43 protein-coding genes (1 of these 43 cut by a window edge) are annotated in these 48,525 nt (G+C 66.2%); 8 read left to right on the top strand and 35 right to left on the bottom strand.

The window, feature by feature from the left end; genetic code table 11:
- Positions 1-62 precede the first annotated feature (62 nt).
- The 5 genes from J7I85_RS17540 to glnA all read right to left on the bottom strand — a co-directional run bounded on the left by J7I85_RS17540 (position 63) and on the right by glnA (position 6,132).
- On the bottom strand, positions 63-464 hold the full coding sequence (locus J7I85_RS17540) for a hypothetical protein (RefSeq protein WP_214854155.1): 402 nt from the start codon (positions 462-464) through the stop codon (positions 63-65).
- Positions 465-801: 337 nt separating this feature from the next.
- On the bottom strand, positions 802-1,317 hold the full coding sequence (locus J7I85_RS17535; RefSeq protein WP_214854153.1) for a GNAT family N-acetyltransferase: 516 nt from the start codon (positions 1,315-1,317) through the stop codon (positions 802-804).
- A gap of 6 nt (positions 1,318-1,323) precedes the next feature.
- The gene (locus J7I85_RS17530) at positions 1,324-1,749 is read right to left on the bottom strand and encodes a VOC family protein (RefSeq protein WP_214854151.1); all 426 of its coding nucleotides are present in this window, start codon (positions 1,747-1,749) and stop codon (positions 1,324-1,326) included.
- A gap of 21 nt (positions 1,750-1,770) precedes the next feature.
- Positions 1,771-4,782 carry a bifunctional [glutamine synthetase] adenylyltransferase/[glutamine synthetase]-adenylyl-L-tyrosine phosphorylase gene (locus tag J7I85_RS17525; protein ID WP_214854148.1) on the bottom strand — a complete coding sequence of 1,004 codons (3,012 nt, stop codon included), beginning with the start codon at positions 4,780-4,782 and terminating at the stop codon, positions 1,771-1,773.
- Positions 4,783-4,791: 9 nt separating this feature from the next.
- On the bottom strand, positions 4,792-6,132 hold the full coding sequence (gene glnA, locus J7I85_RS17520) for a type I glutamate--ammonia ligase (protein ID WP_214854145.1): 1,341 nt from the start codon (positions 6,130-6,132) through the stop codon (positions 4,792-4,794).
- Positions 6,133-6,374: 242 nt separating this feature from the next.
- Here glnA and panB point away from each other — a divergent pair, with 242 nt between their 5' ends.
- Positions 6,375-7,280 carry a 3-methyl-2-oxobutanoate hydroxymethyltransferase gene (gene panB / locus J7I85_RS17515; protein WP_214854142.1) on the top strand — a complete coding sequence of 302 codons (906 nt, stop codon included), beginning with the start codon at positions 6,375-6,377 and terminating at the stop codon, positions 7,278-7,280.
- 20 nt (positions 7,281-7,300) lie between these two features.
- On the opposite strand, the gene J7I85_RS17510 is transcribed toward panB, so the two are convergent.
- Positions 7,301-7,465, bottom strand: coding sequence for an SPOR domain-containing protein (locus tag J7I85_RS17510; protein WP_003801719.1), 165 nt, complete (start codon positions 7,463-7,465; stop codon positions 7,301-7,303).
- Between the two features lie 125 nt (positions 7,466-7,590).
- On the opposite strand from J7I85_RS17510, the gene map reads away from it, so the two are divergent.
- Positions 7,591-8,469, top strand: coding sequence for a type I methionyl aminopeptidase (map, locus tag J7I85_RS17505; RefSeq protein ID WP_214854139.1), 879 nt, complete (start codon positions 7,591-7,593; stop codon positions 8,467-8,469).
- Between the two features lie 80 nt (positions 8,470-8,549).
- On the top strand, positions 8,550-9,353 hold the full coding sequence (gene ppgK / locus J7I85_RS17500) for a polyphosphate--glucose phosphotransferase (RefSeq protein ID WP_102973989.1): 804 nt from the start codon (positions 8,550-8,552) through the stop codon (positions 9,351-9,353).
- Between the two features lie 182 nt (positions 9,354-9,535).
- Here ppgK and nrdR read toward each other — a convergent pair whose 3' ends face one another.
- The 3 genes from nrdR to J7I85_RS17485 all read right to left on the bottom strand — a co-directional run bounded on the left by nrdR (position 9,536) and on the right by J7I85_RS17485 (position 12,222).
- Positions 9,536-10,078: a transcriptional regulator NrdR gene (gene nrdR / locus J7I85_RS17495; RefSeq protein ID WP_214854135.1), complete on the bottom strand. Its 543-nt coding sequence runs from the start codon at positions 10,076-10,078 to the stop codon at positions 9,536-9,538.
- A gap of 140 nt (positions 10,079-10,218) precedes the next feature.
- Positions 10,219-11,595, bottom strand: a complete 1,377-nt coding sequence (gene hisD, locus J7I85_RS17490) for a histidinol dehydrogenase (protein ID WP_214854132.1) — start codon at positions 11,593-11,595, stop codon at positions 10,219-10,221.
- 54 nt (positions 11,596-11,649) lie between these two features.
- Positions 11,650-12,222, bottom strand: coding sequence for a hypothetical protein (locus J7I85_RS17485; RefSeq protein WP_214854129.1), 573 nt, complete (start codon positions 12,220-12,222; stop codon positions 11,650-11,652).
- 180 nt (positions 12,223-12,402) lie between these two features.
- Here J7I85_RS17485 and J7I85_RS17480 point away from each other — a divergent pair, with 180 nt between their 5' ends.
- Positions 12,403-12,861 (top strand): flavin reductase family protein, encoded by a 459-nt coding sequence (locus tag J7I85_RS17480; RefSeq protein ID WP_214854164.1) that lies wholly within the window; start codon positions 12,403-12,405, stop codon positions 12,859-12,861.
- A gap of 40 nt (positions 12,862-12,901) precedes the next feature.
- On the opposite strand, the gene dnaE is transcribed toward J7I85_RS17480, so the two are convergent.
- The 23 genes from dnaE to dinB form a co-directional block, all read right to left on the bottom strand.
- Positions 12,902-16,459 carry a DNA polymerase III subunit alpha gene (gene dnaE / locus J7I85_RS17475; RefSeq protein WP_214854126.1) on the bottom strand — a complete coding sequence of 1,186 codons (3,558 nt, stop codon included), beginning with the start codon at positions 16,457-16,459 and terminating at the stop codon, positions 12,902-12,904.
- 52 nt (positions 16,460-16,511) lie between these two features.
- Positions 16,512-17,438, bottom strand: coding sequence for an RluA family pseudouridine synthase (locus J7I85_RS17470; RefSeq protein WP_214854124.1), 927 nt, complete (start codon positions 17,436-17,438; stop codon positions 16,512-16,514).
- On the bottom strand, positions 17,431-18,003 hold the full coding sequence (lspA, locus tag J7I85_RS17465) for a signal peptidase II (RefSeq protein WP_214854121.1): 573 nt from the start codon (positions 18,001-18,003) through the stop codon (positions 17,431-17,433). Before lspA ends, J7I85_RS17470 begins: the two co-directional genes overlap by 8 nt.
- 81 nt (positions 18,004-18,084) lie before the next feature.
- Positions 18,085-18,780, bottom strand: coding sequence for a DivIVA domain-containing protein (locus J7I85_RS17460; protein ID WP_102973981.1), 696 nt, complete (start codon positions 18,778-18,780; stop codon positions 18,085-18,087).
- Between the two features lie 171 nt (positions 18,781-18,951).
- Complete coding sequence (locus J7I85_RS17455; protein ID WP_102973980.1) at positions 18,952-19,239, bottom strand: YggT family protein; 288 nt, start codon at positions 19,237-19,239, stop codon at positions 18,952-18,954.
- Between the two features lie 148 nt (positions 19,240-19,387).
- On the bottom strand, positions 19,388-19,918 hold the full coding sequence (locus tag J7I85_RS17450; protein WP_214854118.1) for a cell division protein SepF: 531 nt from the start codon (positions 19,916-19,918) through the stop codon (positions 19,388-19,390).
- 89 nt (positions 19,919-20,007) lie between these two features.
- The gene (locus tag J7I85_RS17445; RefSeq protein WP_214854115.1) at positions 20,008-20,745 is read right to left on the bottom strand and encodes a YggS family pyridoxal phosphate-dependent enzyme; all 738 of its coding nucleotides are present in this window, start codon (positions 20,743-20,745) and stop codon (positions 20,008-20,010) included.
- Positions 20,738-21,502, bottom strand: coding sequence for a polyphenol oxidase family protein (locus tag J7I85_RS17440; RefSeq protein ID WP_214854112.1), 765 nt, complete (start codon positions 21,500-21,502; stop codon positions 20,738-20,740). Before J7I85_RS17440 ends, J7I85_RS17445 begins: the two co-directional genes overlap by 8 nt.
- 69 nt (positions 21,503-21,571) lie before the next feature.
- A complete protein-coding gene (gene ftsZ, locus J7I85_RS17435; RefSeq protein ID WP_190603411.1) occupies positions 21,572-22,804 on the bottom strand; it encodes a cell division protein FtsZ in 1,233 nt (410 codons plus the stop codon).
- A gap of 189 nt (positions 22,805-22,993) precedes the next feature.
- The gene (locus J7I85_RS17430; protein WP_214854109.1) at positions 22,994-24,106 is read right to left on the bottom strand and encodes a cell division protein FtsQ/DivIB; all 1,113 of its coding nucleotides are present in this window, start codon (positions 24,104-24,106) and stop codon (positions 22,994-22,996) included.
- Complete coding sequence (gene murC / locus J7I85_RS17425) at positions 24,099-25,475, bottom strand: UDP-N-acetylmuramate--L-alanine ligase (protein ID WP_214854106.1); 1,377 nt, start codon at positions 25,473-25,475, stop codon at positions 24,099-24,101. The genes J7I85_RS17430 and murC overlap by 8 nt, the downstream gene beginning before the upstream one ends.
- On the bottom strand, positions 25,472-26,572 hold the full coding sequence (murG, locus tag J7I85_RS17420) for an undecaprenyldiphospho-muramoylpentapeptide beta-N-acetylglucosaminyltransferase (protein WP_214854103.1): 1,101 nt from the start codon (positions 26,570-26,572) through the stop codon (positions 25,472-25,474). Before murG ends, murC begins: the two co-directional genes overlap by 4 nt.
- An 11-nt stretch (positions 26,573-26,583) precedes the next feature.
- Complete coding sequence (ftsW, locus tag J7I85_RS17415) at positions 26,584-27,954, bottom strand: putative lipid II flippase FtsW (RefSeq protein WP_214854100.1); 1,371 nt, start codon at positions 27,952-27,954, stop codon at positions 26,584-26,586.
- A 2-nt stretch (positions 27,955-27,956) separates the two neighbouring features.
- Complete coding sequence (murD, locus tag J7I85_RS17410) at positions 27,957-29,561, bottom strand: UDP-N-acetylmuramoyl-L-alanine--D-glutamate ligase (protein WP_214854098.1); 1,605 nt, start codon at positions 29,559-29,561, stop codon at positions 27,957-27,959.
- 41 nt (positions 29,562-29,602) lie between these two features.
- Positions 29,603-30,712, bottom strand: a complete 1,110-nt coding sequence (mraY, locus tag J7I85_RS17405) for a phospho-N-acetylmuramoyl-pentapeptide-transferase (RefSeq protein WP_214854096.1) — start codon at positions 30,710-30,712, stop codon at positions 29,603-29,605.
- A complete protein-coding gene (gene murF, locus J7I85_RS17400; RefSeq protein ID WP_214854094.1) occupies positions 30,709-32,181 on the bottom strand; it encodes a UDP-N-acetylmuramoyl-tripeptide--D-alanyl-D-alanine ligase in 1,473 nt (490 codons plus the stop codon). Before murF ends, mraY begins: the two co-directional genes overlap by 4 nt.
- 6 nt (positions 32,182-32,187) lie before the next feature.
- Positions 32,188-33,834, bottom strand: a complete 1,647-nt coding sequence (locus J7I85_RS17395; RefSeq protein WP_214854092.1) for a UDP-N-acetylmuramoyl-L-alanyl-D-glutamate--2,6-diaminopimelate ligase — start codon at positions 33,832-33,834, stop codon at positions 32,188-32,190.
- 115 nt (positions 33,835-33,949) lie between these two features.
- Positions 33,950-35,758 (bottom strand): penicillin-binding protein 2, encoded by a 1,809-nt coding sequence (locus J7I85_RS17390; RefSeq protein ID WP_214854091.1) that lies wholly within the window; start codon positions 35,756-35,758, stop codon positions 33,950-33,952.
- A 44-nt stretch (positions 35,759-35,802) separates the two neighbouring features.
- On the bottom strand, positions 35,803-36,468 hold the full coding sequence (locus J7I85_RS17385; RefSeq protein WP_214854089.1) for a hypothetical protein: 666 nt from the start codon (positions 36,466-36,468) through the stop codon (positions 35,803-35,805).
- A complete protein-coding gene (rsmH, locus tag J7I85_RS17380) occupies positions 36,465-37,463 on the bottom strand; it encodes a 16S rRNA (cytosine(1402)-N(4))-methyltransferase RsmH (RefSeq protein ID WP_214854087.1) in 999 nt (332 codons plus the stop codon). Before rsmH ends, J7I85_RS17385 begins: the two co-directional genes overlap by 4 nt.
- 160 nt (positions 37,464-37,623) lie before the next feature.
- Complete coding sequence (gene mraZ, locus J7I85_RS17375; protein ID WP_102973964.1) at positions 37,624-38,052, bottom strand: division/cell wall cluster transcriptional repressor MraZ; 429 nt, start codon at positions 38,050-38,052, stop codon at positions 37,624-37,626.
- 382 nt (positions 38,053-38,434) lie between these two features.
- Positions 38,435-38,806, bottom strand: a complete 372-nt coding sequence (locus J7I85_RS17370; RefSeq protein WP_102973963.1) for a DUF3040 domain-containing protein — start codon at positions 38,804-38,806, stop codon at positions 38,435-38,437.
- A 315-nt stretch (positions 38,807-39,121) separates the two neighbouring features.
- Positions 39,122-40,282 carry a DNA polymerase IV gene (dinB, locus tag J7I85_RS17365; RefSeq protein ID WP_251024492.1) on the bottom strand — a complete coding sequence of 387 codons (1,161 nt, stop codon included), beginning with the start codon at positions 40,280-40,282 and terminating at the stop codon, positions 39,122-39,124.
- A 141-nt stretch (positions 40,283-40,423) separates the two neighbouring features.
- On the opposite strand from dinB, the gene J7I85_RS17360 reads away from it, so the two are divergent.
- Together J7I85_RS17360 and J7I85_RS17355 are read left to right on the top strand one after the other, a co-directional pair.
- A complete protein-coding gene (locus J7I85_RS17360) occupies positions 40,424-40,981 on the top strand; it encodes a hypothetical protein (protein WP_308159534.1) in 558 nt (185 codons plus the stop codon).
- The gene (locus J7I85_RS17355; RefSeq protein WP_374102488.1) at positions 40,978-42,072 is read left to right on the top strand and encodes a polyprenyl synthetase family protein; all 1,095 of its coding nucleotides are present in this window, start codon (positions 40,978-40,980) and stop codon (positions 42,070-42,072) included. The genes J7I85_RS17360 and J7I85_RS17355 overlap by 4 nt, the downstream gene beginning before the upstream one ends.
- Positions 42,073-42,142: 70 nt before the next feature.
- On the opposite strand, the gene J7I85_RS17350 is transcribed toward J7I85_RS17355, so the two are convergent.
- Positions 42,143-42,496, bottom strand: coding sequence for an Rv2175c family DNA-binding protein (locus J7I85_RS17350; protein ID WP_214854081.1), 354 nt, complete (start codon positions 42,494-42,496; stop codon positions 42,143-42,145).
- Positions 42,497-42,746: 250 nt separating this feature from the next.
- Between J7I85_RS17350 and J7I85_RS17345 the strand changes: the two genes are divergently transcribed.
- Positions 42,747-44,066: a lytic transglycosylase domain-containing protein gene (locus J7I85_RS17345; RefSeq protein WP_214854078.1), complete on the top strand. Its 1,320-nt coding sequence runs from the start codon at positions 42,747-42,749 to the stop codon at positions 44,064-44,066.
- 197 nt (positions 44,067-44,263) lie between these two features.
- Positions 44,264-46,405, top strand: a complete 2,142-nt coding sequence (locus tag J7I85_RS17340) for a Stk1 family PASTA domain-containing Ser/Thr kinase (RefSeq protein WP_251024500.1) — start codon at positions 44,264-44,266, stop codon at positions 46,403-46,405.
- A gap of 91 nt (positions 46,406-46,496) precedes the next feature.
- Here J7I85_RS17340 and J7I85_RS17335 read toward each other — a convergent pair whose 3' ends face one another.
- The gene (locus J7I85_RS17335) at positions 46,497-47,888 is read right to left on the bottom strand and encodes a class II 3-deoxy-7-phosphoheptulonate synthase (protein ID WP_214854072.1); all 1,392 of its coding nucleotides are present in this window, start codon (positions 47,886-47,888) and stop codon (positions 46,497-46,499) included.
- A gap of 108 nt (positions 47,889-47,996) precedes the next feature.
- A protein-coding gene (locus J7I85_RS17330; protein ID WP_214854069.1) for a 1-acyl-sn-glycerol-3-phosphate acyltransferase crosses the window boundary here: on the bottom strand, positions 47,997-48,525 show its 3' portion. It continues 200 nt past the right edge of the window; the window shows 529 of its 729 coding nt (coding positions 201-729); the start codon falls outside the window, past its right edge; its stop codon occupies positions 47,997-47,999.

Here is a 48,525-nt window from a genome sequence, read left to right as displayed (position 1 = left end):
CCGGTGGCCGCCCGTGGCCGTTTCCGGTCACTGCCCGTTTCCGGGTCACGTGACCGTTTCCGTTAAGTACCCGTGCAGGGTTCCTCCGCATACCGTCCCCACAGCGAGTCTGCACCCGTGCCGCCAAAGGCCTCCCGGTCATCCCGCAGCGCGCGGCACAGAATGAGCGAGTCCGCGAAGCTCCGCCGGATATAGGCCTCCCAGTCCGCCCGTTCGGAGGTGAAAGCCTGCGTTCCCATCTGGTATTTCAGGTGGGCGAAGTGATCCAGGATCCGGTGGGCCGTCGCTTCGGCCCGGGCCGCCAGCTGCTCCGCCGCCAGCTTCGCCGCAGGATCCGCGACCGCCGACGCGTCCGGCAGTTCCTGGCGGCGCCAGAAATACGGTTGCAGGTCCACATTGTCCACGAAGATCCTGTCGATCTCCTGCTGCTGGGCATAGAGCGAGGAAGCTGTGCTGCTTTCCAAAGTGCTCCTGATCCCGGCGTACTGGTACGCCCCCGCGATGAGCGTGGCGGCGACCCCCGCCCCGATGAGCAGCAGCTCGGCCCGACTGAGCCTCCTGGCACGGCTGCCCTTCGCCCGCGCCCGCGCATGGTCCCCATCCTGGCGCAGATGCAGTGCCGAAAGCTGGCTCCAGGCGTGCTGAGACCGGGAGCCAGCCTGTTCCGGCGAGTGCCTCCGAGACGAAGACCCTTTCAAGCCTTCCCCCCAACAAGGTTTGAAGTGCACTGCCAAGACACAGCGTAGGCACGCACCCGTGCCGGCGCAACGGTCCGGCGGTGTTTCCGACCGGGATCAGCGCTCAGAAGGCGGCGTACATGGTCCGCTGCGGACCGGCCTCGCCGCCCAGATAGACGCCTTTGTCTGCAAAACCCGCCTTCAGGTATGCTCCCTGCCCGGCGGGGTTGCGCTCGTTGACTGAAAGCACGACGCCGGCCTGGCCGCCTCCCAGCCTGGCTGTCAGTTTGGCGGCCGCCGCCACTGCCGCAGAGGCTGCCGCCTGTCCCAGGCCTTGGCCCTGCCGCCGCCAGTCGATCAGGAACCCGCGAAGCAGCCAGGCAGAGTCGTCGTCGGGCCAGCCGGCCAGCCCGGCTGCCCCCGACTGCAGCGTCAGCACCCCTGCGGCCCTGCCGCCCGCCTCGATGACATAGGGCCTGCGGGACCCGTCCTCGAGCCCTGCCAGCATCATGCGCAGGGGGTCGCCCACAAACTCCTGCTGGCCCGGGGCGAGCTCCAGTTCCGCCACCGCACCCAGTTGGATGGCCCGGGCATCGGCATCCAGATCCCGCAACGGAATGAGCCATACGTCCGGCCTCATGATCCGTCAGGAAGCAGGTGCCGCCCCGTCGGCCGGCGGACCCGCCGGATCCATCCATATGACCTCCCACAGGTGCCCGTCCGGATCCTGGAAGCTGTGGCTGTACATGAAACCGTAATCCTGCACCGGCTGCGATTCGGATCCGCCGGCGGCCAGGGCCGTGCCCACCATCTGGTCCACTTCTTCCCGGCTGTCCACCGAGAAGGCCATGATGGCCTCGGTGGCCGAGGTTGCGTCCACGATCTCCTTGGCGGTGAACGTCTTGAAAAACTTCTCCACGAGGAGCATGACGAAGGCGTCGTCGTTGATCACCATGCAGGTGGCGTTCTCGTCCGTGTAGTCCTGATTGAACTTAAAGCCCAGCGCAGTGAAGAACTGCACGGATCTGTCGAGGTCCCTGACGGGCAGGTTCATGAAGATTTGGGTAGCCATGCGCCCAAACCTAGCACCGGTTCAGTGGCCGTAGAAGACTTTCTCGAACACCGCACGGGCCCGCCTGCTCACCCGCAGGTAGTCCTCCTCGAACGCCGCGGCCATCCCTTCCTCGTAGCTGCACCACCTGGCCACGGCCTCGAGGTCGCGCCGGGACGAGGGCAGCAGGTCCGAGGCGCGGCCGGTCCAGATCACGTTCGCCGAACGGATCCGGCTGGCCAGCCGCCAGGCCTCGGCCAGCAGGCGTGCGTCCTCCTCCTCCAGCAGCCCCAGCGAGGCCGCCGCCTGCAGAGCTTTCAGGGTGGACGTGGTGCGCAGTTCGGGGTGGTTTCCGGCGTGCTGGAGCTGCAGCAGCTGCACGAGCCATTCCACGTCGCTCAGGCCGCCGCGTCCCAGCTTGAGGTGCCTGGCAGGGTCGGCGCCGCGGGGCAACCGTTCTGATTCCACCCGCGCCTTGATGCGGCGTATTTCCCGGACGTCCGCGTCGGAGACGGCGGCCGGGTAGCGGATGGGATCGACCAGCTTCACAAAGTCCGCCGCGAGCCCGTCGTCACCGGCGATCGGCCGGGCACGGAGCAGTGCCTGCGCCTCCCAGATGAGCGACCAGCGGCGGTAGTACTCGCCGTAGGACTCCAGGGAGCGCACCATGGCCCCGTTCTTGCCCTCGGGACGAAGATCGGCGTCGACGGCGAGGACCCGCTCGGCCATGATCGCCGGTTTGAGGGGCTGCGTCAGAAGGCTGGAAAGATGGCCCACGATCTTCGCGGCCTGCTGCTGGGCTTCATCGTCCGAGGCTCCGGGCAGCGCCCGGTGGACGTACAGCACGTCGGCGTCGGACCCGTAGCCGATTTCCAGCCCGCCCTGCCGGCCCATGGCCACCACCAGGACCGATGTCTTCAGCGGACCGGCGGCAGACACAATGTTTTCCGCCACCCGCAGGGCGCCCAGGATGGCGGCCCGGTCCGTCTCTGCCAGCGCCTCCCCTACCTGGTCCTGGCCGAGCAGGCCGGCGCTGTCCGCGATGGCGATCCTCAGGATTTCACGCCGGCGGATGAGCCGGATGAGGCGCATGGCGCTTTCCGGGTCCGCGTGCCGGGACATCTTGGAGGTGATCTCCTGCCACTGCGCCTCAAAGCCGAGGGGCGCCAGTTCCTTGTCCGACCCCAGCCAGGACACAGATTCCGGCGACACTTCGAGGAGGTCGGCGATGAGGCGGGAGTTGGACAGCATGTGGCACAGCCGCTCGGCCGCCGCGGCCGAATCGCGGAGCATGCCGAGGTACCAGTGCGTGGTGCCGAGGGACTCGCTAATCCTTCGGAAGGCGAGCAGCCCGGCGTCGGGGTCCACGCCCTCGGCCAGCCAGCCCAGGAGGATGGGCAGCAGTTGCCGCTGCAGTGAGGCCCGCCGGCTGACCCCGGCCGTCAGTGCCTGGATGTGGCGGAGTGCACCCTGCGGGTCCCGGTAGCCGAGCGCGGCGAGCCTGCCCTGCGCCGCTTCCGGCGTCAGGCGGGCATCCTCGCTGCTCAGCTTGGCGGCCGTGTTCAGGAGCGGGCGGTAGAAGATCCGGTCGTGGAGTTCGCGCACGGAGCGTTTTGTCCGCTGCCACGCGGCCAGCAGGGCGTCAGGGTGCGGCCGGTCCGTGGAGAAGGGCCCCAACACCGCCTTGGCCAGCGTGCGGAGGGGCTCCTCCTTGACCGGCATGAGGTGCGTGCGGCGCAGTTGGAACAGCTGGATGCGGTGTTCGAGCAGGCGCAGGTACCGGTAGGCGTGGTCGAAGGCGGCTGCGTCTGCCCGGCCGATGTAGCCCCCGGTCGACAGCGCGGCGATGGCCGACGTCGTGTCGCGGCGCCGGAGGGATTCGTCCGACTTGCCGTGTACGAGCTGGAGGAGCTGGACGGTGAATTCGACGTCGCGCAGCCCGCCCCGCCCGAGCTTGATCTGCCGCTGTTCCTCGGCAGGCGGGATGTGTTCAGTCACCCGGCGGCGCATGGCCTGCACCGACTCAACGAATCCGTCGCGGTTCGCCGAGGTCCACACGAGTGGCGATACGGCCTCCTCGTAGCGGGCGCCCAGCTCTGCGTCGCCCGCGATGGTCCGCGCTTTGAGGAGCGCCTGGAACTCCCAGCTCTCCGCCCAGCGGGCGTAGTAGCTCTGGTGCGAAGCCAGGGTCCGGACCAGCGGGCCGGACTTTCCCTCCGGACGGAGGTTGGCGTCAACTTCCCACAGCCCGGGTTCGCGGGCCGGGGAGGAAATGGCGCGCGAGATGCCGGACGCCAGCGCCGTGCCGATGGTGTTGGCCCGGGCGTCGTCCAGCTCGCCTGACTCCACCACGTAGATGACATCGACGTCGGAGATGTAGTTCAGTTCCCGGGCTCCGCACTTGCCCATCCCGATCACTGACAGTGCGACGTCGGCGACCTCCCCGGCGTCAAACTTCGCCGCCGCTTCGGCGCGGGAGACCGCAAGGGCGGCCTCAATGGCCGCCCCGGCCAGGTCCGCGAGTTCGGCGCCGACGGCGGGCATGAAGTCCAGCGGGTCCGCAGCGCAAAGGTCCTTGATGGCGAGGTCCACCACGCCCCGGCGATAGGCGGTGCGGAGCGTCTCGTAGGCTTCGGGGCCCGAGATGCCCGCCACCGGCCGGGCTGCGGTGGGGTCTGCGCGCACTGACCTGAGCAGCTGGGCACGCAGCTCGGCTGGATCGGCCTGGAGCGGTTCAGGGCTCGCGGTCACGCTGAACGCGTCGAGGTGCTCCGGGTGCCGGATCAGGAATTCACCCAGTGCCTCGCTGGCGCCCAGGACCCGGTAGAGCGGTTCGCTCACCTCGGTGTCCGCCGCTGCCAGCTTCCGCAGGTCCGGGTGCTTCTCGATCAGCCGGACCAGGGACTGCAGCGCGGCATCCGGGTTCGCCGCCAGCTGCAGGCCGGCAAACAGGATGTCCTGGTCAATGCCCTCCAGCTCGGGGGCGGCAAGGAACCGTTCGCCCTTCTCGAGGTCGCTGAAGCCGGCGGTAATGAGCCGGCGGGCCAAGCTCACCGCAGCCGCCTAAAGGATGGCGAGGTTGCGCTGCAGCTCATAGGGGGTCACCTGCAGCCGGTAGTCCTGCCACTCGGCCCGCTTGTTGCGCAGGAAGTGCTCAAAGACCTGCTCGCCCAGGATCTGCGGCAGCAGTTCCGAGTCCTCCATGGCGCGGATGGCGTCGTGCAGGCTGGCGGGAAGGGGGTCGTGGCCCATGGCGCGGCGCTCCGCGGAGCTCAGCGACCAGATGTCGTCCTCCGCCGCTGCGGGCAGCTCGTAGCCCTCCTCGATGCCCTTCAGCCCGGCGCCCAGGAGCACGGCGTAGGCAAGGTAGGGGTTGGCGGCCGAGTCGATGCCGCGGTATTCGATCCGGGCCGACTGTCCCTTGCCCGGCTTGTACAGCGGGACCCGAACCAGGGCGGAGCGGTTGTTGTGCCCCCAGCTCAGGTAGCTGGGCGCCTCTCCCCCGCCCCACAGGCGCTTGTAGGAGTTCACGAACTGGTTGGTGACCGCGGTGAATTCAGGGGCGTGCTTGAGGATGCCGGCAATGAACTGGCGCGCAGTCTTGGAAAGCTGGAACTCCGCCCCTGCCTCAAAGAAGGCGTTGGTGTCGCCTTCGAAGAGCGAGAAGTGCGTGTGCATGCCGGAACCCGGGTGCGCCGTGAAGGGCTTGGGCATGAAGGTGGCGTACGTGCCCTGCTGCAGCGCCACCTCCTTGATGACAGTCCGGAAGGTCATGATGTTGTCCGCCGTCTGCAGGGCGTCCGCGTAGCGCAGGTCTATTTCGTTCTGGCCCGGGCCGGCCTCGTGGTGGCTAAACTCCACGGAGATGCCCACCGATTCCAGCATGGTCACGGCGGTGCGGCGGAAGTCCTGGGCCACGCCGCCGGGGACGTGGTCAAAGTAGCCGCCCTCGTCGACCGGAATGGGCGAACCGTCGGGGCCGGGTTCCTGCGACTTGAGCAGGTAGAACTCGATCTCGGGGTGCGTGTAGCACGTGAACCCCATGTCGGCTGCCTTGGCCAGCGTGCGCTTGAGGACGTTGCGCGGATCCGCTGCCGAGGGCTCACCGTCGGGAGTAAGGATGTCGCAGAACATGCGGGACGTCTGCTCGGTCTCGCCGCGCCACGGAAGGATCTGGAAGGTGGACGGGTCCGGCTGGGCCAGCATGTCCGACTCGAAGACGCGGGCCAGGCCCTCGATGGCCGAGCCGTCAAAGCCCAGGCCCTCTTCAAAGGCGCCTTCGACCTCGGCGGGAGCCAGGGCCACCGACTTGAGCGAGCCCACGACGTCGGTGAACCACAGGCGCACAAAGCGTACGTCGCGCTCTTCGATCGTGCGCAGGACAAACTCTTGCTGGCGGTCCATGAAGGCCTCTTCTCCGGTCTACGTTCATGCCCCGATCCGTCCACGACGGAGCAGCGGCAGCTCACGAAACACTTTACTAAGCATTTACGCGTGATGCTGGCGGGGCTGCAGTGCGTAACACAGCGTTAACACTCAACCGGGGACCGGGCAGCCCCGCCCAGGCAACCCGTTATGACGCGAATCACCAAGGGTCCCCCGCCGGCTGGTGGCTAGCACGGCGGGTCCCGGACTACGCTCTAGCCATGGCCTCAAGCACCAGTCCCGATCCAAGCACGTCCGCTGAAGTACCTGCACCTTACGGGAACGGCCCCGCGGCAGCCGCGGCGCCGCCGTCGGAATCCGCACGGAAGCCGCTCTCCAGGATCCGCACGCACCACCTGCAGCAGGCCAAGACCAGCGGCGAACACTTCGCCATGCTTACGGCATATGAGCAGTACACGGCAGAGATCTTCGACCAGGCCGGCATCGAGGTCCTGCTGGTGGGCGACTCCGCGTCCAACAATGTCTTTGGCAACGAAACCAGCCTTCCCGTCACCGTCGATGAACTGCTGCCGCTGTGCCGCGCGGTCGCGCGCTCGGCGAAGCGCGCCCTGGTGGTGGCGGATCTCCCCTTTGGCAGCTACGAGGTCTCGCCGCAGCAGGCTGTGGCCACCGGCGTGCGCTTCCTTAAGGAGGGCCTGGCGCACGCAGTGAAGATCGAGGGCGGCAAGTTCTACGCCGAAACCGTCAGGGCCATGGTCCAGGCCGGCATTCCGGTTATGGCGCACATCGGCTTCACGCCCCAGAGTGAGCATTCCCTGGGCGGCTACCGTGTGCAGGGCCGGGGCGACGACGCCGCGCGGCTTGTCGAGGACGCTGCGGCGCTGACCGACGCCGGTGCTTTCAGCGTGCTCATGGAAATGGTTCCCGCGGAGACGGCAAAGGCTGTGGACGCTGCCATTTCAGTGCCCACCATCGGCATCGGCGCAGGCAATGTCACAACGGGGCAGGTTCTGGTCTGGCAGGACATGGCCGGGCTCCGCGGCGGCAGGATGGCCAAGTTCGTCAAGCAGTACGCGGACCTCCGGACCGCCCTGAGCGACGCGGCCAAGGCCTATGGCGAGGATGTCCGGTCGGGACAGTTCCCCGGACCGGAACATTCGTTCTAGGGGGCCTGGCGCCGGCTGAATCAGTCGTCGTCGCCCTTTTCCCAGGTTTCGTTGCGCGCCTTGACCTTCTCGAGGGCGTGTTCCGCCTCTTCCCGGGTCTTGTAGGGACCGATCAGCTGGGTCCAGTCCGACATCGCGTCTTCCTCCACCATGTGGGTTTTGACGTTGTACCAGTACTCGGGCATCGGTGTTCCTCGCTTTCCGGGTTAACAGCACACTGCCGCCGTGATCCACGTAACGTAACCCGCAACGGAAGCCGCCGGGCGCATTAATTTACATGGCGTTCTGTGCTGCCTTATATGATCAATCTATGCCTTCCTTAGCCTCGACCGCACCCACCGGCACGCTTACCCCGGGAACCATCAGCCCGCAGCGGGCCGTTCCCGCGTCGATCGCGCGGCCGGAGTATGTCGGCAAGCCAGGTCCGGCCAAATTTACCGGGTCAGAGGTCAAATCACCGGAAACCATCGAGAAAATCCGGGTGGCCAGCAGGATCGCCGCCCAGGCCATCGTGGAGGTGGGCAAGCACATCCGGCCCGGCATCACCACCGACGAGCTGGACCGCATCGGCCACGAGTTCCTGCTGGACCACAACGCCTACCCGTCCACGCTCGGGTACCGCGGCTTCCCCAAGTCCCTGTGCTCGTCGCTGAATGAGGTCATTTGCCACGGCATCCCGGACAGCACGGTGGTGCAGGACGGCGACATCATTAACATTGACATCACCGCTTTCATCGGCGGGGTCCACGGCGACACCAACCACACGTTCCTCGTGGGAGAGGTGGACGAGGAGTCGCGGCTGCTGGTTGAGCGCACCAAGGAGTCCCTCAACCGCGCCATAAAGGTTGTTGCCCCGGGACGCGAGATCAACGTGATTGGCCGGGCCATCGAGTCCTACGCCAGGCGCTTCGGTTATGGCGTGGTCCGCGACTTCACCGGACACGGTGTTGGCGAAGCCTTCCACACCGGGCTGATCATTCCGCACTACGATGCCGCGCCCGCCTACAACACCGTGATCGAGCCCGGCATGGTGTTCACCATAGAGCCCATGCTGACCCTCGGCACCATCGAGTGGGACATGTGGGCCGACGACTGGACCGTGGTCACCAAGGACCACAAGCGCACCGCGCAGTTTGAACACACACTCCTCGTCACCGAATCCGGTGCCGAAATCCTCACCCTTCCCTGACGCCAGGCAGCCGCCCGCGTCATCCCGGCAAGTCACCCTTGCCCAGCCCGAGCCCCTACCCTGCCACGAACGGAATCCCATTGGCCAAGAAGGACGAAAAGACCCGCAAGAACGCCCCGCTGATCGGCATCGACATCGGCGGAACCGGAATCAAGGGCGGCATCGTCGACCTGAAGAAGGGCAAACTGATCGGCGATCGCTTCCGCCTGGCGACGCCGCAGCCGGCCACGCCGGAAGCGGTCGTCGAGGTGGTGGCAAAGGTCGTCGAGGAGCTCTCGGCACGCCCCGACGCACCCGAGGCCGACAGTCCCATCGGCGTGACGTTCCCCGGCATCATCCAGCACGGCGTGGTCCACTCTGCCGCCAACGTGGACAAGAGCTGGCTTAACACGGACATTGATGCGCTGCTCACGGCCCGTCTGGGCCGCCCCGTGGAGGTCATCAACGACGCCGACGCGGCCGGCCTGGCCGAAGCCCGGTACGGTGCAGGCGCCGGAATCGGCGGCACCGTCTTGGTCATCACCCTCGGCACCGGCATCGGGTCCGCGTTCATCTTCAACGGCCACCTGGTGCCCAACGCCGAACTCGGCCACCTCGAGGTCGACGGCTTCGACGCTGAAAGCAAGGCGTCCGCGGTGGCCCGTGAACGGGACGGCCTCAGCTGGGAGGAGTACAGCGTGCTGCTGCAGCGCTACTTCTCCCACGTCGAGTTCCTGTTCTCCCCCGAGCTCTTCATCGTCGGCGGCGGCATCTCCAAGCGCGCCGACGAGTACCTGCCGCGCATGAAGCTGCGCACTCCGATCGTTCCCGCCGAGCTGAAGAACGAGGCCGGCATCGTGGGCGCTGCCCTGGAGATCGCCGTCAAGCACGAACTGGCGAAGTAGACCCGGCCGGGCAGCGGTAAACGCGGCCCACGGAAAAGCACTGCTTGGTTTAACACCAATGGCGGCAGACATCAGGTCTGCCGCCATTGGTGTTTGTGAAAAGCAGGTGTTTGTGAATAGCAAGTTGTGCACTGGAGCCGGTGGCGGCTGCGGCTTCCCCTCCGCTGCCGCCACCGGAGACTTTAGAGCGTGCTCTTCGCGGTGTTTTTAGCCTCGGAGCCCTTGCCTTCGGAGCCTTTGCCTTCAGCCCTGCCGGTTGCCGCCTCTTTGGCCTCGACGTCGGACTCGTGCCGGAGCAGCGCAATGGCGGCTTCGAAATCCTCAAGTGATTCAAAGGCCTGGTAAACGCTGGCGAAACGGAGGTAGGCCACCTTGTCCAGCTTCTGCAGCGGCCCGAGGATGATCAGCCCAACCTCGTGGGCATCGATTTCCGCCGCCCCGGAGGCACGGATGTTCTCCTCGACTTCCTGCGCCAGCATCGCGAGGTCGTCCTCGCTGACGGGCCGGCCCTGACAGGCCTTGCGGACACCGTTGATGACCTTGCTGCGGCTGAAGGGCTCGCCCACGCCGGAGCGTTTGATCACGGACAGGCTGGTGGTTTCCACCGTGGTGAAGCGGCGCCCGCACTCGGGGCACTGCCGGCGGCGGCGGATGGCTGAACCGTCGTCGGCCATCCGGCTGTCCACCACGCGTGAATCAGGGTTGCGGCAAAACGGACAGTACACGTTTTTCCTACCCTTCCTTCACTACCCTTCACCGAGAAGCCCTATACCGAAGCTTCTTCCGGCATCAGTCTACGGCCAGATATAGCCTAATAACAAGCCTGTAATTACTACATGTAGTAGGCCGTCACTACATGTAGTGGTCAGCTGCCTGCCCGGAAACGGACCGTGACCGCGTCGCCGTGCGCGGGGAGGTCCTCCGCACCGGACAGGCTGACGATGTGACCACTGACCTGCCCCAGCGCCGCCTGCGAGTAGTTGATCACCTGGATGGCGCGCAGGAACGTGGTCACGTTCAGCCCGGACGAAAAGGCCGCAGTACCGCTCGTGGGAAGCACGTGGTTGGAGCCGGCGCAGTAGTCGCCGAGACTTACGGGGCTGTAGTCGCCGACGAAAATGGCGCCCGCGTTCCGGATCCGCGCCGCCACAGCGGGAGCGTCCGCAGTCATGATCTCCAGGTGTTCGGCCGCGTAGGCGTCGCACGCTGCGATCCCCTGGTCGAGGTCGTCAACAAGCACGACGCCGGACTGCGGGCCGGACAGCGCCTCACGGACACGCTGGCTGTGCTTGGTGGACGCAGCCTGCAGTTCCAGCTCCTCACGGACCTCCGCGGCGAGCTCGAGGGAATCCGTGATCAGCACGGAGGCGGCCTTCGGATCGTGCTCGGCCTGGCTAATCAGGTCGGCGGCGACGAAGGCCGGGCGGGCCGTGGAGTCCGCCAGGATGGCAATTTCCGTGGTGCCCGCCTCGGAGTCGATCCCCACCACGCCCTTGACCAGGCGCTTGGCCGTAGCCACGAAGATGTTCCCGGGCCCGGTCACGACGTCGACGGGTTCCAGCGCGGGAGTTCCTGATTCGCCGGGCACACCGTAGGCGAAGGCGGCGATCGCCTGGGCACCGCCGATTGCATAGACCTCGTCAATCCCCAGCAGCGCCGCAGCGGCCAGGATGGTGGGGTGCGGGAGGCCGCCAAAGTCCTTCTGCGGCGGCGAGGCGAGCGCGATCGATTCCACCCCGGCAGCCAGCGCCGGAACCACATTCATGATTACCGAGGACGGGTACACCGCCAGGCCGCCCGGGACGTACAGGCCCACACGTGCCACGGGCACCCACTTCTGGCTCACCACTGCGCCGTCACCCAGGGAGATGTCGGCGTCGGCCGGGCGCTGCCCGTCCGCAAACCGCCGCGCACGGCTGATGGACTCTTCAAGCGCCGAACGAACGGCAGGGTCCAGGCCGTCCAGCGCTGACTGGAGCGCTTCGGCCGGTACGTGCGGGTGGGACTGCTCTACGCCGTCGAACGTCCGGGCGAAGTCCGCAAGGGCGGCGAAGCCGCGCTGGCGGACGGCCGTGATGATGCCGGTGACCTTCTGCTCGGCGTCTGCGACCGTCTGCTGCCGTGCCCGCGGCACCGCCTCGCGGAGTTCGGCCAGGCTGAGACTGCGGCCGCGCAGGTCAACGGTGCGGAAATCGACGACGGGGGCACTGGGGCGTGCGGAGCTGTCCGGAGATGTGGTCACCCGTTCATTTTACGCGCCGCGGCCCCGCGCCCCGACGAGTGTTACTGCCACTCCCTACTGCCGCATGCGGCCCTCGCCACCGTTGTCGTCCGGGTCCTGGTCCACGGAGGCACGCAGGAGGCCGATGATGCGCAAGACGAAGAAGCCGGCGGCGACGGCCGCCGGCCATAGGACAAGGACAGTCAATGACCGCAGCGAGAAGGCCACGCTGGCGTTCGCCGACGTGTCCTGCGGACCTCCCAGCCAGAGGCCTGCCAGCACGCCGGTCTGCCATGCCAGGACAGCTGCCGCTGCGCTTGCCGCGACAGACAGCAGCAGCATCCGCCGCGTCCCGCCGTCCCGGCGGCCTGCCAAGAGCACAGCCACCAGGCAACCCGCAAACACAAACAGTCCCGCAAGCACTAGGTCCCGGGGCAGCCAGCCCTGGCTGTTGGTTCCGGACGACAGCGCGGAGTCTCCCGACACGAGGTTTTGGCCGCCCGGGGCCAGGAGCCACCAGAGGAGCCCGGCGGGGATGCCGGCACCAAGGATTCCGGCCGCCCACGCGTAGCCCCTGCCGGGTCGCCGCCGGGCGCGCTGGGCGTCGTCGTAGGAGCGGACCGGAGGGACGGGTGCAGGCTGGGTCATGAAGAAACGTTAACAAATGTTGGCCGGCACTCCGCGCCATGTGTCTGCCCGGCAAAGGAATCTCCCATCCGCCCGGAAGCCCAATAGTCTTGTACTAGAGACTCAATCGGCATTGATGCAGTAGGGAGATCGATTTCAGTGACCTCAGATGATGTCGCCTTCGAGGGCACGTTCAAAGAGATGTTCCGCCGGCACGCAGCGGGCGTGGCCATCATCACTGTGAACTATGACGGGGTCCCCTACGGTTTCACGGCAACCTCCGTTGCCTCGCTTTCCGCCAAACCGCCGCGCTTCACCTTCAACATGGCGCGCAGTTCCAGCTCGTGGCCGGCGGTTGCCAACACCACGTACATCGGCGTGCACATGCTCGGGCTGGAGAACCAGGAGCTGGCCGACCGGTTCGCGCGCACCAAGGAACGCTTCGCCGGCGACCACTGGGCCCACGGACCCCATGATGTTCCGGTGCTCAAGGACGTTGCCGGCTGGCTGATCGGCAAGATCCAGATGCGCCTGTCATTCGAGAACAACGCCGTCGTGGTGGTCGAAGTGGTGGAAGGGCAGGTTGGCGAGGACGGCACGCCGCTGCTGTACCACTCCGGAACCTACGGGCAGCCGGTTCCGCTGGACTACGAAATCTGACCTGGCGCCGGAGTCCGGCTATGCGTCCGGACAGGGAGGTCTAGGCATCCAGGCAGGCCGGGCCCAGCAGCACCTTCAGGTCCCCGAACAGCGACGGGTTGGGGTTCACCCGCAGGTGAACGGGAAGCGCCATGACCTCGATGCGGCTATCGCCCTGCAGGTTCACTCGGACCTCGGAGTTGCCCCGGTGGTTGCGCAGCACGTCCCCCAACTCAGTGACCACGGCCTCGGTGGCCTTGTGCGTGGGCATGGTGATCACCAGCGGGCCGTTGGTGCCCTGGCTCAGGTCCGGGACGGAGAGCTCCATGCAGTTCAGGGTCACGGCACCGTCGTCGCGCCGCTGGAGCCGGCCCTTGACCACCACGATCAGGTCTTCGGCGAGAACTGAGGCAATCGGACCATAGACCTGGCCGAAGAACATGACCTCCATGGAACCGCCGAGGTCCTCGATCTCCGCCCGGGCATAGGCGTTGCCGCTGGCCTTCGCAATCCGGCGGCTCAGCGAGGTGATCATGCCCGCGATGGTGATAATGGCGCCGTCGTGCGGACCGTCCTCCGCGATGATCGAGGTGATGGACTGGTCGGCGTGCTGGCTCAATACCCCTTCCAGGCCCTGCAGGGGATGGTCTGAGACATACAGGCCCAGCATGTCCCGCTCAAACGCGAGCTTGTCCTTCTTCTCCCACTCCGGCAGGTCGGGAATCTCGATGCTGAGCGACGCTTCGGACTCGGCCTCATCGAAACCGGCGAAAAGGTCGAACTGGCCGATCGCCTCGTTGCGCTTGAGGGTGATGACGGAGTCGATGGCTTCTTCGTGGATCATGGCCAAGGCGCGGCGGTGGTGGCCCAGCGAGTCGAAGGCTCCGGCCTTGATCAGGGATTCGATGGTGCGCTTGTTGCAGACCACCGCCGGCACCTTCATGAGGTAGTCCTTGAACGAGGTGTACGCGCCCTCGCTCGCGCGGGCCGCCACCATGGCCTCGACCGCGTTGACGCCGACGTTGCGGATGGCACCCATGCCGAAGCGGATGTCGTTGCCGACCGGGGTGAAGTTCAGCGCCGACTCGTTAACGTCCGGCGGCAGCACGGTGATGCCCATGCGCCGGCATTCGTTGAGGTAAATCGCGGACTTGTCCTTGTCGTCACCGACCGAGGTCAGGAGGGCGGCCATGTACTCCGGCGCGTAATGCGCCTTCAGGTATGCCGTCCAGTACGAAATCACGCCGTACGCCGCCGAGTGCGCCTTGTTGAAGGCGTAGTCGGAGAAGGGCAGCAGGATGTCCCACAGGGTCTTGACGGCCTCCATGGAGTAACCGTTGTCCTGCATGCCCTGCGAGAAGCCGGCGAACTGCTTGTCCAGCTCGGACTTCTTCTTCTTGCCCATGGCACGGCGCAAAATGTCTGCCTGGCCCAAAGAGTAGCCGGCGAGCTTCTGTGCCACGGCCATGACCTGCTCCTGGTACACGATCAGGCCGAACGTCCCGCCCAGGATCTCCTTCAGCGGTTCCTCGAGCTCCGGGTGGATCGGGATGACGTCCTGGATCTTGTTCTTGCGCAGTGCGTAGTCGGTGTGCGCGTTGGCGCCCATCGGTCCCGGCCGGTACAGCGCCAGGACGGCGGAGATGTCTTCGAAGTTGTCAGGCTTCATGAGTTTGAGCAGGGACCGCATGGGGCCGCCGTCGAGCTGAAACACGCCCAGCGTGTCGCCGCGGGCCAGCAGCTCATAGGACGCCGCGTCATCCAACTCCAGCGTTTCGAGGTCCAGGTCGACGCCGCGGTTCATCTTGATGTTTTCCAGGGCGTCCGAAATGATCGTCAGGTTTCGCAGCCCAAGGAAGTCCATCTTGATCAGGCCGAGGCCTTCGGACGTCGGATAGTCGAACTGCGTGATGACCTGGCCGTCCTGGAAACGGCGCATGATCGGAATGACGTCGATGATGGGGTCCGAGGACATGATGACGCCGGCGGCATGCACGCCCCATTGCCGCTTCAGGCCCTCGATGCCCAGTGCCGTCTCGAAAACCTTGGCAGCCTCGGGGTCGGTGCTGATCAGCTGACGGAAATCACCGGCTTCGCTGTAGCGCTTGGCTTCCTTGTTCTGAATATCCGCCAGCGGAATGTCCTTGGCCATCACGGCCGGCGGCAGCGCCTTGGTCAGCGTCTCGCCCATGCTGAACGGGTAGCCCAGCACCCGCGAGGAGTCCTTGAGCGCCTGCTTGGTTTTGATGGTGCCGTACGTGACGATCATGGCGACGCGCTCGTCGCCGTATTTCCGTGTGACGTAGTCGATGACCTCGGAGCGGCGCCGGTCATCGAAGTCGACGTCGAAGTCGGGCATGGAGACGCGGTCCGGGTTGAGGAAGCGCTCGAAGATCAGGCCGTGGTGCAGCGGATCAAGGTCGGTGATGCGCATGGCGTAGGCCACCATGGAGCCTGCACCCGAGCCACGTCCGGGACCTACGCGGATGCCATTGTTCTTGGCCCAGTTGATGAAGTCAGCCACCACGAGGAAGTAGCCCGGGAAGCCCATCGAGGTGATGACTTCCAGCTCGTAGTCGGCCTGCTTGCGGACCTTGTCCGGGATGCCCTGGGGGTAGCGGTATTGGAGTCCCTTGTCGACCTCCTTAACCAGCCAGGAGGTTTCGTCCTCGCCCTCGGGGCAGGGGAACCGGGGCATGTAGTTGGCGCCGGTGTTGAAGGAAACTTCGCACCGCTCGGCGATCAGGAGAGTGTTGTCACACGCCTCGGGGTGGTCGCGGAACAGCTCCCGCATTTCCTGCGGCGACTTCAGGTAGTAGCCGCTGCCGGAGAACGCGAAACGGGAGCCGCCGTTGTCGTAGGTGGGTTCGAGCAGCGTCGAGCCGGACTGGATGGCCAGCAGGGCCTCGTGGGCTTTTGCGTCGTGTTCATGCGTGTAGTGCAGGTCGTTGGTGGCAACGAGCGGGAGGTTCAGGTCCTTGGCCAGCCGCAGGAGATCGCCGGTGACGCGGCGTTCAATGTCCAGGCCGTGGTCCATGAGTTCGCAAAAGTAGTTCTCCGCACCGAAGATGTCACGGAACTCCGCAGCGGCTTCCAGGGCCTCGCGGTACTGGCCGAGCCGCAGCCGGGTCTGGACCTCGCCGGAGGGGCAGCCGGTGGTGGCGATGAGCCCTTCGGAGTAGGTGTTCAGCAGCTCGCGGTCCAGCCGGGGCCATTTGCCGAACACCGAGTCCAGGGACGCGATCGAGGAGGCACGGAACAGGTTCCGCATGCCCACGTTGTTGTAGCTCAGCAGGGTCATGTGGGTGTAGGAGCCACCGCCGGAGACGTCGTCCTTGCGCTGGCTCTCATCGCCCCAGCGAACGCGGCCCTTGTCGCCGCGCGCAGTCCCGGGAGTCACATACGCTTCGACGCCGATGATGGGCTTGATGCCCTTGTCGGTGGCCTTCCGCCAGAAGTCGAAGGCACCGAAGAGGTAGCCATGGTCGGTAGTGGCCAGGGCAGGCATTCCGAGCCGCTCGGTTTCGTCGAACAGCTCCCCGAGCCTGGCGGCGCCGTCCAGCATCGAGTACTCGGTGTGGGTGTGGAGATGTACGAACGAGTCATTGCTGGAAGTCACCGGACTATTCTAGTGCCGACCCTCTGACAATTAGTGCCGGCGTGCCGCAGGCTCAGGCCCTGCCCGTGCCCAGGACTTCCAGGGCGTAGGCGAGGTCCTGGGGGTACTCGCTGGTCACGGTGACGCGTTCCCCGGTGCGCGGGTGGTCAAAGCCCAGTTCACGGGCGTGCAGCCACTGCCGGGTGAGTCCGAGGGTAGCGGCGAGCCGAGGGTCGGCCCCGTAGGTGAGGTCTCCGGCACACGGATGGCGGAGCGCTGCGAAATGGACCCTGATCTGGTGGGTCCTGCCGGTCTCCAGGTGCACCTCCACCAGGGTGGCCTTGCCGAACGCCTCAAGGACCTCGTAGTGCGTCACCGATGGCCGGCCGTCCTCGATGACGGCGAAGCGCCAGTCGTGGCCGGGATGGCGTCCGATCGGGGCGTCGATGGTGCCCTGCAGGGGATCCGGCAGGCCCTGGACCACGGCGTGGTAGACCTTGTCCACGGTGCGTTCCTTGAACGCCCGCTTGAGGGCGGTGTAGGCGGGTTCTGTCTTGGCCACCACCATGACCCCGGAGGTCCCGACGTCGAGGCGGTGGACGATGCCGGCACGCTCGGCGGAGCCGGACGTGGAAATGCGGTAGCCGGCCCCGGCCAGTCCGCCCACGACGGTGGGTCCTACCCAGCCCGGGGACGGGTGCGCCGCGACCCCCACCGGCTTGTCGACCACCACAAAGTCGTCGTCATCCAGCAGGATCTTCAGGCCTTCCACAACTTCCTCCACGACTTCAAGGGGATCCCGGCGCTCGGGGACCGTCACGTGCAGCACGGTGCCGGACGCGAGCTTGGCGGACTTTCCCACCGGTTTGCCGCCGCTGACCACGTTGCCTTCGGCTATCAGCGTCGCGGCGGACGAACGGGACATGCCCATCAGCTTGGCCAGGCCGGCGTCCACGCGCGTCCCGTCCAGCTCCTCGGGCACCACCACCCGCTCAGACATTGCCGGTCCCGTCTCGCTTTTCCCCGCTGTGGTGCGAACCGTCAAGGGCGATCCCCCGCAGGGTCAGCAGGCAGATGATGACCACAGATGACACCACGGCCGAGTCGGCGATATTGAAGATCGCAAAGTTGGGCAGCTGGATGAAGTCCACCACGTGACCCATTCCGAATGACGGATCCCGGAACAGCCGGTCCGTCAAATTTCCCAGGGCGCCGCCGAACAGCAACCCCAACGCCAGTGCCCACCACGCGGATCCCAGCTTGCGCAGCTGGAACAGGATGGCGGCGGCGACCACCACCATGATGATCGTGAACACCCAGGTCACGTTCTCGCCGATGGAGAAGGCCGCGCCGGAGTTCCGTATGTAGTACCAGTGCAGCAGCGGGGGCAGCACCGGAATCCGTTCGCCCTCCACCATGGTGCTGGTCACCCACAGTTTGGTGAGCTGGTCGAAGACGTAGGCGAACACTGCCAGTCCGGCGAACAGGGACAGCAGGACCCCGCGCCGAGGCCGCGGTGATGATGAAGCTGGATGCGCTGCGTCAGCGGCAAGGTCGTCAGTCATGGTGCTTTCATTCGGGAACCGTCGTTAATGGCAAAAGCCGGTGGCCGAGGAATCCTCAGCCACCGGCCTTCAGAATACGTGCTAAACGGCGGCGCTGCTGCTTTCGCCAACCTCAGGGGCGGCAACGGAACCACGGGCGTCCAGGTCGCGCAGCTGGCCCTCGATGTAGGCCTTCAGGCGTGAGCGGTAGTCGCGTTCGAAACCGCGCAGCTGCTCCACCTTGCGCTCGAGCACGGAACGCTGCTGCTCCAGGGCGCCGAGGATCTTGCGGGACTTCTCCTGCGCGTCGTTGACCAGGCTGCTGGCTTCGATCTGTGCTTCAGCGATGATCTTGTCGCGCTGCTGCTGGCCCTCGGACACGTGGCGGTCGTGCATCTGCTGCGCCATGGCCAGCAGGCCGGCAGCGGACTCGGAGACGTTGCTGCTGGTGACGGCGGGTGCCGGGGCTGCAACGGGGGCTGCCTGCTCAGCTGCCTTCTTCTTGGCAGCTTCGGCGGCCTTGGCCTCAGCTTCGGCCTTCGCGCGCGCTTCGTCCTTCTCGGACTTGGACGGCGCGGGGACCTTCTCAACAACAGGGGGGACGGCGGAGGTGGCAGCCGGCGATCCGGAGCCGCCTTCGGCGAGCTTCTTGCGAAGCTCTTCGTTCTCCTGGTTCAGGCGCCGCAGTTCGACGACGATCTCGTCCAGGAAGTCGTCAACTTCGTCCTGGTCATAGCCTTCGCGGAACTTGGTCGGCTGAAAGCGCTTGTTGACAACGTCTTCTGGCGTCAAAGCCATCTGGTCACCTCGTTGGTCTAGTTCGTCAGGAGGCCTTCCGGCCGTCAAAACTACGGTACCTAAATATGGTCTGGTTCCTCTAATTCAACACCGTGGCGTCAAAGAAAAGGCTTTCTGCACCAGGGCGGGTATCCAAGGGGATCGGCCCCGGCGCGGCAAGCTGATATGAAGTTATGCAAATGACTTGGTGATCGCCATGGCAATGCTGAGGCCGATGAACAGCACCAGAAACCCGAGGTCCAGTGAGACGCCGCCCAGCCGCAGCGGCGGGATAAGGCGCCGAAGAACCTTCAGCGGCGGATCGGTCACCGAGTAGACCGCATGAGCCGCCACCAATGCTACCCCGCGGGGACGCCATTCCCGCGCGAACATCTGAACCCAGTCAAAGACGAGGCGGACAATCAAAGCGACGAAAATGAACAGCAGAACGATATAGACGAGCCCGAATAGTATTCCCATGAGCTAACCCATTGTCTCCATGTTCATCGCGGGCACTACGGTGCCCTGGGATTCCGGCCAGGGGATTCCTGCCAGATTGTGCTGCTCCCCTATTTCAGCACGGATGCCAGGCAGGTGCGTCCCTGCCTGGCATCCGGAGCGCCGTTTTTTAGCTTTGATTGAAGAAGCTGGCCGTGGCCTCGCTGGCTTTCTTGTCATCTCCGATGACTTCAACGTACGACGGCGACAGCAGGAAGACCTTGTTGGTCACGCGCTCGATGCTTCCGCGCAGACCGAAGACGAGGCCGGCGGAAAAGTCGACAAGCCGCTTCGCGTCCGACTCCCCCATGTCCGTCACGTTCATGATGACGGGGATACCGTCACGGAAGCTTTCGCCGATGAGCTTGGCGTCGTTGTAAGAGCGCGGGTGGATCGTGGTGATCTGCCGCAGTCCGGTGGTCTCTTCGCGGCCCGAAGCCGCACGCTTAATGGGTGTCACGGGTGCGCGGTATTCCTCTTCGGCAGCTGGTGGCACTTCACGGGTGACCTCTCGGAGCGGCGCCGGCGCGCGGCGCTCTTCACGGTCATGCTCCATTGAGTTGTCCTCGTCCTTTTGCTGGGTGGAAAGCTCAGACTCGTAGTGTTCATCGCCGTCGGCGAGCCCAAGATAGATCATTGTCTTGCGCATAGCGCCAGCCATGGTCGACTCCTAATCGTGTCCGGAAGCGGGCCGCCCAAAGGTCAAGACAGCATTGGAATCCCCGCCATTCACTTCCAATACGACAGACGCTACCGCACGGCCGGGCGCGAACCGAGAATATCTGAGCCAATTCGGAGGTGTGTCGCACCGAATCGGACAGCTGCTTCCAGGTCCTGGCTCATGCCGGCGGAAATCCCTGTGGCGCCGGGGTAATCCCGCTGCAGGCCGGTTGAAATGCCCAGCAGTTTTTCAAAGGCCCGCTCCGGATCCGCCCCGAGCGGCGCCACCGCCATGACACCCGCCAGGCGAAGACCGCCCGCGGCTTCGAGCTGTTCGGCCAGCTGCGGCACCTCGGCGGGGGTGGCCCCGCCGCGGTGCGCGCCGGCTTCGTCGTCCAGGCTCACCTGGATGAAACAGTCCAGGTCGTCACGGCCGGTCAGTTCCTGCTGGGCTGCCATGGCCCGCTCCAGGGCCGTCACGAGCTGGGAACGGTCCACCGAGTGCACGGCAGAGGCGTAGCGGACCACCGTCTTGGACTTCTTGCTCTGGAGCTGGCCCACGAAGTGCCAGGTGAGGTCCAGGGCCCCGAGTTCCTCGGCTTTTGACGACGCCTCCTGGTCCCGGTTCTCGCCGAAATCCCTGACGCCAAGCGCTGCCAGCCGGCGGACGTCCTCGGCCGGGTGAAACTTGCTGATCACTATGAGGCTCGGCGGGTTGTTCCCGCGGTCTGCCGCCGCGGCGGCACGGTTGATGCGCTCCCAGACAGCGTCAAGGCGCTCCTCCAGCTGCACTGCCCGGGCATCCCCGGGCGCCGGGCTGTCAGTCATGGGTCCACACCAGTCCGGCGAATCTGCCGGACCGGGAGTCGCGGCGGTAGGAAAACAAGGACTCGTTTTCAAGCGTGCAGGGACCACGGTACTCGATGGGAACGCCGAGGGCGTCGAGCTGGCTGGCGGCACCGCCGGGCAGGTCGAGCGCCGGCGTCCCCCAAGATGTGGTTGACCATGCGGACGGCAGGACGGCGGCAACCTCGTCGCGGAGTTCTGCCGGCACCTCGTAGCAGTTCCCGCAGACGGACGGGCCGAGCCAGGCCCGGATGCCGGTGGCGCCGGAGGCGCGCATCTGCTCCACCGCCGCCGGAATGACTCCGGAGAACAGGCCCGGGCGCCCGGCATGAACGGCGGACAGTACGGGCCCGGAAGACCCTGCACCCACCAGGACCAGCGGAATGCAGTCCGCCACCATCACCGCAAGCGGGCCGCCGAGGGACACCAGCGCGTCCGCAGTCGGTGCCGATGGGCCGGGTTCACCGGCTGTTCCGGATTCAACGCCTGCGTCAGATTCAACGGCTGTTCCAGATTTAACGCCTGCGTCAGATTCAACGACAAGGGAGACTTCGTTGCCGTGGACCTGGTTCATGTACTGGAACCTGCGTGGCGAGATGCCGGCGATGTGCTCCAACCTCGCCCTGCGGCGCAGCACCGCGGCCGCTTCATCGCCCACGTGCAGGGCGAGGTTCCCGGCGTTCGTGTCGGTGAACGCCACGGACACGCCAGGCTGCACTTCAGCACGCCACAAAAACAATTCGAAACTCCGGCAATCAACGTTAGGAAGCAGGGACAGTGGCCGGGCGGATGTCCGCCCGGCATCCTCCTACTTCAGGAAATCGGGGACGTCCAGGTCGTCAGACCGGCTGCCGGTCAGGTCAGGCTCAACCACCGACGGAAGGTCGACGTCGAAACCCGAGTCAGCAGGTACAGCGGACGGGCGCTGCTGCCCCCAGCTGCTGAGACCCGCAGCGCCGACACCGGCGTGCACGGGCTGGACGTGGACCTGCTGGCTGCCTGCGGACGGCTGGCTCTGCGGGGCGGCCGCCGGAACGGCGGGGCGCTGCGGTGCAGCTTGCGGCAGCGACTGGTCCATGGACGGCGAGGTGGCCTTGACGTCGTCGAAGCCGGCCGCGATGACGGTGACGCGGGCTTCATCGCCCAGGGCGTCGTCGATGACCGCACCGAAGATGATGTTGGCCTCGGGGTGGGCAACTTCCTGCACCAGGCGCGCAGCCTCGTTGATCTCGAACAGGCCGAGATCGGAGCCCCCCTGGATCGACAGCAGGACACCGTGGGCACCGTCGATGGACGCTTCGAGCAGCGGGGAGGCGATGGCGAGCTCTGCTGCCTTGACCGCGCGGTCCTCGCCACGCGCGGAGCCGATACCCATCAGGGCAGAGCCTGCGCCCTGCATGACGGATTTCACGTCGGCGAAGTCAAGGTTGATCAGGCCGGGCGTGGTGATGAGGTCCGTGATGCCCTGGACACCGGACAGCAGGACCTGGTCAGCGGAGCGGAAGGCGTCCAGGACGGAGACGTTGCGGTCGCTGATGGACAGCAGGCGGTCGTTGGGGATCACGATCAGGGTGTCCACCTCGTCGCGCAGGGCGTCGATGCCCGCTTCGGCAGAGCCTGCGCGGCGCCGGCCTTCGAAGGTGAACGGACGGGTGACCACACCGATGGTCAGGGCGCCAAGGGAGCGCGCAATGCGGGCAACGACAGGCGCGCCGCCGGTTCCGGTGCCGCCGCCTTCACCCGCGGTCACGAAGACCATGTCGGCACCGCGAAGGACTTCCTCGATCTCGTCAGCGTGGTCCTCGGCAGCCTGCTTGCCGACCTCCGGGTTAGCCCCGGCACCCAGCCCGCGCGTCAGTTCCCGGCCGACGTCGAGCTTGACGTCGGCATCGCTCATCAGGAGGGCCTGGGCATCGGTGTTAATTGCTATGAATTCGACGCCGCGGAGACCCACCTCGATCATGCGGTTGACTGCGTTCACGCCACCGCCGCCGATGCCGACGACCTTGATGACGGCCAAGTAATTCTGCGGAGCTGCCACGTTACGTGTCCCTTGTTAGTGTCCTATTGCGAAAACTGATGGAGTCGAGCTTGAAGCCCTGAACCTTAACCTTCGAGTTGAAGGTTATAGTTATGTCAAGTAACTCACCTCTGTGACGCTATTTCCTATGCTGGCTACATTCAATAACCGCCACCGCGTGTCGTCCTAATCCCCTCGAAATACAGCGGCTCAGCGCGTCACCGGATGCCGTGGCACGCTCACGTCGTAAGTGTTGACCGGATTCGCGGGATCTGCGGGCACCTTGAGCAGGGCCTCCAGCACCCGGGCCTTGAGCTCCTTCTCCCCCGCGTTGCCCCAGATGACGGTCTGGCCGTCCAGCAGCTTCAGTTCCACTGCATCGACGGACTTGGCGGAGGCGTTGGAGAGCTTGGCAAGCACGTTGGCCGGGAGCGCACCGAGGACCTCGGCCGTGGCCTGGAACAAGTCCTTGCCGATGGTGCCTGCGCCGCCGTCAATCACCGGCAGCTTCACGGAGGCAGGGTCTGCGGTGGTGCCGAGCCGCACACCGTCGACGTCCACGAGCATGTAGTCCTTGCCGCGCTTCACGAGGGCGACGGGGATGCGCTCTTGGACCTGCACCACGAGGACGGACGGCGGGTGGGCCTGGGTTGTGACCGACTTGATCTGGACGAGCGGCTTCAGCAGCGAGTTGACCTCGGAATCGCTGACCTGCGGCAGCGGCATGCCCAGAATTGGCTTGAGTGCCGCCTGCACCTGGGCGGGCTTGAGGAGCTTCGTGCCGGTGACGCTCACGCTTTGGACTGCCAGCACCGGAGAATAGACGGCAGCTACGATGAGCCCCGCCACGAGGGCAGCCGTGACACACACCGCAACTATGACATTGCGCCTGATGCGCCGGCCCCGGGGTTCGGGAAAGGCCAGCACATTGTCCTGCCCGGCGGTGTCCGGCCCTGTTTTGTCCGCCCCTGCAGCATCGGTCGCTGTGGCGCCCTGTTTCTTGGCTTCCGTTTTTCTGTTATTGGGTCCCGGCTTGGCAGGTCCCGGGCTTTTCAGCCGGGGCCAGGGCGTTCTGACCGGCTTGTCCTGTGTCTTGCCCTTGGGCGCTGCCTTGCCCTTCGCCGGAGTGTTGCCCTTCAGCGTGCTGGCCTGCACGTTCTCCTGCGCCGGGCCCTCAGGTACACCCTTGGTGGCGGTGATCACGGCCGGCTTACCGCCGTCGGGATCAGCGGCAGTGTCCCGGCCGGCCGAGTCCGTGGCGGCGGGTGTGTCCCGGGCGGCGGGCTTGGCCGGACGGTAGGTGGGACGCCTGGTGCTAGCCACCGAGGGACTCCACAATGATCGGCCCGTAAGCGGTGACGTCCCCCGCGCCTGCAGTGAGGATGATGTCCCCCGGCTGCGCGGCGGCGGCCAGGGCGGCAACGGCCTCGTCGCCACCGACCAGACCGCCTCCAGAGCCGAGCTGCTCGGTGATGAGCGCGCTGGTGACGCCCGGGATGGGATCCTCCCGGGCCGGGTAGATGTCGAGCACCAGGGCAGTGTCCGCGGCCTTAAGCGCGTCGGCGAACTCTGCGGCAAACTCCCGGGTCCTGGAGAAGAGGTGCGGCTGGAAGAGGACATGGACCTTGTGGTCGCCCGCCACGGATCTCGCCGCCGCCAGGGCTGCCCGCACCTCCGTGGGGTGGTGGGCGTAGTCATCGTAGACCCGCACGCCCCTGCCCTCCCCCTTGTATTCGAACCGCCGCGACGCGCCGGAGAAGCCGGCCAGGGCGGAAGCAGCAACCTGCGCGTCCACGCCGAGTTCGAGCGCCACCGCCATGGCGGCGGCAGCGTTCAGCGCATTGTGCCGTCCGGGGACCTGCAGTGCCAGCGGGAACCGGCCGCCCGCCGTCGTAATGGCCACCCTGCCCGGGCCGCCGTCGTCGAGCCGGAGGTCGGCGGCCTCGGAGGTGCCGTACAGGACAACGCGGGCATTGCCACGCTCGCGGGTGCGCAGCGCCAGTGCGTGTGCGCCGGCGTCGTCCGCGCAGGCCACCAGCACGCCGTCCGCTGGCAGCAGTGCCGTGAAGCGGTCGAAGGATTCGTATACGGCTTCGGCGGTGCCGTAGTGGTCGAGGTGGTCCGGTTCCACGTTGGTGACGACGGCGATCTGCGGACGGTAGTTCAGGAACGAACCGTCGGATTCATCCGCCTCGGCAACGAACACCTGGGAGCTGCCGTTCGCCGCGTTGACGCCGAGCGCCGGAACATTGGCGCCGATCGCGAACGACGGGTCCAGGCCTGCGCCCTGCAGCAGCACGGTGATCATGGACGTCGTGGTGGACTTCCCGTGGGTTCCAGCCACCGTCACCACGAGGTCATCGCCCATGGTGGCGGCCAGCGCCTCGGAACGGTGCAGCACCGTCAGGCCGGCGGCCCGCGCGGCCTCGAGTTCGGGGTTGTCGGCGCGGATCGCCGATCCTGCCACGACCGTCTGGGCGTCGCCGAGGTTGCCGGCTTCGTAGCCCACGCAGATCCGGGCGCCGGCCGCGGCGAGCTCCTTCATGACCGGCAGGTCCTTCGCGTCCGAACCGCTGACGGGTATCCCGCGCGCCACCATGATCCTGGCGACGGCGGACATGCCCACGCCCCCGATCCCGATGAAGTGCACGCGGCCCAGTGCTTCCTGGCTGGGTGCTGCATTGGTGGTCATTTGGATACCGCTTCCAGTACGAGGTCGGCCATGAGCTGGTCGGCATTTCGGATGCCAAGGTTCTCCGCGTTCGCCGCCATCGCGTCCAGGCGGGAACGGTCGGTCAGCAGTGGGATGAGGCTGGTGCGGACCCATTCGGGGGTGAAGTCCCGGTCCGCTACGAGCAGGGCGCCGCCCGCTTCCACCAGTCCGCGGGCGTTCAGCGCCTGCTCGCCGTTGCCGATCGGCAGCGGCACGAAGACCGCGGGAACGCCGACGGCGGCCACCTCGCTTACGGTGGCGGCGCCGGAACGGGCGAGCAACAGGTCAGCCGCGGCGTAGACGGTTTCCATGCCGTCGACGTACTCAAGCTGGCGGTAGCCGTCGGCGCTCAGCGCGTTGCCGTCTGCGTCCGCCACGGACTTGCCGCGGCCGGTGATGTGGATGGTCTGGACGCCGGCCCGGGACAGCGCTTCGAGCGAGGCCGCCACAGTGCGGTTGATGCTTTGCGCCCCGGACGAGCCTCCGGTCACGATGAGCACCGGCTTCCCGGGCTGCAGGTCCAGTGTGCGCAGGGCGCCGTTCCGCGCCGTTGCCCTGACCATGGCCGAGACTTCGCGGCGCATGGGCATGCCCACGTGGCGGGCGTTGGGCAGCGGGGTGCCAGCGAACGCCACGGCCACGTGCCGGCTCAGCCGTGCCCCGACCCGGTTGGCCAGGCCCGGCCGGGTATTGGCTTCGTGGATGACGATGGGGATCTTCCGGCGCCAGGCAGCGAGGTACATGGGCGTGCAGACGTAGCCGCCCACGCCCACAAGAACGTCTGCCGCAGCGTCATCAAGGATCCGACCGGCCTGCCGCACGGCGCCGGCGAGGCGTCCCGGAAGGCGGAGCAGGTCCGCGGAGGGCTTCCGCGGGAACGGGACACGGTCGATGGTGGCCAGTTCCAGCCCCGCGGCAGGGACCAGCCTGGTCTCCATGCCGGCGGCCGTTCCGACCGCGAGCAGCCGGGCGTCGGGGCGGGCATCGCGGATGGCGGCGGCGATGGCCAGCAGCGGGTTGATATGGCCTGCTGTTCCGCCGCCGGCGAGGACCACGGACAATGACTCGGTTTTCATCAGGTGCTGGTTTACGCTTTCGTACGGGTTTTCTTGCGCCCGGGCAACCGCCACGGGCCGAGCAGTTTGCGGGGCCGGATGTTGGGCGCCATCTGTTCTCGGGCCAGTGACAACACTACGCCGATCGCGCAGAGCGACATCAGCAGCGCCGAGCCGCCGTAGGAGATGAACGGCAGCGGGACGCCGATCACCGGCATCAGGCCGGTGACCACGGCCATGTTGACCGTTCCCTGGCCCAGCAGCCACACCATGATGGTTCCGGCGAGGACCCGGTGGAACAGGTCCTCCTGTGCCACCACCACGCGGTAGATGGCGGCGCCCAGGATGGCGAACAGGACCAGTACGACGACGGTCCCCACCAGTCCGAGTTCCTCACCGATGATGGCGAAGATGAAGTCGTTGTGGGCTTCGGGGATCCAGCTGTATTTCTGCCGGCTCTGCCCGAGCCCGACGCCGAACCAGCCACCCGATGCCAGCCCGTAGAGGCCGTTGGTGGACTGGTAGTTAGCGTCGATGCCGTCGCCGCAGCTCTGGCCGGTCCACCACGAGGTGATGCGGCAGACCCGGTTGGAACTGGTCATGGCCATGACCGCTATGACGGCACCCAGGCCCACGGCCGCGAACCCGAACAGGTGGAGGCGCACGCCGGCGAAGAACAGGGCGGCGGCCGTGATGAGCATGATGATCATGCCGGTGCCGAGGTCGTTTCCGATCAGGACGAGTCCGATGATCCCGCCGGCGATGGGCACCACGGGGACCACGGCGTGTCCCCACTGGTGCAGCAGCGACGCCTTCTTAGCCAGCACGGTGGCCATCCACAGGGCCAGGGCAAGCTTGGCTGCCTCGGAAGGCTGCAGGGTGAAGAACCCGCCGATGTCGATCCAGTTCTTGTTGCCGTTGACGCTGGTGCCAATGACCAGTACGAGCCCCAGCAGGGCGTAGGCAATGATGATGCCCAGCCACGCGAGCCGCTTCAGCCATACGACGTTGATCCGGGACAGCATGAACATGCAGAAAATGCCGATACCGGCGAACAGGCCCTGTTTGAGTGCCGCCGTGTACGGCGACTCACCCGCGGCAATGGCCTCCACGCTGGAGGCCGAGAGCACCATCATGATGCCGATGGCGGTCAGGGCCAGCGTGGTGCCGAGGATGAGGTAGTAGGTGGAGCCGTTGCGCGACTTGCCGTTTCCCTCGAGGGCGGACCAGAAGCGCCTGTACCAGCGGAGCAGCCGGCCCTTGGCGGGAGTCGTCGATGCAGCACCCGGTCCGGCGTTCCGGGACTTGGCGGCCACGGATTTAGGGGTCAGGGGGGCAGCCCCACGGGAGGTTTCCCCCGCCCGCTGCCGGGCGGCCGCAGGACGTGTGGGTGTGCTGACCATTCTTACTCCTTGCCGGTCCGGGCCTCCCCTTCCACGAGCTCGCGGACCGCTGCAATGAAGGCGTCGCCACGGTGAGCGTAGGAAGAGAACTGATCCATGGATGCAGCAGCCGGGGCCATCAGCACAGTGTCACCCGAGGCGGCGAGCTGTGCCGCCGATGCGACGGCCCGTGCCATCACTGCCTCGCCGGTTTCGGCTGAATCCGATGCGGCGTCATGACCGGTCCCGGCTGACTGCACAATTTCAGTGTGGCCTGCCGCCTGCCGGATGACGGGGACATCCGGTGCGTGTCGCTGCAGGGACTCCTCCAGTGACGCCGTGTCCTTGCCAATGAGCACCACGGCCTTCAGGCGGCGTGCATGCTCGCGGACCAGATCGTCGTAGCTGACGCCCTTGGAGAGGCCGCCGGCAATCCACACCACGGGCTCGAAGGCGGCCAGGGACGCGGAGGCGGCGTGCGGGTTGGTGGCTTTGGAGTCGTTGATCCAGAGAACGCCGTGCTGCTTGGCGACCGGCTGGATGCGGTGGCTTCCGGGGATGTAGGCCTGCAGTCCCTCGCGCACGTGTTCGGGGCTGACTCCGTAGGCGCGCACCAGGCCGGCGGCGGCCAGGGCGTTGGCCACCATGTGGCGGGGGGCCACCGGGCCGAGGTCGGACATGGACGCCAATTCGACGGCGCTGTCCTTCCGCTCGGCGATGAAGGCCCGGTCCACGAGCAGTCCCTCCACGACGCCGAGCATGCTGATGGCCGGCGTGAGGGTGGTGAACGCCACGGCGCGGCAGCCCTCCACCACATCCGCATCCTCCACCATGCGTTCGGTTTCGATCTGCTCGTCGTTGTAAATGCAGGCCTTCTGCGTGTTTTCGTAGATCTTGGCCTTGTCGGCGAGGTAGGACTCGTAGGAGCCGTGCCAGTCCACATGGTCCTCGGCGACGTTGAGGCACACGCTGGCTACCGCCGAGACGGAATCGGACCAGTGCAGCTGGAAGCTGGAGAGCTCCACCGCGAAGACGTCGTACTCCACCGGGTCACGCAGGGCATCGAGGATCGGCGTGCCGACGTTGCCCACTGCTATCGCTTTCAGGCCCGCGGCCCGCAGCATGGACTCGGTCAGGCCGACCGTCGTCGTCTTGCCGTTCGTGCCGGTGATGGTGAGCCAGTCGGCTGTCTTCCGGCCTTCGCGGACGCGCAGGCGCCAGGCGAGTTCGACGTCGCCCCAGACCGGGATGTGGGCGCGGGCGGCAGCCGCGAGCAGGGCCTGGTCCGGGCGCCAGCCGGGCGAGGTGACCACGAGGTCCGGCTTCAGGCCGTCGATCTTAGGCAGGGAGCGGACAGCCTCCTCCCCCAGGAGAACGTCCGCCGCGCCCACGATCCGCAGCGTGTCCGCCTTGGCCTGAGCAGTTTCCGAAGTGGCGCCGTCGACCACCACCACGCGGGCTCCGAGTTCAATCAGCGTGTCCGCGGCCGCGAAGCCCGAGACACCAATCCCGGTGACCACCACGCGCAGTCCGGCCCAGTCGGAGTCCCAGCTGACCAGGCCGCTGAGCCTTGCCGGACCGGTTAAGGCCAGACCGGTTGAGGCGGGACCGGCGGCTGCGGTGCCCATTGCTTCGTTCTGGGTTGCTTCGTTCTGGGATTCGGAGCCGTTCACAGCAGGACCACCCATTCCGCGTAGAAGATGCCAAGGCCCGCGGCGACGAACAGGCCGGCGAGGATCCAGAACCGGACCACCACGGTGACTTCCGCCCAGCCCTTGAGTTCGAAGTGGTGCTGCAGCGGCGCCATCTTGAAGAAGCGCTTGCCCTTGGTCACCTTGAAGTAGCCCACCTGGATGATGACGGAGAGCGTGATGAGGACGAACAGGCCACCGATGAAGGCCAGGAGCAGTTCGGTGCGGGAGAGGATGGCGAACCCTGCGATGGCGCCGCCGATCGCGAGGGAGCCGGTGTCGCCCATGAAGATTTTGGCCGGAGAGGTGTTCCACCACAGGAAGCCCACCAGCGCGGCGCTCATGATGGCCGCAAGAAGCGCAAGGTCCAGCGGATCCCGGACGGAATAACAGCCACCGCCCGCCTGACGCGGCGAGCCGCAGGCCTGGTTGCTCTGCCAGATGCCCATCAGCGTGTAGGCGCCAAAGACCATGACCGCGGCGCCAGCGGCCAGTCCGTCCAGGCCGTCGGTGAGGTTGACGCCGTTGGTGGCGGCGGTGACGATCAGGTTTGACCACAGCACAAAGAGGATCGCGCCAAGCACGGTGCCGCCGAACGCCAAGTCCAGCCACGGGATGTCCCGGACCAGCGAGATCTTGGTGGACGCCGGGGTAAGGCCATCCGTATCCGGGAAGTACAGGGCCATGACGGCGAAGATGATGCCCACCGCCGCCTGGAGGATGAGCTTCGCCTTGGCGTTCAGGCCCAGGCTGCGCTGCCGTGAAATCTTAATGAAGTCGTCCAGGAAGCCCACCAGGCCCATACCCACCATCAGGAACAGCAGGAGCAGCGCCGAGGCCGACGGCCCAGCCGACCGGGGGTTCATGAACCACATGATGAGGTGCGTCAGGCCGTAGCTCAGCAGGACTGCGCCCACCACCACGGTGCCACCCATGGTGGGCGTGCCGCGTTTGGTGTGGTGCGAGGTGGGTCCGTCATCGCGGATGAACTGGCCATAGCTCTTGCGGACCAGCAGGCGGATGAACAGCGGCGTACCCACCAGAGCCAGCAGCAGGGCCAGGCCAGCGCCGATCAGAAGTGCAATCACAGCAGCTCGCTCCCTTCATTGGCATTTGTGGGGGTGGCATGTGGGGGTAATGCTATCCGATCGCCCAAATGGCGCAGTCCCACGCTGTTGGAGGACTTGAAGAGCACCAGGTCGCCGGGTTCGAGCTGCTCCTGGAGCAGTTCGTAGGCCTCATCAACTGTCTCGGCGAAGATGCATTCATCGCCCCAGGACCCTTCCTGCACGGCGGAAACGTACAGCGAACGCGCTTCCCGGCCCACCACAAGGAGGCGGGAGATGTTCAGCCGCACCACCTGCGTGCCGACGGCGGTGTGCTCGCGGATGGAATCGTCGCCCAGTTCCAGCATGGCCCCGAGTACGGCCCAGGTGCGGCGGCCGCGGCCGAGGTCGGCCAGCGTGCGCAGGGCCGCCCGCATGGATTCCGGGTTGGCGTTGTACGCGTCGTTGATCACCGTGACGCCGTCGGGCCGTTCGGTCCGCTCCATGCGCCAGCGGCTTGCCGCGGACTGGGAGCTCAGCGATGCGCTGATCCTGTCAGCCGGTACACCGGCCGCGTGCGCGGCCGCTGCGGCGGCGAGGAGGTTCGCCACGTGGTGTTCGCCGATGAGTTTGCTGCTGACCCGGACCGTGGGCTCCCCCGGCACTTCGAGGTCGAACTCCGGGTTGCCCGAGGCGTTGGTGTCCAGGTTGGCGGCCCGGACGGCAGGAGCGTCCGGATCAGCATCCCGGGAAGAGAAGCCCAGAACAATCCCGCGGGTCCGGGCGGCCATGGCGGCAACACGGGGATCGTCAAGGTTCAGCACGGCGGTACCTGCGGCCGGTACGGCCTCGGCGAGTTCGCCCTTGGCGGCCGCGATGTTTTCCACGCCGCCGAACTCCCCGGCGTGGGCTGTTCCCACGCCGAGCACCACGCCAATCTCTGGCCGCACCATGTGGGCCAGGTAGCGGATGTGTCCGATGCCGGTGGCCCCCATCTCGATGACCAGGAACCGGGTGTCAAAGCCCGCCTGGAACACCGTGAGGGGCACGCCGACCTCGCCGTTGTAGGAACCCCTGGGTGCAACGGTAGGCGCCTCGGCCGACAGGATTCCCGCGAGCAGGTCCTTGGTGGTGGTTTTGCCTGCCGAACCGGTAATGCCAATGACGGTCAGCTGTTCGCCCGCCGACTCGCGGTGCTGCCTGATCCGCCGGACAGCCTCTGCCGCGAGAGCGCCCATGGCGAGCACCGCATCCTCGACGACGACGGACGGATAGTGCCGGCCGGCGTCGTCCTTGATTTCGCGTTCGGTGAGCGCCAGAACCGCGCCGCGGTCAAAGGCAGCACCCACGAAGCTGTGCCCGTCTGCGCTTTCGCCCGGTTTGGCGACGTAGAGGGAGCCGGCAACGGCCTCCCGCGAGTCGGTCACCACGGATCCGGGGGTGACGGCGGGGTCGGCTAGCAGCCGGCCGTTGGTGATTTCGGCGATTTCCGCCGCAGTTAGTTCAATCATGTCGGTCTAGGACTCTATCCCGTCGTCTTGGAGAACGGTGAATCCTCGTGCCGTCAAGGCGTTCCGTAGTTCCACCCTGTCGTCGAGGGCAAGGTTCTCTCCTTTGACCTCCTGCCACACTTCGTGCCCGCGCCCCGCAATCAGGATGGTGTCCTCCGGAGCCGCCAGGTTGACGGCCTCACGGATGGCAGCATCGCGGGGGAAAACTTCCACGATTTTGCAGTCGAGCTGCTCGGCTTCCTTGGCGTCCGTCGCACCCACCAGCACTTCCGCGCGGATCGCCGCGGCGTCCTCATCGTGGGGGTCGTCATCGCTGACGATCACGACGTCGGCGAGCCGGGCTGCGGTCGCGCCCATGGAAGGGCGCTTGCCCTGGTCGCGCTGGCCGGTGGCACCGAAAACCACTATCACCTTGGACGCGGGCTCAGGGGACCGGACGGCCTCCAGGGCGCGTGCCAGTGCATCAGTGTTGTGCGCGAAGTCGACGACGGCGGCCGGTCGGCTGGAGACCAGCTGCATGCGGCCGGGCACTGCCACGCTGAACGGATCCCGGCCATCGAGGGCTGCCTGCACTTCGGCGGGGTCTGCCCCGCCGGCAAGCACCATGGTCAGGGCCAACGCCGCGTTGGAGACATTGAACGCGCCTGGCAGCCCGGTGTGCACGCGGAGTTCGGTGCCGTTCCGGCCTCGGAGGGTGAATTCCGTACCGAGGCCGCGGGGCTTCGGGGCGGTGACGGTCCAATCAGCCACTGGCCCACTACTGGGCTCGATGGTGGCCAGCGTGGTGACCGGAAGCTCAGTCTCAGCGGCAAGCCGGCGTCCCCACTCGTCGTCGACCGTCACGACGGCGGCACGGGCGCGTTCAGCGGTGAACAGCTCCGCTTTGGTCCGGTAGTACTCCTCCATGGTGCCGTGCAGGTCCAGGTGGTCCTGGGTGAGGTTGGTGAATCCGACGACGTCGAAGACCACGCCGTCGACGCGGCGGAAGGACACCGCGTGCGAGGAGACCTCCATGGATGCGGCGTCAAGGCCGCGTTCCCGCATGAGGGCAAGCAGGGCGTGGACATCGGTGGATTCCGGGGTGGTCAGGAGGCTGGGAATCGGGTCCCCGCCGGCCAGGATCTCGATGGTGCCGATGAGTCCGGTCTTCTTGCCCATCGCCTGCAGCAGGGCGTTGATGAAGTACGTGGTGGTGGTTTTTCCGTTGGTGCCGGTCACCCCGAACATCGAGGGGCCTGGGAGGTCGGCGTCCTGGCTCCGGTAGATCAGCCTGGACAGGCGGCCCACCACGCTGCGGGGCTCCGCCACCACAAGTACGGGCACAGCGAGGTCCGAGCCGACGGCAAGAAGCCGCGCGCCGGCGTCGTCCGTCAGTACCGCAGCCGCGCCTGACTCGATCGCCGTCGCGGCAAAATCGGCACCGTGCCGCGCCGCCCCCGGCAGGGCAACGTACAGGTCTCCCCGTTCCACGGACCGGGAGTCGAGCGAGACGCCGGTGACCTGAACGGACTCAGAGGCCCGCGGCACCGGAACTCCCACTGACTGGCCGATGACACCCAGTTCGACGGCGGCGACGGCGGCGGGCCGGAAGCCGCTCTTGGATGCCGGCCCCTCCGGGGCGTCGGCAGTGCCGGGGTCATGCTGCTGTGACAACTCAATCTCCGTTGGTGCTAGCGGACCAACGGACACGACAGAACTGTTTGTTCAGGTGCACCGCGGTCTTTCTTGGCGGGCGTTACTTGGCGTACTGCGTTATGCGGCGTACTGGTCACTTAGCGAACTGGGGCAGCCTGACGGGCGTGCCCTTGGACGGCGGAACGTTGTACGTCCGCAGTGCCTGGCTCATGACCGAGCGGAACACGGGCCCGTTGGTGATCCCGTAAATGGACCCCTTGGGACGCTGCAGGACCACCTCCACAATAAACCGCGGATCGTCCATCGGCGCCATCCCCACCATCGAGGCAGTGTACCCGCAGAAGCCTGCGGTCCCGTCGTCGCAGGGCGATTGCGAGGTACCGGTCTTGGCCCCGACCCGGTAGCCGTCGATCGCGGCCTCCTTGATCTGGCCCTCGGTGACTGCACTTTCGAGGATGTCCCTCACCTGCTGCGCCGTCTGCTCCGAGACCACCCTGCGGGACGGCTTGGCCGCCACCTTTTCCTCGGCTCCGTCCGGGCTGATGTAGCTGTCGATGAGCCGCGGCTGCAGCATCACACCGTCATTGGCGATCGACTGGTAGGCGCGGACCGTCTGGAGTGTCGACTGCGAGACACCCTGCCCGAACAGCACCGTGTACTGCTGGCGGCCGTCCCACTGGTCGGCCGGGGTCAGGATGCCCTTCGCCTCGGCCGGCAGGCCGATCTCCGGTGCCTCACCGATTCCGAACTTCTGCAGCCAGTCGTGCCGCTGATCTTTGCTGAGGCGCTGGCCTGCCATCACGGTGCCCGTGTTCATGGACCAGCCCAGGATGCCCGCCAGTGTCCGCTTCTCGGTCCCATGGGAAAAGGAATCATCAAATTGCTGGCCGTCCACCACCAGCGACGGCGGGATAACGAACGTGTCCAGTGGTTTGGCCTTGCCTTCTTCGATGACCGCGGCGGCGGTGATCATCTTTTCCACTGACCCGGGCTCGTAAGCGGCGGTAACGGAGCGGACGCCACGGTCCTTGGCTGCCACCTTGCCGGGGTCGTTGGGGTCGGGCGTATTGGTGTCGGCCATCGCGATGATGTTGCCGGTCTTCACGTCCGAGACGATGATGACCCCCCACTCGGCGCTGAGCTTGTCCGCCTGGGTCTGGATGGCCTGCTGGGCGAAGTACTGGAGGTCGGAGTTCAGCGTGAGTTTGACGTCCTTGCCGTCCTGCGCGGGCGTCAGTTCATCGATGCCCACGGGAATACGAAGGCCGTCGGCGCCGATTTCGAACACGCGCTTGCCCGCAGTGCCGCGCAGTATTTCGTCCTGGGTCTGCTCGAGGCCGGCCTGGCCGCTGGTGCCGTTCTCAAGGAAGCCCACAATGCCGCCGGCCACCGAGCCGTTCGGGTAGACGCGCTTGCTGGTTCCCTCGGAGAAAATACCCGGGATCTGCAGTTCCGAGACCCGGTTTTCGACGTCGGGCCGGAGGTCCTTGGCCACGATGTAGTAGGTCCTGGTTCCGGTGACGGATTTCCGCACGTCCTCGGTGTCCATGCCAAGGACGGCAGCAAGCTCGGCGATCCCCTGGTCTCGCGACACGGTGACGAGTTCGTCCTTGCCGTTCACCTTTTCAAGGCGCTTGAAGGATTCGGTCTTGGTGTTTACAGACTGGTCAACAGTGATGTTGTAGCGGATCACGCTGTTCGCCAGCACTGTTCCGCTGGCGTCCAGGATGCTGCCGCGCTCGGCCGGCAGCACGGTGGGGCGCAGCCGGTTGTCCAGGGCAGCTTCAGCCATGCCGCCGACGTCCAGTCCCTGCACCAGGAAGAGCTTTCCGCCGACAACCACCAGCAGTGCAAGCATGATGCTGAGTCCGAGGCGGAGCCTCTTCGTGGCGTTAGCAGCCTTCTTCTTGCTTGCATTGCTCTTGCCTTGCGCCACGCTCATCCCCTACTGCTTGCCATGCCGGCTACCAGCCGCCTGTTCGTGCCCTACTGCCCCGGCGTCCTTTGCTCCGGCGCCGGAATGGTGCCCCCGTTGAGGGCCGCGGGCTTGGCCGCAGCCGCCGGCTCGGCCGGCTTCGCAGCAGCCGGGGCCTCCGGCTGGTCAACTGCTGTTTCACCGGCAGCGGGCGCCCTGCTTTCCAGCGGCTCGCCCGAGCTGGCGGGCGGGACCACGTTCAGCTGACCCGGGACGGCAGGGGCAGCGATCACCGCTCCTGCCGAGTCTCCCTTGACCGCCGGCTTGGCCTCCCCGCTCACGGTCAGCGTGGAAAGATCAACCTGTCCCTTGCCGGTGGAAGCAACCATTCCCAATTCTGCGGCCTTGGCAGCCAGATTCTGGGGAGCCTCAAAGTTTTGCACCTGCTGTGTCAGATCCTGGTTCTGCTTAGTGAGCGCCGTCTGCTCGGCACGAAGCTTGACCAACTGGTACTGCGCTGTGGAAACAGAGATGTTGAGCACCAGTACGGCGATCAGCGCGGACGCCAGCATGCCGAAGCAGAGAACAACGAAGGGCGCGCGGCGCTTTTTCGGTGCGGACCGGACCAAGGACAGCGGGGTGCGCGCCTTGCGGGCCGAACCCGGAAGCCCGGCCTCTATGTCATGGACGCTCGGGCCGGACGGAAGGGCGAGGTTCCTGGCAGCTGCGGTGCTCATTTTGCTCTCCTGGCTCTGATGCGTTCCACTGCGCGCAGCCGGGCTGATGCTGCGCGCGAATTCTCTGCGATCTCGACGGCGGTAGGCACCTCGGTGCCTTTGGTCAGGGTCTTGAGTTCGGCCTTGTGTTCTTCAAGCTCCACCGGGAAGCCGAGCGGCGCTGATGATTTGGAGCCGGCCTGGAAAACGCCCTTGACGATCTTGTCTTCCAGGGAGTGGTAGGACATCACGACGATCCGGCCGCCAAGCGCGATGGCATCCACCGCCGCCGGAACGGCACGTTCGAGGACTTCGAGTTCCTCGTTGACCTCGATGCGCAGCGCCTGGAAGGTGCGCTTGGCCGGATGTCCGCCGGACTTGGCTGCGGCAGCCGGAACCACCGCCCTGATCTGCTCGACGAGTTCCCCCGTGGTGGCGAACGGCTTCGCTGCCCGGGCGGCAACGATCCTGTTGGCGATGCGCCCCGCGAACTTTTCCTCACCCCACTTGCGGATGATCCTGACCAGATCCTCTTCGCTGTAGTTGTTAACGACGTCCGCCGCTGTCTGGCCGCGGCTGGTGTCCATCCGCATGTCCAGGGGCGCGTCAAAGGAATAGGCGAAACCGCGTTCTCGCTCGTCGAGCTGCAGGGACGACACCCCCAGGTCCATCAGGATGCCGTGGACCTCGGGAATGCCGAGGTCCTCAAGCACCTCGGCGATTTCGTCGTAAACAGCGTGAACCAGGTCCGTGCGGGCCGCGAAGGGCTTGAGCCGCTCCCCGGCCAACGCCAGGGCTTCTTCGTCACGGTCGATGCCCACGAGGTGCAGGTCAGGAAAGCGCTGGAGCATGGCTTCGGAGTGCCCGCCCATGCCGAGCGTGGCATCAATGGCCACCGGAGTCTCACCGCGCAGGCGTGCCGCCTCGAATCCGGGCGCCAAAAGATTGATGCACCGGTCCTTCAGGACCGGTACATGGCGTTCGGACGTAGGCTTCGGCTGGTCGGGTTCTGTCATGCCTTCGTCCTTCCTTGAGCGCCTCGGGTGGTTTCTTGGGCCAGATCCCCATCCGCGCCTATCCCCTTGGCTGCCTGGCTCCGGGGAAGTGAGCCAGGTAGTCGGCAGGGATGGGCGGCTGGAGATCTCGTCCAAGAAACGGATACGGGTTCGGGCCGGCCTAAAGGATGCCGGCGATGGGGTTGTCAGTTTCGGAGAAGGAGGTTTCCTTCTCCGCCAGGTACTCATTCCAGGCCTGGGCATCCCAGATCTCCGCGCGGGTGCCGGCCCCAATAACGGCCAACTCCCTGCCGAGCCCTGCATACTCCCGGAGCGCGGGAGGTATGGTCACGCGCCCCTGCTTGTCAGGTACCTCGTCCGAGGCTCCAGAGAGAAAAACCCGGATGTAGTCACGAGCCGACTTGTTGGAGATCGGAGCCTCCCGGATCTGCTCGTGTACCCTCGCGAATTCCTGCTCGCTGAAGACGTAGATGCAGCGCTCCTGGCCTCGCGTGAGAACAAGTCCGCCGGCAAGCTCCTCACGGAACTTGGCGGGAAGAATGATCCTGCCCTTTTCGTCAAGACGCGGCGAGTGTGTCCCAAGGAACACGTCCCACCGCCCGTCTGCCGTCAGAAGCCGAACAACCCCCGCGCTGCCACTACCCTCTTACGCGCTCCACTTTACTCCACTTCTCCCCACAGTCAACGCGACGCGGGCAATTCTCTGCTGCTGGGACAAACATATTTCCGCGGATTGGCGGGGATTTTGGCCGGGGGCGGAAAGTGGAGGGAAATTGCGCCGGTCCCGCGGGGGCGGCCGCGGCGGCATTAGCCCTGGAACATCGGCTCCGGGCAGCAGTTCCGCGGGTTAAAGCAGAATGACCCGCCGCAGCGGGTCATCCTGGACTATTTGGCGCCCAGCCGGGGATGGACCCGGTGGTGCGATATGGAGGGTGGTGCGAAGTGGAGGTGGCGGGAAGTGGAGCGCGGGCTCAGGACTCCCCGCGGCGCCTTTCATCCCATCGTTCCTCAAGGCTGTTCATAAAAGAGCTCTTACTCTTCGACTTCCGGCCATGCCCGCCGGCCTTCGCTTTGCCGGCCGCAACGCTGCGCATCGTGGCAAAGTAAACTCCGGCACCCATGACGACGAACCCGAGGACCCCTACAAATATGTTCTGGAGGGAGACACCCACCAGGAGGAGCAGCACCCCGGCCAGCGTGGCCAGTACGCCAATCACAATGTGCCGGGTGGACCAGCTACGGCCGGGATCCGAGCCCATGGAATTGGCAAACTTGGGATCGTCCTCATGCAGTTGCCTCTCGAGTTGCTCGAGCAGCTTCTGTTCGTGCTCCGAGAGCGGCATCACGACCTCCTTAAGTAGGCCAACGTCCAGACAGGCCGGAACCGTTTGTTCCTGCCCCGTCAACGACCGGCATGCCATCCAGGTTCCCGGGCCGCCAACCTCGGCAGATCCAGGGATTCAAGCATACTGACGCAGCGGGTCAGGTGATCCACACATGTCCAGACGTTCGAAATCTTTGTATCTATAAGGATAGTTTGTTGGGCGCTGTTCTGAAAGATGCTGTTCACGGGCGGCAACACTGCCCGGGCCTTGACCTGACACTGTTCTCCGGCCATGAACACGGTTTCCCGCCCCACGGGTGTCGCCGGAATCACGTTAGGGGTTGCCGCTTCCCGGCTCAAGCAGCCGGGCCGGAAGCACGGACTTGCTGCCGAACTTCTCCGCCACCTTGTCAAGTGCCTGTTCAGCGGCCCTCCAGTTGTCATCGCGCCTGTCCAGGCTCAGCTGAAGGGAGGTCTGCGCGGCCGCTTCCAGCTGCTCCGCACGCACACCAACCAGCCGGACCGTCAGGGGCCGGCTGCCCAGTGACTCCAGCAGCTGGATGGCCACGGCATAGATGAGCTGCGCGCTGTCCAGTGGCGCGTGGACCGTGCGGCTTCGGGTCACCGTGGAGAAATCGGCGTACCTCAGCTTGAGCGCCACAGTCCGGGCCACCAACCCGGAAGAGCGCAGCCGCTCGGCAGTGCGGTGCGACAGTCGCAGCAGCTCCCGGTGCAGCAGGGCATCGTCCGCCGTGTCCGAGGCGAACGTTCCCTCCGCTCCGATGCTCTTTTCTACCCGCACCGGAGTGACCGTCCGGCTGTCGATACCCCAGGAGAGCCGGTGGACGTGTTCGCCGGTGGCGCCCAGCACCTTCTTGAGCGAGGAGACCGGCGTCGCGGCGACATCCGCCACGGTACGGATTCCCAGGCGGGCCAACACTTCCGCCGTCTTGCCTCCGACACCCCACAGGGCATTGACCGGAAGGCTGTGAAGATACGGGACGGTCTGCTCCGGCCGGATGAGCAGCAGCCCATCCGGCTTGCACCGGGTGGAAGCGATCTTGGCCACAAACTTGCTGGCGGCGATCCCCACGGACGCCGTGATGCCCAGTTCGCTGGCGACCCTCCTCCGGATCAACTGCCCTATTTCACTCGGCGGACCAAGCCTGCGGATCGCCCCTCCGACGTCAAGGAATGCCTCGTCGACACTGAGCGGCTCAACGAGCTCCGTGATCGACTCGAATATGCCCATCAGCTGGCCGGACACTTCGTAGTACAGCTTGTGCCTGGGCTCGATGATGACGGCCTGCGGACACAGCCTCTGGGCCACGGCCATGGGCATCGCCGACTTCACGCCGAACCTGCGTGCCTCGTACGAAGCAGACAGCACAACGGAACGCTCCGCCGGAAAACCCACGATAACCGGCCGGCCACGCAGATCAGGGCGGGCGCGCAGTTCTACCGAGACAAAAAACGCGTCCATATCGACGTGCATAATGCTCGCCCGCCGAAAGTCCCGCAGCCGCGCTTCCGCCTGCTCTCTGTCGTCGTCCGGCCCCACATCTGCAATCCTATGCCCTGCACCTGACTAAACTGGAGGCTGAATCCGGCATCAACACCCAGGAGGACCGCACCTGTGAAGGTCATTGGAACGCTCATGCCTGCCCGCCTTGGGCTGCTCGCCGCTGGAGCGGCCGTAGTGGCGGCGGCGTCAGCGTGCACGGCACAGGCGCCCGGTGCCGCAACGCCCGCGGCAACGGCATCGGCCTCCCCCGCTGCCGCAGCAACGAATACAGCAGCCGCCACGGCGTCCCCGACGGCTACCGCCAGCCCGTCTGCTTCCCCCGGCACGTCTGCCACCGTGGGAGCGCTCGTCGCCGGCTTCCCGTCAAAGCTTCTTCCCGTGATGCCCGGGGCCAAGGTGGTGGCCAGCAGCTTCGACAAGTCCACCTCCCCGGCCAGCGTCGCGCTGGTTGGCTCCATCTCCGCCAAGCCGGCCGCAGTCGTCGCGTATTACACCAAAGCCCTGGAGGGACAGGGCTTTACGGCTGTTCCCGGCAACGCCGTGGGAAGCGTGGCGTCCAAGGACTTCGTCCGGGCGGGCAGCGAGACCGTAAATATCGCCGTCCCTGCAACGGGCGGGATTTCAACCTTCACCATCGGCGCCAACGTGACTCCCGAGTCCGTCAAGTGATGGTGGCCGAGCAGCTTCGCGTGGAGCAGGCGGACTTCGTGGCCGCCGTAGCGGGAAAGCTGACAGACTTCCTGACCACCCGGCAGTCAATCATGACGGCAATCTCGCCGGACATCGATCCCATCATGGGATCCATCTCCAACCTGGTCACCGGCGGAAAGCGGCTGCGCGCCCTCATGTGCTACTGGGGATGGCGCGGAGCGGGCGGCCCTGCCTCCGCGGAGGACATCATCACGGCAGGTGCGGCCCTTGAGCTGTTCCAGGCCGCCGCCCTGATCCACGACGACATCATCGACCGGTCGGACACCCGCCGGGGCGGGCCCAGCGTGCACCGCCGGTTCAGCCAGCTCCACGAGTCCCAAGGCTGGGCCCTCGACAGCGAACGCTTCGGCCACGCCGCAGCCATCCTGGCCGGCGACCTGTGCTTGTCCTTCAGCGAGGAAGCCTTTACCGACATCGGCGCAACGGCGGCCTCAGGAAGCAGGGCAAGGCTGATCTTCAACCTGATGCGTTCGGAGGTCATGGCCGGCCAGTATCTGGACATTCTCGAAGAGGTGGCCGGGCCGGTCCGGGACCGAGCCGGCGCTGTCAGCCGCGCCCAGTCAATCATCCGTTTCAAGTCGGCCAAGTACTCGACGGAACATCCGCTCGCCCTGGGCGGGGCGCTCGGTGGGGCCTCTGACGAACTGCTCCGGGGCTACTCCGCGTTCGCGCTCCCCCTGGGCGAAGCCTTCCAGCTTCGCGACGACGTCCTGGGCGTATTCGGGGACCCGGTGACCACCGGAAAGCCTGCGGGAGACGACCTCCGGGAGGGCAAGCGGACCGTGCTCGTGGCCTTCGCACTGGATCTGGCCACCCCCGAGGAGTCCGCGTTCATCGACTCAAGGCTCGGCAGCCCCGAGCTGAGCGAGGACGACGTGGCCGAGATCCGCCGGATCATTGCGGACTGCGGATCGTTGCAGGCCACGGAGGTGCTCATCGAGGAGTTCGGCGCGGCGGCGTACGCGGCCCTCGAGCTTCTGCCGCTGGAAGACCTCCCCAAGACCGCGCTGCGGCGGCTGGCCGAGGCGACAGTGAGCCGGGCCGCCTAATTGGCTGGCCCGGCCCATTTGATCACATTGGGTTAATTACCAGGCTGGGTTTATTACCAGGCCAGGTTTATTACCACGCCAGGGACTGCGCTCGGCGCCGGATTTCCGTCTTGCGACCCTCGCGAAGGGCATCGATGGGCCGCCCCCGCAGTGACTCGTCAGGGGTAAAGAGCCAGCCGATAAGCTCTTCGTCCGAGAAGCCCGCGTCTGCCAGCACAAGAATCGTGCCCTTGAGGCTGTCCACGACGTGGCCGTCCTGGAGGAAAGCCGCGGGCACCGAACGGATCCGGCGTTCCCCGATCCGCAGGGCGGCCAGCGCGCGCTCGTCGAGGAGCCCGTGGACTTTGGTAATGGACACATCCAGCAACTGGGCAACGTCGGGCAGGGCCAACCAGTCGCCTACAAGGGTTTCTACAGTACTCACGGGTCAAGGTTGCCATGACGGGCGCCCGCAAGCCTAGTCGAAACAGCGCACGTATGCGCCCGCCCCATTTTCGCGCGCGACACACCCAGTCCGGCAGATTTTCCGGCTGAAAGCTGATTCTTGTGCTAACCGAAAAATCATGAGAGATTCACATAGATAACATTCGCAACACGATTAACATCAGTAACATTGGTATCACGAGCAACTGGCGCGACCGACAGCATTCGCCGCTGAGAAGAGGATCTTCCCCATGACGACGACCCGCTCCACTAAGCAGTCACCCCGGCCGGGCCTGCCGCTGATCGCGGCCGCGACGGCCACGCTCCCTGCCGTCATGCTTTCCTCCCTTGCGGTCGCCCAGCCCGCAGCGGCCGACGCCCGGCCCAAAACTGTGCCCGCGACACTCGCCGCCGCCATCGAGGCGCAGGCGGCGGCAGTCAAAGCAGGCATCATCCCCGCAGCCTCCGTGCCGGCTGCGCTCCCTTCGGGCCTGCAACCCACCCGCGTCACCCCGACGGCCCACACGGTGGTCCGGGGGGATACGGTCAGCGGCATCGCCGGCCGGTACGGGCTGAGCACCACTGCCGTGCTAAAGCTCAACAGGCTGAAGTCGAACTCCGTGATCTACCCGGGGCAGCGGATCAAGCTAAAGGCTGCCGCGGCTCCTGCAGCCAAGACTGCTGCGGCGCCCGCCAGCACCGCTGCCCGGACGTACACGGTCAAGTCCGGCGACACTCTGGGCGGCATCGCCGGGCGGCATGGCGTCAGGCTCTCCCAGGTGCTCAGCTGGAACGGGCTCAAGGTGTCATCGATCATCTATCCCGGCCAGAAGATCCGGCTCGGTGCCGGCACCGCTGTTGCGGCGGCCCCGGCCAAGGCGGCAGCACCGGCTGCCACCCCCTCAGCCTCCTATGTCATCAAGTCCGGGGACACGCTGTCCGGCATTGCAGCCAGGCACGGCGTCAAGCTCGCGGCCATCCTGTCGGCGAACCGGCTGAAGGTCACCAGCGTCATCTACCCCGGCCAGAAGCTCGCCATTCCCGGGAAGGCCAGCGCCGTCCAGCCGGCATCCAGCGTCACGCCCCTCGTGCCCAGCACCTTCCTCGGCTACACCTACCCGGCAGCCGTTGTCAGCTCGGCCAACAAGAACAAGGCCCTGCTCAACGCCTCGCCCGTTCCGTCCCTGGCCCAGATGCAGTCCATCGTGGCTGACACCGCCAGGCGGATGGGCGTGGATCCGGCACTGGCACAGGCCTTCGCGTATCAGGAATCCGGGTTCAACCAGCGGGCAGTGTCACCGGCCAATGCGATCGGCACCATGCAGGTCATCCCGTCCTCCGGCGAATGGGCATCCGACCTCGTGGGCCGGAAGCTGAACCTGCTTGACCCGTACGACAATGCCACCGCCGGAGTTGCGATCATCCGCCAGCTGATCCGGACCAGCAAGAACCTGGATTACGCCATCGCCGGCTACTACCAGGGCCAGTACTCGGTCAACAAGCACGGTATGTACTCCGACACGAAGCACTACGTGGCAGCGATCAAGGCACACCGCAAGACCTTCAGCTGACGCCCTCGATTGGCCTCAGGGCCGGTGTACCCCGGCCGCCGGGAGCATAACGATACGGGTCCGGATCGCATGTTGATTCGGACCCGTTTCCGTGCAGCACTTAGTATCGAAGAGTGCAGGAAAACGCTTTAGGCAGTTTCGTTGGCTCCCTGGTGGACAACCGCTACCAGGTGAAGTCCCGGTTGGCGCGGGGCGGCATGTCCACCGTTTATGTGGCCACGGACCAGAGGCTGGACCGTGATGTTGCCCTGAAAGTCCTCCATCCCCACCTGGTCAACGACGGCAATTTCCTCGATCGTCTGGCCCGCGAAGCACGGGCAGCCGCAAAGCTCTCACACCCGCACGTGGTGGGCGTCCTCGACCAGGGGCACGACGGAGACACCGCCTACCTCGTGATGGAGTACATCAAGGGGCACACCCTCCGCGACGTCATCAACAGCAAGGGCGCCCTGTCCCCCCGGCTGGCCCTGGCACTCATCGATCCGGTGGTGGAAGGCCTGGGGGCTGCCCATGCCGCAGGCATGATCCACCGCGACGTCAAGCCGGAGAATGTCCTGATCGCCGACGACGGCCGGATCAAGATCGGCGACTTCGGCCTCGCACGCGCCGTGACGACGACAACCAGCACAGGTGCCCTGATCGGCACTATCGCATACCTCTCACCGGAACTGGTCCTTGGCAAACCGGCCGACGCACGAAGCGACATCTACGCCACGGGCATCATGCTGTTCGAGATGCTCACGGGACGCCAGCCATTCGAGGGGGACGTCCCCATCCAGGTGGCCTACCAGCACGTGAACTCCACTGTGGGCGCTCCCTCCGGCCTGGTTCCCGGGCTCGCGCAAGAGGTGGATGAACTCGTGCAGTGGTGTACCGCCAGCGACCCCGAGCAGCGGCCGGTGGACGGCAACGCCCTGCTGGCGGAACTGCGCCATATCCGGACCAACCTCACCGACTCCGAACTTGATCTGCAACCCCCCGCAGCCATTCAGGCGGCCGCGGCGGCGGGCACAGCCCCTGAAACCGGCCCGCCCGGCATGAGCGCTCCGCCCGCACCCGCCCGGATGCCGTCCCGAATGCCGGGAAGCCCGCCCGGCCAGGGAGACCCGCGAGCACAGGGCAACCAGGAAAACAATGGAAACCACACTGAGCTGCTGGCACCCATTAGCGGCGATGAAGTCCCCCGGGGCCGCCCCACAGAAGTCATTTCACGGACCAGCAACCCGACCACCGTGTTTTCCACCCCTGTCTCTTCAACCCCCGTCTCTTCACCGCCCGTCTCTTCAAGATCCGGTCCGGTCCTCCCGTCCTACGGATTCGACGACGACGACGAGGCGGAGGCGGGCCCGCTCCCCCTGGGCAAGCGGGAACAGCGGAAGCTGGACCGCCACGAACAAAAGGAACGGTCGCGCGCCGCGGCCACTCCCGTCCGGACGCTCCGGGAGGGGAATGCCCGGCGCAGGGGCGCTCTTTGGATTGTGGTCCTGGTGCTCCTGGCCCTCCTTGCCACCGGTGCGGGATGGTTCTTCGGCATGGGACCAGGCTCCCCCGGTACCGTGCCGGCCGTGGCAAACAGGACAGTGGCGGAGGCCCAGCAACTGCTGCGGGACGCAGGCTTCCAGTCCAGCACCCAGGACGTCTTCGATGATGACGTCAAGGCCGGACTCGTGGTGGGTTCCGAACCTGGCGCCGGAACGGAAATCCGTAAATTCCAGCAGGTCTCGCTGTTCGTGTCCAAGGGGCCGCAGCTGTTTCCCCTGCCGCAGCTGACCGGCAAGACGCTCGATGCGTCCAAGGAAGCACTCAACGGCGCCGAGATGGCGCTAGGCAAGGTCACCGGGAAATTCGACGAGGAGGTCCCGGCAGGAACGGTCCTGGGCCAGGCCCCGGCGGCCGGAACGCCCGTGCGGCATGGCACGCCGGTGAGCCTCACAGTTTCGAAGGGCCCGCAGCCCATTGCGGTGCCGGACGTGCGCGGACAGGACCAGGACGAGGCTTTCCGCTCCATTGAAGCTGCGGGACTCAAAGCTGTGGTGGCCGACGAAACGGTGCACGACAAGAACGTTCCGAAGGGGGCCGTGGTCAGCCAGGAACCCGCTTCGGGAACCCTGACAAGAGGCCAAACGGTCACCCTGACGATTTCCGAGGGGCCCAAGCTCGTGAAGGTGCCCAATTACATCGGCAAGCAGGTCCGCGAGGCCCGCGAAGCCTTGGAAAAGCGCGGTTTTGAAGTCCGCGTCAACGAAGTCCTCGGCGGCTTCTTCGGCACGGTCCGGGACCAGGATCCCGTGGACACTGAGGTACCCGAAGGCTCGGTCATTACCCTCACCGTGGTGTAGCCGGGACGATGAATAGAAGACCGGCGCCGGGGAGTGTGAACTACTCCCGGCGCCGGTCTTCCATTGTGCTGCTGGATCCGCCCAGCGCGGCTTAGCGGCGGGTGAGCGCGCCCGCCACGAGGAAGGCCATCTCCAGCGACTGCATGTGGTTCAGGCGGGGATCGCAGACCGACTCGTAGCGGTCGAGGAACGCTTCCTGGTCGATGGGGTCGGCGCCGCCGAGGCATTCGGCCACGTCATCCCCGGTCATCTCGACGTGCAGGCCGCCCGGAACCGTCCCCAGGGCATGGTGCACTTCGAAGAACCCGCGCACCTCGTCGATGACGTCATCGAAATTCCGGGTCTTGTAGCCGTTGGGTGAGGTGACGGTGTTGCCGTGCATCGGGTCCGTGACCCACAGGACCTGGGCGCCGGAGGCGGTGACCCTTTCGACGAGGGACGGGAGCTTCTCGCGGATGTTGCCGGCACCCATGCGGGTGATGAACGTGAGCCTGCCCGGTTCGCGCTCGGGATCCAGCTTGTCGATGAGGCGCAGGGCGTCGTCGCCGGACGTGGACGGGCCCAGCTTGACGCCGATCGGGTTGCGGACCCGGGACAGGTAATCCACGTGGGCGTGGTCCAGCTCGCGGGTACGCTCCCCGATCCACAGGAAGTGGCCGGAGGTGCCGTAGGGCAGCCCGGTGCGGGAGTCGATGCGGGTCAGCGCACGCTCGTAGTCGAGCAGGAGGGCCTCATGGCTGGCAAAGAACTCAACCCGCTTCAGGGCTTCAAAGTCGGCGCCGCAGGATGCCATGAACTTGATGGCGCGATCGATGTCGCGAGCGAGGGACTCGTAGCGGGCGTGGGCAGGGTTCTCGGTGAAGCCCTTGTTCCAGGTGTGCACCAGACGGAGGTCCGCGAACCCGCCCTGGGTGAATGCCCGGATGAGGTTCAGTGTGGAAGCGGAGGTGTGGTACGCGCGGAGCATGCGGCTGGCGTCGTGGGCCCGCGACTCGGGGGTGAAGTCGTAGCCGTTCACGATGTCGCCCCGGTATGCCGGCAGCGTTACGCCGTCACGGGTCTCGTCGTTGGAGGAGCGCGGCTTGGCGAACTGGCCGGCCATGCGCCCCATCTTGATGACGGGCATCGCCGCGCCGTAGGTCAGGACCACTGCCATCTGCAGGATCGTCTTCACGCGTGCGCTGATCTTGTCCGCCGTGGCACCCTCAAAGGTCTCGGCGCAGTCACCGCCCTGGAGCAGGAAGGCCTTGCCCTGGGCTGCGGCGGCGAGACGCTCGCGCAGGATGTCCACCTCGCCCGCGAAAACGAGCGGCGGGAGCGCGGACAATTCCTTGACGGATGCGTTGAAGACCCCGGAGTCCTCCCAGCTCGGCTGCTGGGAGATGGGAAGGTCCCGCCAGTTGTCGAGTCCCGGATAGTTGGCCGCACCGCTCTGTGCAGTGCTGGTCAGGGAAGAGGCAGGTTTTGCAGATAGCTCAGTCACACTACTAAGAGTAGATGGCCGAACCTGCTTCGGGACACCCGGACTGTCATGCGCCCGGCCCTGGCGTCACAGATACACGGCGTCACAGATACCCGGCGTCACGGACATCTACGACGCCGACCGGGAGGAACCGGCCTCCCCCGGCTCCGGGCCGGCCTTCCCCGCCAGCCTGAGCTTGACCACCGAGGCGTACTCGTCCACGTATTCCTGTCCGGAGAGCCGCATGAGCTCGTACATGACCTCGTCCGTGACGGACCGCTGGATCAGCCGGTCATCGGCCATGCCCTCATACCTGCTGAAGTCCAGGGGCTTGCCGAAGATCATGCCGATCCGCCGGATGTTCGGCAGCCGCTTGCCGATGGGCTGAACCTTGTCCGTTCCGATCATCGCCACCGGTATGACGGGGACACCAGCCTGCAGGGCCAGCCGGGCCACCCCCACTTTCCCGCGGTACAGCCGAGAGTCGGGGCTGCGCGTCCCCTCGGGGTAGATGCCCAGCAGTCCGCCGTGGGTGAGCACATCCATACCCGCATCGAGTGAGGCCGCCGACGCCGCGCCCCCGGAACGGTCCATGGGGAGCTGGTTGGTCAGCCGGAAGAACAGGGCGGTCAACCGGCCCTTGAGCCCCGTGCCCGTG

This window comes from Arthrobacter sp. ISL-65 (assembly GCF_018613795.1).
In the GTDB taxonomy this organism is placed as follows: domain Bacteria; phylum Actinomycetota; class Actinomycetes; order Actinomycetales; family Micrococcaceae; genus Arthrobacter.
This window is presented reverse-complemented; position numbering and strand designations above follow the sequence as displayed.

Excerpts from the sequence above, each read along its gene's own strand:
- J7I85_RS17370 (WP_102973963.1), bottom strand. The coding sequence starts at position 38,806 with ATGCCGCTCTCGGAGCACGAACAGAAGCTGCTCGAGCAACTCGAGAGG.
- dinB (WP_251024492.1), bottom strand. The coding sequence starts at position 40,282 with ATGCACGTCGATATGGACGCGTTTTTTGTCTCGGTAGAACTGCGCGCC.
- lspA (WP_214854121.1), bottom strand. The coding sequence starts at position 18,003 with ATGACTGACGACCTTGCCGCTGACGCAGCGCATCCAGCTTCATCATCA.
- murD (WP_214854098.1), bottom strand. The coding sequence starts at position 29,561 with ATGGGCACCGCAGCCGCCGGTCCCGCCTCAACCGGTCTGGCCTTAACC.
- glnA (WP_214854145.1), bottom strand. The coding sequence starts at position 6,132 with ATGGACCGCCAGCAAGAGTTTGTCCTGCGCACGATCGAAGAGCGCGAC.
- murC (WP_214854106.1), bottom strand. The coding sequence starts at position 25,475 with ATGACCACCAATGCAGCACCCAGCCAGGAAGCACTGGGCCGCGTGCAC.
- murF (WP_214854094.1), bottom strand. The coding sequence starts at position 32,181 with ATGATTGAACTAACTGCGGCGGAAATCGCCGAAATCACCAACGGCCGG.
- J7I85_RS17460 (WP_102973981.1), bottom strand. The coding sequence starts at position 18,780 with ATGGCTTTGACGCCAGAAGACGTTGTCAACAAGCGCTTTCAGCCGACC.
- J7I85_RS17345 (WP_214854078.1), top strand. The coding sequence starts at position 42,747 with ATGACGACGACCCGCTCCACTAAGCAGTCACCCCGGCCGGGCCTGCCG.
- J7I85_RS17445 (WP_214854115.1), bottom strand. The coding sequence starts at position 20,745 with ATGACTGACAGCCCGGCGCCCGGGGATGCCCGGGCAGTGCAGCTGGAG.
- panB (WP_214854142.1), top strand. The coding sequence starts at position 6,375 with ATGGCCTCAAGCACCAGTCCCGATCCAAGCACGTCCGCTGAAGTACCT.
- murG (WP_214854103.1), bottom strand. The coding sequence starts at position 26,572 with ATGAAAACCGAGTCATTGTCCGTGGTCCTCGCCGGCGGCGGAACAGCA.
- J7I85_RS17480 (WP_214854164.1), top strand. The coding sequence starts at position 12,403 with ATGTTCCGCCGGCACGCAGCGGGCGTGGCCATCATCACTGTGAACTAT.
- J7I85_RS17510 (WP_003801719.1), bottom strand. The coding sequence starts at position 7,465 with ATGCCCGAGTACTGGTACAACGTCAAAACCCACATGGTGGAGGAAGAC.
- J7I85_RS17535 (WP_214854153.1), bottom strand. The coding sequence starts at position 1,317 with ATGAGGCCGGACGTATGGCTCATTCCGTTGCGGGATCTGGATGCCGAT.
- J7I85_RS17470 (WP_214854124.1), bottom strand. The coding sequence starts at position 17,438 with ATGTCTGAGCGGGTGGTGGTGCCCGAGGAGCTGGACGGGACGCGCGTG.
- J7I85_RS17450 (WP_214854118.1), bottom strand. The coding sequence starts at position 19,918 with ATGGCTGGCGCTATGCGCAAGACAATGATCTATCTTGGGCTCGCCGAC.
- J7I85_RS17390 (WP_214854091.1), bottom strand. The coding sequence starts at position 35,758 with ATGAGCGTGGCGCAAGGCAAGAGCAATGCAAGCAAGAAGAAGGCTGCT.
- J7I85_RS17455 (WP_102973980.1), bottom strand. The coding sequence starts at position 19,239 with ATGGGAATACTATTCGGGCTCGTCTATATCGTTCTGCTGTTCATTTTC.
- J7I85_RS17530 (WP_214854151.1), bottom strand. The coding sequence starts at position 1,749 with ATGGCTACCCAAATCTTCATGAACCTGCCCGTCAGGGACCTCGACAGA.
- map (WP_214854139.1), top strand. The coding sequence starts at position 7,591 with ATGCCTTCCTTAGCCTCGACCGCACCCACCGGCACGCTTACCCCGGGA.
- ftsW (WP_214854100.1), bottom strand. The coding sequence starts at position 27,954 with ATGGTCAGCACACCCACACGTCCTGCGGCCGCCCGGCAGCGGGCGGGG.
- J7I85_RS17340 (WP_251024500.1), top strand. The coding sequence starts at position 44,264 with ATGTCCACCGTTTATGTGGCCACGGACCAGAGGCTGGACCGTGATGTT.
- rsmH (WP_214854087.1), bottom strand. The coding sequence starts at position 37,463 with ATGACAGAACCCGACCAGCCGAAGCCTACGTCCGAACGCCATGTACCG.
- J7I85_RS17485 (WP_214854129.1), bottom strand. The coding sequence starts at position 12,222 with ATGACCCAGCCTGCACCCGTCCCTCCGGTCCGCTCCTACGACGACGCC.
- J7I85_RS17385 (WP_214854089.1), bottom strand. The coding sequence starts at position 36,468 with ATGAGCACCGCAGCTGCCAGGAACCTCGCCCTTCCGTCCGGCCCGAGC.